General features: G+C 61.6%; 54 protein-coding genes and 3 pseudogenes (1 of these 57 running past the window's edge). 21 read left to right on the top strand and 36 right to left on the bottom strand.

All coding sequences use genetic code 11. From position 1 onward, the window contains the following. Positions 1 to 29: 29 nt before the first annotated feature. On the bottom strand, positions 30 to 1,430 hold the full coding sequence (locus L8U60_RS06590) for a class II fumarate hydratase (RefSeq protein ID WP_269965576.1): 1,401 nt from the start codon (positions 1,428 to 1,430) through the stop codon (positions 30 to 32). A 233-nt stretch (positions 1,431 to 1,663) separates the two neighbouring features. Here L8U60_RS06590 and L8U60_RS06595 point away from each other — a divergent pair, with 233 nt between their 5' ends. Next, on the top strand, positions 1,664 to 2,743 hold the full coding sequence (locus tag L8U60_RS06595) for an HNH endonuclease signature motif containing protein (protein WP_269965577.1): 1,080 nt from the start codon (positions 1,664 to 1,666) through the stop codon (positions 2,741 to 2,743). Positions 2,744 to 2,832: 89 nt separating this feature from the next. On the opposite strand, the gene glpX is transcribed toward L8U60_RS06595, so the two are convergent. Continuing rightward, positions 2,833 to 3,840 (bottom strand): class II fructose-bisphosphatase, encoded by a 1,008-nt coding sequence (gene glpX, locus L8U60_RS06600; protein ID WP_269965578.1) that lies wholly within the window; start codon positions 3,838 to 3,840, stop codon positions 2,833 to 2,835. A gap of 170 nt (positions 3,841 to 4,010) precedes the next feature. Between glpX and L8U60_RS06605 the strand changes: the two genes are divergently transcribed. Continuing rightward, entirely contained in the window at positions 4,011 to 4,577 is a 567-nt protein-coding gene (locus tag L8U60_RS06605) for a DUF4245 domain-containing protein (protein ID WP_269965579.1), read from the top strand. 14 nt (positions 4,578 to 4,591) lie between these two features. Here L8U60_RS06605 and L8U60_RS06610 read toward each other — a convergent pair whose 3' ends face one another. Together L8U60_RS06610 and xseA are read right to left on the bottom strand one after the other, a co-directional pair. Continuing rightward, positions 4,592 to 4,921 carry an exodeoxyribonuclease VII small subunit gene (locus tag L8U60_RS06610; protein ID WP_269965580.1) on the bottom strand — a complete coding sequence of 110 codons (330 nt, stop codon included), beginning with the start codon at positions 4,919 to 4,921 and terminating at the stop codon, positions 4,592 to 4,594. Between the two features lie 16 nt (positions 4,922 to 4,937). Continuing rightward, on the bottom strand, positions 4,938 to 6,224 hold the full coding sequence (gene xseA, locus L8U60_RS06615; RefSeq protein ID WP_420840167.1) for an exodeoxyribonuclease VII large subunit: 1,287 nt from the start codon (positions 6,222 to 6,224) through the stop codon (positions 4,938 to 4,940). Positions 6,225 to 6,283: 59 nt separating this feature from the next. On the opposite strand from xseA, the gene L8U60_RS06620 reads away from it, so the two are divergent. Then, the gene (locus tag L8U60_RS06620) at positions 6,284 to 7,246 is read left to right on the top strand and encodes a 4-hydroxy-3-methylbut-2-enyl diphosphate reductase (protein WP_269965582.1); all 963 of its coding nucleotides are present in this window, start codon (positions 6,284 to 6,286) and stop codon (positions 7,244 to 7,246) included. Here L8U60_RS06620 and L8U60_RS06625 read toward each other — a convergent pair. The 3 genes from L8U60_RS06625 to L8U60_RS06635 form a co-directional block, all read right to left on the bottom strand. After that, positions 7,243 to 7,989, bottom strand: a complete 747-nt coding sequence (locus L8U60_RS06625; RefSeq protein ID WP_269965583.1) for a DUF6542 domain-containing protein — start codon at positions 7,987 to 7,989, stop codon at positions 7,243 to 7,245. The two genes, L8U60_RS06620 and L8U60_RS06625, sit on opposite strands and share 4 nt — an antisense overlap. Before the next feature lie 11 nt (positions 7,990 to 8,000). Then, positions 8,001 to 9,143, bottom strand: a complete 1,143-nt coding sequence (locus tag L8U60_RS06630) for a DNA recombination protein RmuC (RefSeq protein WP_269965584.1) — start codon at positions 9,141 to 9,143, stop codon at positions 8,001 to 8,003. A gap of 61 nt (positions 9,144 to 9,204) precedes the next feature. Beyond that, the gene (locus L8U60_RS06635) at positions 9,205 to 10,716 is read right to left on the bottom strand and encodes an AI-2E family transporter (RefSeq protein ID WP_420840168.1); all 1,512 of its coding nucleotides are present in this window, start codon (positions 10,714 to 10,716) and stop codon (positions 9,205 to 9,207) included. 126 nt (positions 10,717 to 10,842) lie between these two features. Here L8U60_RS06635 and L8U60_RS06640 point away from each other — a divergent pair, with 126 nt between their 5' ends. The 3 genes from L8U60_RS06640 to erm all read left to right on the top strand — a co-directional run bounded on the left by L8U60_RS06640 (position 10,843) and on the right by erm (position 15,034). Then, on the top strand, positions 10,843 to 12,369 hold the full coding sequence (locus L8U60_RS06640) for a purple acid phosphatase family protein (protein ID WP_269965585.1): 1,527 nt from the start codon (positions 10,843 to 10,845) through the stop codon (positions 12,367 to 12,369). Positions 12,370 to 12,402: 33 nt separating this feature from the next. Further along, on the top strand, positions 12,403 to 13,488 hold the full coding sequence (ychF, locus tag L8U60_RS06645) for a redox-regulated ATPase YchF (RefSeq protein WP_269965586.1): 1,086 nt from the start codon (positions 12,403 to 12,405) through the stop codon (positions 13,486 to 13,488). 691 nt (positions 13,489 to 14,179) lie between these two features. Continuing rightward, positions 14,180 to 15,034, top strand: a complete 855-nt coding sequence (erm, locus tag L8U60_RS06650; protein WP_269965587.1) for a 23S ribosomal RNA methyltransferase Erm — start codon at positions 14,180 to 14,182, stop codon at positions 15,032 to 15,034. A gap of 162 nt (positions 15,035 to 15,196) precedes the next feature. Here erm and L8U60_RS10845 read toward each other — a convergent pair whose 3' ends face one another. The 4 genes from L8U60_RS10845 to merA form a co-directional block, all read right to left on the bottom strand. Further along, a complete protein-coding gene (locus L8U60_RS10845; RefSeq protein ID WP_338026473.1) occupies positions 15,197 to 15,595 on the bottom strand; it encodes a type IIL restriction-modification enzyme MmeI in 399 nt (132 codons plus the stop codon). Positions 15,596 to 15,831: 236 nt separating this feature from the next. Beyond that, complete coding sequence (locus L8U60_RS06655) at positions 15,832 to 16,221, bottom strand: peptide chain release factor I (protein WP_269965588.1); 390 nt, start codon at positions 16,219 to 16,221, stop codon at positions 15,832 to 15,834. Positions 16,222 to 16,412: 191 nt separating this feature from the next. Next, entirely contained in the window at positions 16,413 to 16,763 is a 351-nt protein-coding gene (locus tag L8U60_RS06660) for a hypothetical protein (RefSeq protein ID WP_269965589.1), read from the bottom strand. Further along, entirely contained in the window at positions 16,760 to 18,184 is a 1,425-nt protein-coding gene (gene merA, locus L8U60_RS06665; RefSeq protein WP_269965590.1) for a mercury(II) reductase, read from the bottom strand. Before merA ends, L8U60_RS06660 begins: the two co-directional genes overlap by 4 nt. 98 nt (positions 18,185 to 18,282) lie before the next feature. Between merA and L8U60_RS06670 the strand changes: the two genes are divergently transcribed. Further along, positions 18,283 to 18,672, top strand: coding sequence for a heavy metal-responsive transcriptional regulator (locus L8U60_RS06670; RefSeq protein ID WP_269965591.1), 390 nt, complete (start codon positions 18,283 to 18,285; stop codon positions 18,670 to 18,672). A gap of 46 nt (positions 18,673 to 18,718) precedes the next feature. On the opposite strand, the pseudogene L8U60_RS06675 reads toward L8U60_RS06670, so the two are convergent. The 5 genes and pseudogenes from L8U60_RS06675 to L8U60_RS06695 form a co-directional block, all read right to left on the bottom strand. Continuing rightward, positions 18,719 to 18,965, bottom strand: a pseudogene (locus L8U60_RS06675) (LLM class flavin-dependent oxidoreductase); the annotation flags it as partial. A gap of 354 nt (positions 18,966 to 19,319) precedes the next feature. Further along, entirely contained in the window at positions 19,320 to 21,212 is a 1,893-nt protein-coding gene (locus tag L8U60_RS06680; RefSeq protein ID WP_269965592.1) for a heavy metal translocating P-type ATPase, read from the bottom strand. Then, positions 21,209 to 21,568, bottom strand: coding sequence for a Cd(II)/Pb(II)-sensing metalloregulatory transcriptional regulator CmtR (cmtR, locus tag L8U60_RS06685; protein WP_034662574.1), 360 nt, complete (start codon positions 21,566 to 21,568; stop codon positions 21,209 to 21,211). The genes L8U60_RS06680 and cmtR overlap by 4 nt, the downstream gene beginning before the upstream one ends. Positions 21,569 to 21,784: 216 nt before the next feature. After that, a pseudogene (locus L8U60_RS06690) lies at positions 21,785 to 22,063 on the bottom strand (VOC family protein); the annotation flags it as partial. 419 nt (positions 22,064 to 22,482) lie between these two features. Next, entirely contained in the window at positions 22,483 to 22,728 is a 246-nt protein-coding gene (locus L8U60_RS06695; RefSeq protein ID WP_269965593.1) for a ribbon-helix-helix domain-containing protein, read from the bottom strand. 135 nt (positions 22,729 to 22,863) lie between these two features. Here L8U60_RS06695 and L8U60_RS06700 point away from each other — a divergent pair, with 135 nt between their 5' ends. Both L8U60_RS06700 and L8U60_RS06705 read left to right on the top strand, forming a co-directional pair. Continuing rightward, positions 22,864 to 23,145, top strand: coding sequence for a type II toxin-antitoxin system RelE/ParE family toxin (locus tag L8U60_RS06700; protein WP_269965594.1), 282 nt, complete (start codon positions 22,864 to 22,866; stop codon positions 23,143 to 23,145). A gap of 34 nt (positions 23,146 to 23,179) precedes the next feature. After that, positions 23,180 to 23,440, top strand: coding sequence for a HigA family addiction module antitoxin (locus tag L8U60_RS06705; protein WP_420840170.1), 261 nt, complete (start codon positions 23,180 to 23,182; stop codon positions 23,438 to 23,440). A 126-nt stretch (positions 23,441 to 23,566) separates the two neighbouring features. Here L8U60_RS06705 and L8U60_RS06710 read toward each other — a convergent pair whose 3' ends face one another. Both L8U60_RS06710 and L8U60_RS06715 read right to left on the bottom strand, forming a co-directional pair. Then, complete coding sequence (locus L8U60_RS06710; protein ID WP_269965596.1) at positions 23,567 to 23,986, bottom strand: Imm44 family immunity protein; 420 nt, start codon at positions 23,984 to 23,986, stop codon at positions 23,567 to 23,569. A gap of 47 nt (positions 23,987 to 24,033) precedes the next feature. After that, positions 24,034 to 24,234 carry a hypothetical protein gene (locus L8U60_RS06715; protein ID WP_269965597.1) on the bottom strand — a complete coding sequence of 67 codons (201 nt, stop codon included), beginning with the start codon at positions 24,232 to 24,234 and terminating at the stop codon, positions 24,034 to 24,036. An 87-nt stretch (positions 24,235 to 24,321) separates the two neighbouring features. On the opposite strand from L8U60_RS06715, the gene L8U60_RS06720 reads away from it, so the two are divergent. After that, entirely contained in the window at positions 24,322 to 24,825 is a 504-nt protein-coding gene (locus tag L8U60_RS06720; RefSeq protein ID WP_269965598.1) for a hypothetical protein, read from the top strand. A gap of 152 nt (positions 24,826 to 24,977) precedes the next feature. Here the strand turns inward: L8U60_RS06720 and L8U60_RS06725 are convergent, their stop codons facing one another. Continuing rightward, positions 24,978 to 28,229 carry a hypothetical protein gene (locus L8U60_RS06725; protein WP_269965599.1) on the bottom strand — a complete coding sequence of 1,084 codons (3,252 nt, stop codon included), beginning with the start codon at positions 28,227 to 28,229 and terminating at the stop codon, positions 24,978 to 24,980. Further along, positions 28,229 to 29,587 carry an SWIM zinc finger family protein gene (locus L8U60_RS06730; protein ID WP_269965600.1) on the bottom strand — a complete coding sequence of 453 codons (1,359 nt, stop codon included), beginning with the start codon at positions 29,585 to 29,587 and terminating at the stop codon, positions 28,229 to 28,231. Before L8U60_RS06730 ends, L8U60_RS06725 begins: the two co-directional genes overlap by 1 nt. Before the next feature lie 622 nt (positions 29,588 to 30,209). Between L8U60_RS06730 and L8U60_RS06735 the strand changes: the two genes are divergently transcribed. The 3 genes and pseudogenes from L8U60_RS06735 to L8U60_RS06740 all read left to right on the top strand — a co-directional run bounded on the left by L8U60_RS06735 (position 30,210) and on the right by L8U60_RS06740 (position 31,286). After that, positions 30,210 to 30,845, top strand: coding sequence for a DUF2625 family protein (locus tag L8U60_RS06735; protein WP_070495364.1), 636 nt, complete (start codon positions 30,210 to 30,212; stop codon positions 30,843 to 30,845). A 65-nt stretch (positions 30,846 to 30,910) separates the two neighbouring features. Beyond that, positions 30,911 to 31,015 (top strand): annotated as a pseudogene (locus tag L8U60_RS10850) (SMI1/KNR4 family protein); the annotation flags it as partial. Between the two features lie 91 nt (positions 31,016 to 31,106). Beyond that, positions 31,107 to 31,286 (top strand): hypothetical protein, encoded by a 180-nt coding sequence (locus L8U60_RS06740; protein ID WP_246816406.1) that lies wholly within the window; start codon positions 31,107 to 31,109, stop codon positions 31,284 to 31,286. Between the two features lie 104 nt (positions 31,287 to 31,390). Here the strand turns inward: L8U60_RS06740 and L8U60_RS06745 are convergent, their stop codons facing one another. The 3 genes from L8U60_RS06745 to L8U60_RS06755 form a co-directional block, all read right to left on the bottom strand. Next, the gene (locus L8U60_RS06745) at positions 31,391 to 31,546 is read right to left on the bottom strand and encodes a type II toxin-antitoxin system RelE family toxin (RefSeq protein WP_269965601.1); all 156 of its coding nucleotides are present in this window, start codon (positions 31,544 to 31,546) and stop codon (positions 31,391 to 31,393) included. Continuing rightward, entirely contained in the window at positions 31,546 to 31,758 is a 213-nt protein-coding gene (gene relB, locus L8U60_RS06750; protein ID WP_269965602.1) for a type II toxin-antitoxin system RelB family antitoxin, read from the bottom strand. The genes L8U60_RS06745 and relB overlap by 1 nt, the downstream gene beginning before the upstream one ends. Before the next feature lie 141 nt (positions 31,759 to 31,899). Next, entirely contained in the window at positions 31,900 to 32,778 is an 879-nt protein-coding gene (locus tag L8U60_RS06755; RefSeq protein WP_269965603.1) for an FUSC family protein, read from the bottom strand. Between the two features lie 327 nt (positions 32,779 to 33,105). On the opposite strand from L8U60_RS06755, the gene L8U60_RS06760 reads away from it, so the two are divergent. After that, positions 33,106 to 33,615: a DUF1707 SHOCT-like domain-containing protein gene (locus L8U60_RS06760; RefSeq protein WP_269965604.1), complete on the top strand. Its 510-nt coding sequence runs from the start codon at positions 33,106 to 33,108 to the stop codon at positions 33,613 to 33,615. Here L8U60_RS06760 and L8U60_RS06765 read toward each other — a convergent pair whose 3' ends face one another. Both L8U60_RS06765 and L8U60_RS06770 read right to left on the bottom strand, forming a co-directional pair. Further along, complete coding sequence (locus tag L8U60_RS06765) at positions 33,616 to 34,302, bottom strand: YoaK family protein (protein WP_269965605.1); 687 nt, start codon at positions 34,300 to 34,302, stop codon at positions 33,616 to 33,618. It lies immediately after the preceding gene. A gap of 14 nt (positions 34,303 to 34,316) precedes the next feature. Further along, on the bottom strand, positions 34,317 to 35,396 hold the full coding sequence (locus L8U60_RS06770) for a hypothetical protein (protein WP_269965606.1): 1,080 nt from the start codon (positions 35,394 to 35,396) through the stop codon (positions 34,317 to 34,319). A 270-nt stretch (positions 35,397 to 35,666) separates the two neighbouring features. On the opposite strand from L8U60_RS06770, the gene L8U60_RS06775 reads away from it, so the two are divergent. Then, positions 35,667 to 37,736, top strand: coding sequence for a YhgE/Pip domain-containing protein (locus L8U60_RS06775; protein ID WP_269965607.1), 2,070 nt, complete (start codon positions 35,667 to 35,669; stop codon positions 37,734 to 37,736). Between the two features lie 73 nt (positions 37,737 to 37,809). Here the strand turns inward: L8U60_RS06775 and trhA are convergent, their stop codons facing one another. The 9 genes from trhA to L8U60_RS06820 form a co-directional block, all read right to left on the bottom strand. After that, complete coding sequence (gene trhA, locus L8U60_RS06780) at positions 37,810 to 38,547, bottom strand: PAQR family membrane homeostasis protein TrhA (protein ID WP_269965608.1); 738 nt, start codon at positions 38,545 to 38,547, stop codon at positions 37,810 to 37,812. After that, positions 38,544 to 39,302, bottom strand: a complete 759-nt coding sequence (locus L8U60_RS06785) for a spermidine synthase (protein ID WP_269965609.1) — start codon at positions 39,300 to 39,302, stop codon at positions 38,544 to 38,546. Before L8U60_RS06785 ends, trhA begins: the two co-directional genes overlap by 4 nt. Continuing rightward, complete coding sequence (locus L8U60_RS06790) at positions 39,303 to 40,163, bottom strand: SDR family oxidoreductase (protein ID WP_269965610.1); 861 nt, start codon at positions 40,161 to 40,163, stop codon at positions 39,303 to 39,305. A 96-nt stretch (positions 40,164 to 40,259) separates the two neighbouring features. Further along, the gene (locus tag L8U60_RS06795) at positions 40,260 to 41,051 is read right to left on the bottom strand and encodes an ABC transporter ATP-binding protein (RefSeq protein ID WP_269965611.1); all 792 of its coding nucleotides are present in this window, start codon (positions 41,049 to 41,051) and stop codon (positions 40,260 to 40,262) included. After that, positions 41,044 to 41,955, bottom strand: a complete 912-nt coding sequence (locus L8U60_RS06800; protein ID WP_269965612.1) for an ABC transporter permease — start codon at positions 41,953 to 41,955, stop codon at positions 41,044 to 41,046. The genes L8U60_RS06795 and L8U60_RS06800 overlap by 8 nt, the downstream gene beginning before the upstream one ends. Next, positions 41,952 to 42,944 (bottom strand): ABC transporter substrate-binding protein, encoded by a 993-nt coding sequence (locus L8U60_RS06805; RefSeq protein ID WP_269965613.1) that lies wholly within the window; start codon positions 42,942 to 42,944, stop codon positions 41,952 to 41,954. The genes L8U60_RS06800 and L8U60_RS06805 overlap by 4 nt, the downstream gene beginning before the upstream one ends. Before the next feature lie 126 nt (positions 42,945 to 43,070). Next, positions 43,071 to 44,444, bottom strand: coding sequence for a DHA2 family efflux MFS transporter permease subunit (locus tag L8U60_RS06810; RefSeq protein WP_338026474.1), 1,374 nt, complete (start codon positions 44,442 to 44,444; stop codon positions 43,071 to 43,073). A gap of 116 nt (positions 44,445 to 44,560) precedes the next feature. Beyond that, a complete protein-coding gene (locus tag L8U60_RS06815) occupies positions 44,561 to 46,633 on the bottom strand; it encodes a bifunctional metallophosphatase/5'-nucleotidase (protein ID WP_269965614.1) in 2,073 nt (690 codons plus the stop codon). 153 nt (positions 46,634 to 46,786) lie between these two features. After that, positions 46,787 to 47,215, bottom strand: coding sequence for a cupin domain-containing protein (locus L8U60_RS06820; protein WP_269965615.1), 429 nt, complete (start codon positions 47,213 to 47,215; stop codon positions 46,787 to 46,789). 96 nt (positions 47,216 to 47,311) lie between these two features. Here L8U60_RS06820 and L8U60_RS06825 point away from each other — a divergent pair, with 96 nt between their 5' ends. Further along, on the top strand, positions 47,312 to 47,629 hold the full coding sequence (locus tag L8U60_RS06825; protein ID WP_269965616.1) for a DUF4298 domain-containing protein: 318 nt from the start codon (positions 47,312 to 47,314) through the stop codon (positions 47,627 to 47,629). On the opposite strand, the gene L8U60_RS06830 is transcribed toward L8U60_RS06825, so the two are convergent. Next, entirely contained in the window at positions 47,626 to 48,966 is a 1,341-nt protein-coding gene (locus L8U60_RS06830) for a DUF4185 domain-containing protein (RefSeq protein WP_269965617.1), read from the bottom strand. The two genes, L8U60_RS06825 and L8U60_RS06830, sit on opposite strands and share 4 nt — an antisense overlap. 86 nt (positions 48,967 to 49,052) lie before the next feature. After that, positions 49,053 to 50,120: a hypothetical protein gene (locus L8U60_RS06835; RefSeq protein WP_269965618.1), complete on the bottom strand. Its 1,068-nt coding sequence runs from the start codon at positions 50,118 to 50,120 to the stop codon at positions 49,053 to 49,055. Between the two features lie 119 nt (positions 50,121 to 50,239). Here L8U60_RS06835 and L8U60_RS06840 point away from each other — a divergent pair, with 119 nt between their 5' ends. From L8U60_RS06840 to L8U60_RS06860, 5 genes are all read left to right on the top strand, one after another. Continuing rightward, a complete protein-coding gene (locus L8U60_RS06840) occupies positions 50,240 to 50,950 on the top strand; it encodes an Rv1157c family protein (RefSeq protein WP_269965619.1) in 711 nt (236 codons plus the stop codon). Between the two features lie 39 nt (positions 50,951 to 50,989). Next, positions 50,990 to 51,526, top strand: a complete 537-nt coding sequence (locus L8U60_RS06845) for a ribonuclease FAU-1 family protein (protein ID WP_269965620.1) — start codon at positions 50,990 to 50,992, stop codon at positions 51,524 to 51,526. Positions 51,527 to 51,573: 47 nt separating this feature from the next. After that, positions 51,574 to 52,500 (top strand): DUF808 domain-containing protein, encoded by a 927-nt coding sequence (locus L8U60_RS06850; RefSeq protein WP_269965621.1) that lies wholly within the window; start codon positions 51,574 to 51,576, stop codon positions 52,498 to 52,500. 65 nt (positions 52,501 to 52,565) lie between these two features. Continuing rightward, entirely contained in the window at positions 52,566 to 54,482 is a 1,917-nt protein-coding gene (typA, locus tag L8U60_RS06855) for a translational GTPase TypA (RefSeq protein ID WP_269965622.1), read from the top strand. Positions 54,483 to 54,484: 2 nt separating this feature from the next. After that, on the top strand, positions 54,485 to 56,042 hold the 5' portion of the coding sequence (locus L8U60_RS06860) for an ABC transporter family substrate-binding protein (RefSeq protein WP_269965623.1). The gene runs 56 nt beyond the window's last position; 1,558 of the gene's 1,614 nt are visible here — the first part of the coding sequence; the start codon lies at positions 54,485 to 54,487; its stop codon lies off the right edge, out of view.

Here is a 56,042-nt window from a genome sequence, read left to right on the forward strand (position 1 = left end):
TAGTTGCGCCTAGTTGCGCCTAGTTGCGCCTAGTTGCGCTCGGTGTGTGCCATTGCCAGCACGTCGAGGCGGCGGTCCAGCTCTTCCTCAGTGAGCTTCTCACCGTCGACGAAGCCGAGGTCGATCGTGGCCTGGCGGATGGTGATGCCCTCTGCGACTGCGTGCTTAGCGATCTTGGCCGCGTTCTCGTAACCAATCGCGGAGTTCAGCGGGGTCACGATGGACGGGGAGGACTCAGCCAGGGTGCGCATGCGTTCGATGTTGGGCTCAATGCCGTCGACAAGCCTGGTTGCGAACTGGCGAGCAGTGTTCGCCAGCAGACGCGAAGACTCGAGAACATTGCGCGCCATCATCGGGATGAACACGTTGAGCTCGAACTGGCCCTGGGTGCCACCGAATGCCACGGCCGCGTCATTACCGATGACCTGTGCGGAGACCTGCGTTGCCGTCTCACACAGAACCGGGTTGACCTTGCCCGGCATGATGGAGGAACCCGGCTGCAGGTCCGGCAGGTGAATCTCTGCCAGGCCAGCGAGAGGGCCGGAGCCCATGAGGCGGATGTCGTTGGCGATCTTGTACAGGGAGACAGCCACGGAGCGCATCGCGCCGGAGAACTCAACGAGGGAGTCGCGGTTAGCCTGCGCCTCGAAGTGGTTCTTTGCCTCAGACAGCTGTGTCACGCCGGTGAGCTTCACCAGCTCCTCGGTGACCTTGCCACCGAACTCAGCCGGGGTGTTGATGCCGGTGCCCACAGCGGTACCACCGATGGCCAGCTCGCCCAGACGGTGCAGGGTAGCCTCAACACGCTCAATGCCCAGCTCGATCTGGCGGGCGTAGCCGGAGAACTCCTGGCCCAGGGTGACCGGGGTTGCGTCCATGAGGTGGGTGCGGCCGGACTTGACCACCTCGTGCCACTCAGCAGCCTTCTTAGCCAGGGACTCCTGCAGAACCTTCAGCGCCGGAATGAGGTCGTTGGCTGCCGCTTCCGTCGCCGCCACGTGGGTAGCGGTGGGGAAGGTGTCGTTGGAGGACTGGCCCATGTTCACATCATCGTTCGGGTGAACCTCAACACCGTTCGCCTTCGCGATGGACGCGATGACCTCATTGGTGTTCATGTTGGAGGAGGTGCCGGAGCCGGTCTGGAAAACGTCGATAGGAAATTCGGCGTCGTGCTTACCGTCGGCGATTTCCTTCGCAGCGGCGATGATTGCGTCAGCCTTGGTGGCGTCCAGCTTGCCCAAGTCCTTGTTCACCTGAGCACATGCTGCCTTGAGCAGGCCAAGTGCGCGGATCTGCTGTGCTTCAAGCCCACGGCCGGAGATGGGGAAGTTCTCCACCGCGCGCTGGGTCTGTGCACGCCACAGCGCGTTGACGGGGACCTTCACTTCACCCATGGTGTCGTGTTCAATGCGGTATTCCTGATCAGCCATTGTCATCCTTTGCGGTTGAAACGTTTTCCGGCGCGGTTGCGCCATCTGTCACACTCGCCATTATTCCTGATTTTTGGCAAACCTGACTGAACCCCGGCTGAACCTCGGCCCGAGAAAACCCCCAACCTTACTTAGACTGCTGCAGACCCCTGTTTGGTTCCATTTATTTTGAAATTAGGGAACATCTCACAAACCCTTTACGCAGGGCTTTTGCCGCGGTTACGGTGGCGGGCATGAACTTGCTTACCCGTTTGACGCAGATCCCGCTGGAGGAGCTCCGCGATTTTGATCGTGAGATGTTCCTCGCGGCGGGTCTCTCACCCGCCCGTGTGGGGGAGTTGGCGTTGGTGCATTCTGCGTATTTCGGGCACGGTGCGTCGAAGCAGACGACGGCTGCCGCGCATGAAGCCAGGCTGACGGTGGACCTGCTCGCCCAGATTGAGCGCAGCATCGGTCACGTCAAGCGCAAAGGGGAGCGGGATGGTTACCGTTTCCGCCTCATCCAGGCAGCGGTGGACAAGGCGTCCACGTGCGCAGCGCTCGCCCGTTACGCGAAGACGATCGTGCCGCAGAAACCCAAGACGCGGACGAAGAGCGCCCGGTTTATCGCGCCGGTGAATGGGATCGGCGGCGTGATCATCATGGGGGATGAGCACGTGATGGCTGACCTGGAGGCGTATACGCGCACCGGGATCAATCCGGATCTGCCCGCCGGCCCGCAGATGGCGGAGGCGTTTGAGAAGCTCATGCGTTCGGGGGAGGGGGTTCCGGCCGCCGCGCCGCGCCCGCTTATCTTGGTGCCAGCGCCTCACTTATCGACGATCATCCACGGCCACGGCGACGACATCATCCTCGGCCTGACCGACGGCACCACCATGACCGGCGCAGAGTTTGTGAACAACTACCTCTGCAATGAGGAATACGGCTTGGAGGCCGCGTTGTTCCACCCGACGGAGGGGCCGGTGAATCACTACAGGGAGCGCAGATTAGCAAGCGCGAAGCAACGCGTCTTGGCAAAGGCGACGCAGCCGATCTGCACCAACCCGGACTGCCGGATGCCCGCGGACCACTGCGAGATCCACCACGTGGAGCCCTGGCGATACGGCGGCGAGACGAACATGAACAACCTGGCTGTCTTGTGCAGCTACCACAACCGGGTCAACGACGATGACCCGGACAAACACCAACGCGGGCGCGTCGCGATACAAAGAGGCAGACCCATCTGGGTCTCACCCACAGGGTATGCGCGCAGTAACAAACGACATCCGTACGGGGCGATGGAGTCCTTATACCCCGAGCTCATTCACGCTTAAGGGCCACTAACAGAAAATGGACCCGGCGGAAGCCGGGCCCATTGGCATGCCTGAAAACCGGAGCAACCGGATTAACCAGATTAAGCAGATTAAGCAGTCGGACCGGAGTAATCGATCACGGAGTACTCGCGCAGCTTAGCCAGCTTGTGCAGGGACTCAATGTGGCGCACCGTGCCGGACTTGGAGCGCATGACCAGGGAGCGGGTGGTGGCGCCGTCAGCGCGGTAGGACACGCCACGCAGCATGTCGCCGTTGGTCACGCCGGTGGCGGCGAAGTAGCAGTTGTCGGAGCTCACAAGGTCGTTGATACCCAAGACGCGGTCAAGGTCGTGGCCGGCGGCGAGGACCTTCTCACGCTCCTCGTCGGACTGCGGGGCGAGCATGCCCTGGATCTCGCCGTCGATGCACTTCAGTGCGCAAGCGGTGATGACACCTTCCGGGGTGCCGCCGATGCCCATGGCCATGTCGATGGAGTTGTTGTTGCGTGCCGCGGCAATAGCGCCAGCGACGTCGCCGTCCATGATGAAGCGGACCTTTGCGCCGGCTTCGCGGATGTCGGCGACCAGCTGGTTGTGGCGGGGGCGGTCGAGGACGACCACGGTGACGTCGCGAGGCTCAATGCCCTTCGCCTTCGCCACAACCTCAATGTTGTGCGCAACGGGTGCGGTGATGTCGATCTTGCCTGCTGCCTCCGGTCCGACGGCGATCTTGTTCATGTAGAACGCATCGGTCGGGTCGTACATCGTGCCGCGCTCAGCAGCGGCGATGACGGAAATGGAGTTCGGGCGACCCTCAGCCATGAGGCGGGTGCCATCCACCGGGTCAACAGCCAGATCCATGGCGGCGCCCTGACCGTTGCCCACGTTCTCGCCGTTGAACAGCATCGGTGCCTCGTCCTTTTCACCCTCACCGATAACGATGATGCCGTCCATGTTCACGGAGTTAATCATCTGGCGCATGGCATCCACCGCCGCACCATCGCCCTCGTTCTTCTTGCCGCGGCCGACCCACCGGCCGGAAGCCAAAGCCGCCGCTTCCGTGACGCGGACGAGTTCCATCGCGAGGTTGCGGTCCGGGGTTCCAGCGGTGTTAGACATGTGTTGTTGCCTCCTGAGGCGTGGTACGTGGGGAATATGGGGTGGAAAGCCACGCGGGCGCAGCCATTCACCTCCCTATTGTGGCACCTTTGGGGGTCCGGTATGTCCGGTTGCCCACCTAATCGGGGGAGTCCGTGGCCTATCGGGTGGTCCGTGACATACTGAAGCGCGTGGCTAAAGAGAAACCGCGCATTTTCCAAGACAGCCGTGACATCTCGATCAATGTCGTGGTCATCGTCGTCCTCATGCTGCTCGCTGTCGGCTTTACGGGGATGTGTTCGTTCAACCCCGGCCGCCCGGAGAACGGGCCGGTGCAGGAGGTTGATGGGCAGACCTTCCTGGGTATGGAGGCCCGCGCTGTCGATTTCGCGGTGCGCTACCCGGAGCTGCCGGAGGGATGGGTGAACAACTCCGCCCGCCGCACCACGTTGAGCGGCACACCCGCCCCTGTCATGGGCTGGGTCACGCCGGGGGAGGGCTTCCTCCAGGCCACGCAGACGGGTGTGGACGAAGACACTGCGCTGAAGGAGATCGACGCGTCACCGCGCACCCTCAACCGCACTGAGGATGTCGCCGGACATGAGGCGAAGATTTACTCCTCCGACTACAGCGACGTGCGCGACGTGTGGTTCGTGGATCTCGGCGACGAGCGCCTGCTCATCACAGGCGCCGCCGAGGATGGAGAGTTCCGTGAGCTCATCGAGAAGTTCGCGGCCACTCAGCCACTCGCCAAGTAGCTTATCGACGAGCCCTACTCCCCGGCAGTTTCCCCTTCCTGGGCAGCCCCCTCCGGCTCTTCCTGGGCAGCCCCCTGCGATGCTCCCTTGGTAGCTCCCTCCTGGGAGCTACCAAGTGCTGCTTCGACCCGCTCCTGGGCACCGTTGAGGAGGACTTCGCAACGCTTGGCCAGGGCCTCGCCGCGCTCCCAGTATTTGAGGGATTCGTCGAGGCTCATCTGGCCGAGCTCGAGGATCTTGACGGTTTCAATGAGCTGGTCGCGTGCCTGCTCATAGGTGAGGGTTTCAGGCGCCGGGAAGGCGCTGTTGTTCGGGGTGCCTTGGCCGAAGGTGTTCTCTGTCATGGTGTGTTCCTTACATTTATTCTGCTGGGGTGGTGGACATGCCGGCGGCGGTGATGGAGCCGTCGCCAACCCTGATGCGTAGCGGGGAACCCGGTGGCGCCTGGCTGATGCTGGTGACCACTTCCGGTTCGGACCCATCGCGCGGTTGCACCTGAACAACGGCGTATCCCCGCGCCAATGTTGCGGCAGGGCCAAGAGCTGATACTTGGGCGCGCAGTGAGCGGATCTCGGCAGATTCCTGCGCGAGTAGCCGTGAGATATCTCGGCGGATGGCGCCCTGGGCGCGCTCCAACTCCTCCCGGCGCAGAAGAATCGGTGTGAGCGGGTTCGCCAGCACAGGCCGTGACCGTAGCTGGCTTAAGCCGTGGCGCTCACGCTGGACCCAGCCGCGGAGGGCGGCGGACATGCGGGAGCGGGCTTCGTCGATAAGCGAAAATTCGGCAGCGACATCAGGTACGACTCGTTTGGCCGCATCGGTGGGCGTGGCGGCGCGCAGGTCCGCGACGTTGTCCAAAACGGGGTTATCCGGCTCGTGCCCGATCGCGGAGACAACCGGCGTGCGGGCAGCGGCGACGGCGCGCTGCAACGCCTCCTCGGAGAATGGCAGCAGGTCCTCGACGGAACCACCGCCGCGGGCGATGATGATTACGTCCACGGTGGGATCCGTATCCAATTCCTGCAGCGCGGCGATGACCTCCGGCACCGTGCCGGGGCCTTGCACCGCAGTGTTGATCACGCGGAAGTCCACGGCTGGCCAGCGATTCTGCGCCACGGACAACACATCGCGCTCGGCTGCCGATCCGCGCCCAGTGATCAGTCCCACGCGGCGCGGCAAATAGGGCAGCGGTAGCTTGCGCGCCGGATCGAATAGGCCTTCACTATTGAGCAGTGCGCGCAGACGCTCAATCTTGGCGAGCAATTCACCCTCGCCGACGTGGCGGATCTCCGTGACCCACATGGAAAACGTGCCGCGCCCAGCGTAGAACGCGGGCTTACCGCAGACGACTACGCGGTCGCCGTCCTTGAGCGGTGCCGGCATGGAGCGCAGCAGATCCGTTCGGGCGGTGAGCTGCAGACTCATCTCCTGCTGCGTATCGCGCAACGTGAGGTAGGACAGCTTCCACGTCGGCTTCACGTTCACCTGGGTGAGCTGCCCTTCGATCCACAGCCAGCCAAGACGTTCAATCCACTTCTTGACGCTCTCGTTGACCTGGGCCACAGACCACGGAGTCTCTGGTGTGCTCTTCGGCGGTTGTCCCGGCGCTGGTTCCGTCACTGTGCTTGTGCCCCCTTTTCCTTGCATGTGAACCGTCGTGCGGGCCAGCTTACCTTTCCCGCGGCGATCCATTAGTCTGGGGAACCATGTCTAGCACTGGTAAGAACGTCCTCCTAGCCGCCCCCCGCGGGTACTGCGCGGGTGTTGACCGTGCTGTGGAGACTGTAGAAAAAGCGCTGGAGAAGTACGGCGCACCGATTTATGTCCGCAAGGAGATCGTCCACAACAAGTACGTGGTGGAGACGCTGTCCCAGCGCGGAGTGATCTTCGTGGAGGAAACTGATGAGGTGCCGGAAGGCTCCCACGTGGTCTTCTCCGCCCACGGTGTGTCGCCGGCAGTGCGTGAGTCGGCGGTGCGCCGCAACCTGCTCGCACTCGACGCGTCGTGCCCGCTGGTGACCAAGGTCCACAACGAGGTGAAGCGTTTCGCCCGCGATGGTTACCAGATCCTCCTGGTCGGCCACGAAGGCCACGAAGAGGTCGAAGGTACCGCCGGTGAGGCCCCGGATGTCGTGCACCTTGTTGACGGGATTGAGGGTGTCGAGTCCGCCCCCGATTTCCCTGAGGATCAGAAGCTCGTCTGGCTGTCCCAGACCACGCTGTCAGTGGACGAGACGATGGAGATCGTTGAACGCCTGCGCGAGAAGTACCCGAATCTGGAGAACCCGCCGAGCGATGACATTTGCTACGCCACCCAGAACCGCCAGGTCGCGGTGAAGGCGATTGCACAGCGCTGCGATCTCATGATCGTGGTGGGGTCCCAGAATTCGTCGAACTCCAAGCGCCTGGTTGAGGTTGCTCTGCAGAACGGCGCCCAGGACGCTCACTTGGTGGATTACGCGCACCAGATTGATGATGCGTGGCTTGACGGCGTCACCACCGTCGGCGTGACCTCAGGCGCATCCGTGCCGGAGATTCTCGTGCGTGAGGTGCTTGATCACCTGGCGGAGCGCGGCTTCGACAACGTTGAGGAAGTCACCACCACGGTGGAAACCATTACCTTCGCGTTGCCGCGTGATCTGCGCGCACCGCGGCGTAAGGAGGCCTAGTCGCCGTACAGGTCGTCGCTAAGCCTGCGGCGCACTTTGTTCGCTGCGCTTGTCGACGAGCTTTTCGACGCATCCCGCTCCCGCCGCGCCAACAACTCATCAACGGTGACCCGGTTGTCGTTGTTGCGGCTACGGTTCCGTGCGCGGCGGCGAGTGGTGGGGGCAGGGGTCTTTTCTGCCAGACGTTGACGGGGTGTGGGGGTTGTAGTGCGCTCCGGAAGTTGACGCGAGCGGGAGGCTTCGCGGACGGAGCGTCGATTAGCTTCGTTGGTGCGGCGGCGTTGGCGGAGTTCGTGGCGGCGGATGTCGTCGTTAAGCCGCTTAAGCAGCTGATAGCGCACGAACGCGATGAGCAGCGCGCCGAGTGTCACCATGGCGAGTACCGGGAAGAACTGCACCAGCGGGTACAGGATCACCAGCACCGATGTGCGGCCCAGTGATGTTTGCCCTTCCGGCAGTGAAAAGTACGCGTTGAGTGTGCCGGTGAACAGCAGGAAGAACGTGAACAACACCGGAATTGAGACCACGGTGATGAAGAGGCCGCGCGGATTCACAAACGTGGCCACAACCACGGATGCCAGCGCAAAGATGGCCAGGAACGGCCAGCCGATGAACTCTGTGTAGAGGGAGATCAGCCCGCCGGTGACCAAAGCGGCAATGAGAATGCCTAAGCCCGAGCCCAATGAGAAGCCGGACAGCGTGGTGTCCTGGGCGGGCGCGGATCGTGGTGAGGCATGAGACACGATCCAACATGTTACCTCGGGGGCAGCTCCGTTTCGTGGAGTACTCGCGCGCGGGCGGAGACAGATTGAAGTTCTGTGGGTGGCGTGGAGGATTGGGCAGGCAGATCAAGGTCGCGGAGGCGACGCGCGGTGACGAGGACACGTGAATCCATCGACCCCAGTGTCGCGTTGAATGCTTCTACCGCTTTATCCAAGGAGGAACCGACGCGGTTGTAGTGCTCCGTCATCTTGCCCAACCGCGCGTATAGCTCTGCACCGAGGCGCTGCACCTCGATGGCTTTGTCCGACATGTCTTCGTGCTGCCACCCCAACGCCACCGTTTTGAGCAGAGCGAACAGGGTGGTGGGGGTGGCGAGGACGATGTTGCGCGCAAACGCGTCATCCAGCAGTTGCGGGTCCTGTTCCAGCGCGGCGTCCAGGAATGGGTCCGATGGGATGAACAGCACAATGAATTCCGGCGTTGGCTGGAACGCGGTGATGTAGTTCTTGCTGGACAGCAGGTTCACGTGTGAACGCAGCAGATGGCAGTGGTGGCGCAGGTATCCCGCTTTCTCCTCCGGGTCGTCCGTGGCCAACGCGTCGAGGTAGGACGAGAACGGGACCTTCGCATCCACGAGGATGTTGCGGCCGCCGCTCAGCCTGATCACCATGTCGGGCCGCAGAAGCTGGCCATCCACGCGCGCGGTGGCCTGCACATCAAAATCGCAGTACTTCTTCATGCCGCCCAGCTCAACGACGCGCTCCAGCTGCATTTCACCCCACCGGCCGCGCACATTGGGGGAGCGCAGTGCAGTAACCAGCTGGTCCGTGCGGTCGCCTAAGCGTACCGACGCCCTCGTCACCGCCTGCACCTGCGCCGCCAACGCTGACTGCGCAACGGCACGGTGCTCATCCATGTCGCGCACTTGGGTAGAAAGCTTCTCCACAGTCGACCGGAGGAACTCCAATTCTTGGTGCTGGCGCACTGCGTACTCCGGATACTCCGCCGCGGCAGTCTGCTGAGTTCCATGGGATGGTGCGTGGGGCGTGGTGCGCTGCCGCAGCAAGGCATAAGTAGCAGCGCCGACCACCGCGCCAACGATGAGCCCAAGGAAGAACGCGAGAAAAAGGGGCGACGCAGAGGTCGCCTGAGTGACAGGTGCAGCAACAGTCATGCACCCACCGTCTCACACGCTGAAGACACGCACGCATGCCGTCGCCGAATGAGTCGAACAGTTATTCGGTTTCGTCCGGCTGTTCTGTAGGACGGTTCCGGCGGGGAAGACGCGAAACGAGCCGCTCGATGCGGTTGCTGTGAGCATCGTTGCCCTTCTTCCGTCGCAGGGGAAGCTTGTCGAAGGGGATGCGGAGGCCGGTGGGGGCGGGGGAGGCGTCGATAAGCTCCTCGGTGATGTGTGGAGCGGCCCACCCGCTTTGATCAAAGAGGTCCTCGCGAGCCTTGGCGCTTTCGAGTTCTTCGGCTTCGGCGAGGGCGCGGCCGACATCCGTCGAGAAGCTGAGCTCATTGGCTGTGACTTCTCCTGCGTGGAGCTGGAGCATGTCCTGGATGTAGCGGAAGACCACCGCCATCGTTGCGGCCACGGGCACAGCGAGGAATGCTCCCATGAGGCCGAAGAGGCCGCCGCCGACCGTGACTGAGACCAGCACGACCACCGGGTGGAGGTTCATCGCGCGCGACTGCAGCAACGGGGAGAGCACATTGCCTTCGAGCTGCTGAACGGCGATAACAATGCCCAGCACGATGAGCGCCTGCGTGAAACCGAGCGACACCAGCGCGATGAGCACTGCCAAAGCACCCGCTACAATCGCACCCACCAGCGGGATGAAGCCCGCCATGAACGTGATCACGGACAACGTGAAGGCCAGCGGCACGCCGACGAGGGAAATACCAATGCCGATGAAGAACGCGTCGATGAACGACACCACCGCTTGCGCCCGCACATAGCCGCTGAGTGTGTCCCACGAGCGGGTAAGCAGCTCCGTCGCGTGAAGGCCTGCGCGGCCGCCCGTTGCGCTGCGCACCCAGGGGAGGAATTTCTGGCCGTCTTTCAGGAAGAAGAAGGTGAGCACGAGCACCACCACGAAGGTGACGGCCCACGATGTTGCCGTACCAATGCCGGAGAAGATGCCGCCCGCGATCGCCCCGGCGCGGTCCTGCAACCACGATGTGGCCTCTTGGAACGCGGCATCGACTTTCTCACCATCCAGGCTGAACGGCAGCACGTCCTGGTTTTGGATCCACAGCTGCAGGTTCTGCACGCCATGCCCTGCTTGGCTGAACAGCACGCGTGAGTTGCGCATGATGTCCGGCAAAATGATGGACACGAAGAACATCAGCACCGCTACGGCTAGCAGCATAGAAATCAGCGCCGCGACCCCGGAAGGGATTCCGCGGTTGCGCATGAATGTCGTTGGCGGGGCGAGCACCGTGCACACGATGAGTGCGAGCACCACCGGCAACACGCCAGCCCAGAACTTGCCCACCAGGTACGCGAGCGCGCCCAGCAGAATAAAAATCGCGAGTATGCGGAGTGAAAACAGGGCAGTGGAGCGCACCCACGTATTGAGAACTACGGAGCGGTCCACGCGATTGTCATACACGTGGGTGTCGGCCTTGGGGCTGCCAGCTTGCTTCGCGTCACTCGCTTTCACCTGATCAGCGAGTGCTTCCGGCGACTCATGCGTGGCGCCGCTGGTGGCAGCGTCACTCTTCTTCGTAGAACTCACGTGCCCTATTGTGCCCGAGCAATTGCTTTTCGACGATCCCTTCCCCTCATTCACCCCACACAAACCTCCCGCGCGTGTTAGCTTTGCGTGAAACCTTGGCCCTGCGTAGAGAAAGAATCTTGTCCCGTGTCTGTAACTACCCGATCTTCTCGTTCCCGGACGTTGTCAACCCTTGTTGCTTCCACCGTGTTTGCGGTGGGCGTGTCCATGGCCGCTGTTCCAGCGGATGCCCAGACCACAGCCAATAACCCCATCACCCTGAGCCACGTTGGAGTGGGTGCGACGGATTCTGAGATGAATTTCTCCTGGCGCACCAAGTACAGTGGCCAGGAATATGTGAAGTACTACCCGTCGGGTCAGCCGACCGCGGACCGAGTCATCCCTGCGAACGAGGCTAATTACGGAGCCTTGCTCTACCGCAGCAACCATGGCACGATCACCGGTCTGCGCCCGGGCACGGAGTACACCTACCAGTTGGGCTCTGACACCGGTGGCTGGAGTGAGCCGGCGACGTTCCGTACTCAGAGCAGGGGTGATTCGTGGAACTTCCTGGCGATGGCGGATGCCCAGATTGGCGTGAACGGCCAAGTGGCACAGCAGGCCGAAGCATGGCGTGAAGCGGTGAAGCAGGCCACGGGCAAGGCCCCGAATGCGCAGTTCATCCTCCACGCTGGCGACCAAGTGGAGGGCTGGGGCAGTCAAGTAAAACAGTGGGAAGAATTCTTCTCCCCGGAGCAGGTGCGCTCTTACCCACTGGCGCTGGCCATGGGGAATCATGAGCGGTACCCGTCGAAGCTTGAAACCCGTCACTTCAACGAGCACGTAAACTTCCCCAACCGCGTCGACGGCACGGCGAATTACTACTTTGAGCGCAACAACGCCCTGTTCATTGTTCTGGATAGCAATGAGAGCAGCGATGCTGCGATTGAGCAGCATGCCGAGTTCGTCCGCCAGACTGCGGCGACGAAGGGTGCGGGCAAGGACTGGATCATCGCGGTTATGCACCACTCGCCGTACACGCACAGCTCCCACGCCAAGAAGGATGCTGACGTGAAGCGCCTGCGCGAGCAGCTCTCGCCGGTGTTCAGCGAGGCTGGCGTTGACCTGGTGATCGGCGGGCATGACCACATGTACAACCGTTCGCGCCTCATGAACGGTGTGGAGCCGGTGGATGCAAATAAGCCTGCCAAGTCGGGTGATGTGCTGCGACCGAAGAAGGGCGAGGTCCTCTACCTCACGTCCACCACGGCCGGCGGCGGCAAGTACTACCACTTCCATGACGTTAACGGCGTGGAGCGCAAGGAATTCACGTCCAGTACCGAAACCGACGGCACGGAGTACGCCGATCCCGCCATCGCTGTGTGGCAGCAGGATTACACGCCTGACTACTCCGTCGTTGACGTGAGCAAGCACAAGCTCACGGTTCGCACGTACAACGTCGCAGACAATTCGCTTGTCGACGATGTCACCCTCGACCACAGCCCCCTCTCCAACCCAGGGCTGGGCGATGGTGGCGGGTCGTCGGCGGAGGGATCGTCGACAGGCGCGATCGTCGGCATCGTGATCGGCGTGCTCGCTGCGCTGCTCGGCGGCCTTGCGCTGCTGGCGCCGCAACTGCGTGATCTGGCGGCGCGCTACGGCATCCGCCTCTAAGCTGCGCGGGCCCGTCGGCTATCATGGGCCCTCGTGAGCCTTACTCTTGGAATTGTCGGTCTGCCCAACGTGGGCAAGTCCACCCTGTTTAATGCCCTGACCCGTAACGATGTGCTGGCAGCGAATTACCCGTTTGCCACCATCGAGCCCAACGTTGGCCTCGTGCCGCTGCCGGATGCGCGCCTGAACCGCCTGGCTGAAATCTTCGGCTCGGCCGAGATCCTGCCGGCGACGGTGTCCTTCGTGGATATCGCCGGCATTGTCAAGGGTGCGTCCGAGGGTGAAGGTATGGGTAACGCGTTTCTGGCCAACATCCGTGAGGCCGACGCGATCTGCCAGGTCGTTCGCGCATTCTCCGATGACAACGTCATCCACGTTGACGGCCGTGTTGACCCCGCCAGCGACATCTCGGTGATCAACACCGAGCTCATTTTGGCGGACCTGCAGACCATTGAGAAGGCCCTGCCGCGCCTAGAGAAGGAAGCGCGCAAGGACAAGGACCTCGCCGCGCAGGTGGAGGAGACCAAGAAGGCGCAGGCCATCCTCGAATCCGACCGCACGCTGTTCGCAGCCGCGAAGGCCGGGGAGATCGACCTCGCGCTCGTCCGCGACCTGCACCTCATGACGGCCAAGCCGTTCCTCTACGTCTTCAACTCCGACGAGGGCGTGCTCACCGACGATGCCAAGAAGGCCGAACTGCGCGAACTCGTCGCCCCCGCTGAGGCCGTCTTCCTCGACGCCCAGACGGAAACCGAGCTGCTCGAGCTTGACGACGAAGACGCCGCCGAACTCCTCGCCTCCGTCGGCCAAGACGAACCCGGCCTAGAAACCCTCGCCCGCGCCGGTTTTGAAACCCTCGGTCTGCAGACCTACCTCACCGCCGGCCCGAAGGAAGCCCGCGCCTGGACCATCCACAAGGGCGACACCGCCCCCAAGGCAGCCGGCGTGATCCACACCGACTTTGAAAAGGGCTTCATCAAGGCCGAAATCGTCGCCTTCGAGGACCTGGACCAGCTCGGCTCCATGGCTGAAGCTCGCGCCGCCGGCAAGGTCCGGCAGGAGGGCAAAGACTACGTCATGGCTGATGGTGACGTCGTGGAATTTAAGTTCAATGTGTAGCTAAGGGCCTTATTAATTGCGTTTGACAACACGCGCTCCTATTTGCCGTCGTATCTCACGAGACGCTGACGTGGATGGCCGCACCATCGACCTGCGGCCTCAGGACTGTGAAGCCATTGCAAAGCAGCGTGGCTTGCACGTTGGACATAGGGCATAACGACGTCGATCAGTCCATTTCCGCGTCAAAGAAGAATGTGGCTCGCCCCAACTACGACGCCATGGTGGCATCCTTTGAACGCGGCGAAATCGACGCGATCATCTGCTGGGACCTCGAACTACCCGCCCCACGTCGGTGGATAGTCCGATCGGTCGGGCAAAATTACTCCCGCACCACAGCGCAATCAGGGGTGCACCTTAAAAACATCCTGAGGTGGGGGTAACTCCCCCCTCGTTGCCCAGAGACAAAATACGCTAGTGGCGTCTGTATGACGCCCCGAAGGTAGGACAAATTCCAATCCAGAGAGGTCTTGCACTATTGCGGTGCGGTTGTCTTCTTTCTCACCGTATTGCACCCTGCTAAATTAATTTGATACTATAGACCCATGTTGATTTCAGGTTCCGTTTTCATTCGGCCGCTCACCAACCGCTAAGGCGGTTTTCTCCCTCCCGCGGGTCAAAAACCGCTCCGGTCCTTTAGCCGGGCGGCCATTTGCCATGCCCGGCTCCGTTTCAACTCCACGGAGCACACCTGATGTCTACATACGGATACGGCCGTCACGAACATGGCCAAAATTTTCTCACAGACCACAAGATCATCAACTCCATCGTCGATCTTGTAAAACAAACCTCCGGCCCCATCATCGAGATCGGGCCGGGAAGCGGTGCCCTCACTCACCCGATATCCCGCTTGGGGAGGGCAATAACGGCAGTTGAAGTGGACACAAAACTAGCTGCCAAACTCACAAAAAAGACCGCCTCGGCGTCGGTCGAAGTGGTCCATGATGATTTCCTTAAATTCCCGTTACCCGCCACTCCCTGCGTCATTGTGGGAAACATTCCCTTTCACCTCACCACTGCCATTCTTCGAAAGTTGTTGCATGCGCCGGCATGGACTGACGCTGTACTCCTCATGCAGTGGGAAGTCGCTCGCCGCCGGGCCGGGGTAGGCGCAAGCACGATGATGACGGCTCAGTGGTCCCCATGGTTCACGTTTCACCTTGGTTCCCGAGTACCAAGGTCTGCTTTCCGTCCACAGCCTAACGTTGACGGGGGGATCTTAGTGATCCGCCGGGTGGGTGACCCGAAGATCCCGATAGAGCAGCGCAAAGCCTTTCAGGCTATGGTGCACACCGTTTTCACCGCCCGGGGACGCGGGATAGGGGAAATTCTCCGAAGGGCAGGGTTGTTTTCATCACGTTCAGATACACAATCATGGTTGCGCTCGCGAGGAATCGACCCCGCAACCCTACCCCCCAGATTGCGCACCAGCGACTGGATCGATCTCTTTCAGGTGACTGGTTCCTCTCCATCGCACCATCGGCCAATTTCACAATCGGGAAGTAGTCAACGCCCTCCTCAACGCAAAAAACGAGGCCGGCGGCGTTAATCCCCCCGCCACCCAAACCGAAATCCACCAGTAGTAGTGGACGACCAGTGCTGGTCTACCGTGAGCCGCGTTATGACAGTGACGTGTTCTCGTCGGGCACAGTCATAGTTCCCGGCGTTGCCGGCGACAGGGTTCTATACCCAGCAGCGGGGCCGATCAAAATTACCCGCTCGGGGGACGACCCTGCTGGTGGTTTCGATTTTGATGGAAGCGAGGAGACATAGCCCCTCGCCAACTACCCGTAGCTGGCGAACAGTAGCTCCCGGTGTTGGCGCTCGTTGGTGCGTTTGCGTGCCACACCGAAGCTTTATCTACTTCTCGGTCCAATTCGTCGTGAGCCTTGAGCAGAATTTGGTCCATCGCTAACGGGTTGTAGTGCTCCGCGAGTGACCGCTCGGGGTGTCGCTCGCGTGCCCGCAGCACCAACTGTCCAGCGTCGATGATTCGCTGCTGCGCCTTCTCATTTAGTTCACACAGAGCTGGTCCGAAGGAGTAGCTCCCGATGTACTCCGAAGAACGGAAAAATGAATAGTGGGGATATATCAACCTTCCACTTTCCATTCTTCCGGCTCAGAGTATTGAGGGGTCTGGGACCGGGTCCGTAAACCCTTAATGTTTTTCGCGCACAGCGATTTTTTAGCGACGCACCCTATAAGTTTTCCGCAGAACCTGTATGTGTTTCTGTGCACCCCATATGTTTTCTGTTTTAGCGGTATTTCGTTGCTACTTCCGCACGCGCGCATCAAATGGTTAGTTATCGCCGACACTCCGTGGAGTTCAAGTTCAACGTGTAGTGCTTAACCTCTGCGATGAACTCTTTGATCCCGGGACGTGATGAGGACTGGGGCTATTGTGCTCCCCCGAACGCTACGGCCCGGGGACACGAGGCTGTGTCGCAGGTGCAAGCGAGAGGACCAGGAGCGAAACACAGACCGCTGAGTCGACGCAGTCACGGTAAAGACGGAGCCGTCTAGGCGGTGCTCGAGGTTGCGCGAGATACGGTGACGCTGGGCGTCGGTAAGCGATGCGCATTCGGCGACATCGATGGAAAGCTGGACTTTGCCGTCCGTCGTGTTGACGCCCTGGCCGCCTGGAGTCGACGATTTCGCGAAACGCTCCGTGAGATCGGCGGCGATGACCGCACCGTCGGGGATCCCCGGGCCGGGCGCTATGGTCAGGTCGTTCATGCCGCCCAGCCTAGGTGCCCACAACCCTTTCTCGTCTCGGCGGAAGCGGAGACCGCGTCGCGACGGCCGGGATCCAGCCTCAGTATTATCCTCGTCACCGGTTGATTCGAACGCTTTTTGCTCCTCCTTCTCCCGTCGGGCTTCGATTTCAGCGGCCTCCGTCGGTGGCAGTGATCGCTGGATCCCTCGAACTACCGGTTCCGATCAGCGGTCGAAGGATTTTCGCAGCAGCCGGACCTGCGGCGCCGGTGCCGCCGCCGTAGCCTGACGAGCATCCCCGCCATGGCGGCCATCACGACGGCGGTCCCGGCACCGATGATCCAGGGATTACCGAGGAGCCCACCGACGCCTGCAAGTGCTCCGCCCGCCGCGATGAACGGCAGGCCGCAGCAGAGCAGCGACGGAAGCGCGCAGCATGCCAGCAAGAGCAGCCCGGTCACTGCAGCGACGACGGGACCGGCGCGCCATTCGTCGCGGTCCTGATCGGCGCTCATCGTCTGCTTCAGGATGAGATCTCCCCGATTGCCTGTGTTGCCGTTCATGCGCAGCACGACAGCAGCGACGGGTCGGTGGTGAAGGCCTTCGCGGCGATCCGGATGCCCTCGGCCATGGTCAGGTAGGGGGCCCAGGTGTTGGCTACTTCGGCGATGGTCTTGCCGAGCACGTGGACGCCTGTGGCGGCGAGTTCCCCGGCGTCCTTGGCGACGGCGGTCAGGCCGAGGATCTCGTTCGTCTCGGCGTTCACGACGATCTTGATGAACCCGCGGGTGTCGCGGTTCACCAAGGCGCGGGGCACGTGGTGCAGGGGCAGGACGCGGCAGTCGCAGCGGATCCCCGCGGCGAGGACGTCCTTCTCGGTCATCCCGACCGCGCCGATCGCGGGCCCGGTGAACGTCACCCGCGGTAGGCGGGCGTAGTCGACGGACCGGTCGGCGTCGGCGAACGCGTTCTCGGCGACGAGGGTGCCGTGGTGGGCGGCGACGTAGACGAACTCGGGGTGCCCGGTCACGTCGCCCGCGGCCCAGACCCGCGGGTTCGAGGACTGCAGCCGGTCGGAGACGACCACCTCGCCGGAGTCCCCGGTCTTCACCCCGACCGCATCGAGGTTCAAGCCGTCGGTGACGGGACGGCGTCCGAGGGCGACGAGCACTTGGTCGGCGCGGAACTCCTGCGAGCCGCCGGACACGTCCGCGGTAACCACGACCTGCCCGGTCGCCGCGTCCCGGGACACCCGGGTCGGCACCGCGCGGCGGACCACCCGGATGCCCTCGTCGGCGAACACCTCCTGCAGTGTCCGGGACACCTCCGGCTCCTCCTTCGACGCGAGCCGGGACCGCACGAGCAGCGTGACCTGCGAGCCGAGGCGGGCGAACAGCTGCGCCTGCTCTAGGGCGACGTAGCCGCCGCCGAGCACCAGCAGCGACTCGGGGACCTCCGTCAGCTCCATCGCCGTGGTCGAGGTCAGGTATCCGGTCTCCTCCAGGCCGTCGATCGGCGGTGCCCACGGGCGAGAACCAGTCGCGACCAGGTAGTGGTGGGCCTCGATGGTCTCGACGCTTCCGTCGGATCCGGCAACATCGAGAACCGGCGCATCAGGGGTGCCCACGAACGAGGCGTCGCCGCGGAGGACCTGCCAGCCGTAGGAGTCGGCGACGTCGGCGTATTTCTCGCCGCGCAGCGACTCCACCAACGCTTGCTTCCCAGCGATCAGCGCGGGCATGTCGACGGGATCCGCCGTCGTCGCGATCCCGGGGAACCGGGTTGCGGCGTCGACCGCGACGTGCCGCGCGCCGACCGCGGCAATGAGCGCCTTCGACGGGACGCAGCCCGTGTTCACGCAGGTGCCGCCGAGCGTCCCGCGCTCGATCATCACCACCGACTTCCCGAGCGTGCTGGCGCGGATCGCAGCGGCGAACGCGCCGCCTCCCGATCCGATGATGGCGAGATCGTACTTCGTAGGCATCGCTACTCCTGTCAACTCTTGGCTTTCTGCTCTGTCTCAGCCATACTGGACCTTCCAGTGCAGGGGAAGGTCAAGCGCGGCCACGGAGGGAGACAGCAATGTGGATCGGAGAACTCGCCGAGAGGGCGGGCACTACCGCGAAGACCCTTCGCTTCTACGAGGAACAGGGCCTTCTGCCCCCGACCGAGCGCACGCCGTCCGGATACCGCGACTACGCGCCCGAGACGGTCGCTCGGATCGACTTCATCCACCGCGGCCAGGCCGCGGGCCTCACCCTCGCCCAGATCCGCCAGATCCTCGACATCCGCGACGGCGGCCATGCGCCCTGCGAGCACGTGCGCGACCTGCTTGACGTGCGCCTCGCTGAGATCGAGCAGCAGATCGCGCAGCTCTCCGTGCTGCGCGACACTATCGCGGACCTTAGCAAGGACGCCGCGCACCCGGATCCTGAAACGTGCAGCACCGATCAAGTGTGTAGGTACTTGTAGACGGCGGGAGTCAATGACTCAAACGCTACAACCCCGATATGCGCTAGCGCATGTCGATGCCGCCGGTGCCCACCTCGATGATTTTTGGTGGTGGCAGCGATAGCACACAGCAGCGGCATCGGGGCGGAGGCCTGCAGCGTGAAGTGGTGGACTCGGAAGGACGCGTTGTTCACGCCGATTTCGTCCGCAGCCTGGGTGATCTCCAGACGAGTCTTGGCGATCTTTTCCGCAGATGGCCCGCACTAGCTGCCGAAGGCGTAATGCCCGAAGCTTAAGAAGCCGAACGCTTTCATTGGATAACACTCCTTTTGATGGTGTTAACGAGAGGGAGTAACTTTGCAACGACATACCGTGGAGTTCAAATTTAGCGTGTAACGCGGAGCGTTAATGACGTTTCGCGTTATTGGGGGGGTAGGTTTAAGAGCGCTGTCTCTAACTCCGGTTTTCGTTCGGCCTCGGTCCATTCCGCTACCTCGTGTGTAGAATCTGCAAGCGGTATCGGGCCGTTGAACTATTAGGTTCACCCACAGTTCCCGTGCCTGCACGCACCGAGAAGGACCAGGTGGTGAACTCGAATGACTCGCCTGGTCCAACGTGTGTGCGCTCGGCGCGTGGTTTAACTCTTATAAGACTTGCCGGTCACAGCCTCAGCGTTTCGCTCGTGCAGCCCGCAGGCCGTTCAAGATCACGATGACTTCGGCGACTTCGTGAACCAACACGACGGCGGCCAGGCCGAGCACACCGCTGATCGCCAGTGGCATCAACACGATAATGATGGCCAGAGACAGCACGATGTTTTGGTTGATGATCCTGCTGCCTCGGCGGGCGTGCTGCAGCGCCTGCGGGATCAGCCGGAGGTCGTGGCCAGTGAAGGCGACGTCAGCGGACTCGATCGCGGCGTCAGAGCCGGTTGCTCCCATCGCAATGCCCACCGTTGCGCCCGCCAGTGCCGGCGCGTCGTTGATGCCGTCGCCGATCATCGCCGTCGGCGTCTTGGAGGAGAGTTCGGCGACGATGCTTGCCTTGTCCTCCGGGCGCAGCTCGGCGCGCACGTCGTCGATTCCGGCGATTTCAGCCAGCGCCCGGGCGGTACGAGTGTTGTCGCCGGTGAGCATGCTCACTTCCACATCGTTGGCGCGCAGGGTCTGCACGGCTTCGGGCACCTCGGGCCGCAGCTCGTCGCGGACGCCGATCGCTCCGGCGAGGGTGTCATCGACGGTGACCAGGACGCAGGTCTGGCCTTCGGATTCCATGCGCTCAACGTCTGCCTTCAGTGGCCCGGCGTCGATCCACCGGGGGCTGCCCACCAGCAGGCGTCGGCCTTCGACGGTGCCGCCGATGCCATGTCCGGCTTCCTCGCTGATGTCCAGGGCGGCGGGTGCTTCGGGCTCAGCTGCCGCGATCGCCGCGGCGAGGGGGTGCGTCGATTGCTGCTCAACTGCCGCAGCGAAAGCAAGCACCTGAGCCCGATCGAATCCCTCTGCCGGGACCACTCCGTTAACCTCGGGCTGGTTGCGGGTAAGGGTTCCGGTCTTGTCCACCGCTAGGTGACGGATGCCGCCGAGTCGCTCGAACGCCGCGCCGGACTTGATGACCACGCCGAACTGGCTGGCCGCGCCGATCGCGGCCACGACCGTCAGCGGCACGGAGATTGCCAGCGCGCACGGCGACGCTGCGACCAGGACCACCAGCGCACGGGTGATCCAAGTCTCTGGGTCACCCAGCAGCGAGCCGATCACGCCGACCAGCACTGCCAGGATCATCACCCCGGGCACTAGGGGTTGGGCAATTCGGTCGGCGATCCGGGCGCGGTCACCCTTCTCCGCCTGCGCCTGCTCGACGAGGTCGACGAGTGTGGTCAGCGAGTTGTCCGTTCCAGCTGCGGTCGTCTCGACCTCCAGTACACCGGCGGAGTTGATTGCTCCCGCGGGCACTTCGTCGCCGGGCGCGACCTCCTCCGGAATGGATTCTCCGGTGATCGCTGAGGTGTCAAGGCTGGAACGTCCAGACCGAATGATGCCGTCCGTGGCGATCCGCTCCCCGGGGCGCACGAGCATCAGCTCGCCAACCACGAGGTGCTTCGCTGCGACCTCGACCGCCGTGCCGTCGCGCAGTACTGTCGCGGTCTGCGGCACTAACTTCAGCAGTGCCCGCAGTCCGCCCTGGGCCCGGTCCATCGCCTTGTCTTCCAGTGCCTCAGCGATCGAGTACAGGAACGCTAGCGCCGCGGCCTCTCCGACGAAGCCAAGGATCACCGCGCCGACCGCGCTGATCGTCATCAGCAAACCAATGCCGAGCTTGCGCTTCGTGACAAGGTTTCGGATAGCGCCGGGCGCGAACGTATACGCCCCTAGCAGCAGGCCGACCCAGAACAGTACTGTCGCGGGTGTCTCTACCCCGGACCAGTCCAGCGCCAGGCCTATGCCGAGGGCTACGCCGGAGAAGATCGGCAGTAGCAACTCGGGGTCCTTCCACCATGGCCGATCGAGTTCTTCGATCTCTGTGGCGGGTTCATGTGCGCATCCACACGCCGAGCTCATGCGTCCGCTCCCTTCTCGCCGCAGCCGGGCACCGAGCATTCAGGGTCGATGCACGGGGCGTTTTCGTCGACAGCCAACGTCGCGTTCACCAGCGCGTTGAGCGCTGCCGCGAGGTGCGGATCGGCGATTTCGTAGCGTGTCTTGCGGCCCTCCGGCTCGGCGACGACGATGCCGCAGTCGCGCAGGCAGGTCAGGTGGTTCGAGACGTTCGAGCGGGTCAGGTCCAGGTCGCGCGAAAGCACGGCCGGGTAGCTCGGGCCGTCGAGTAGTGTCATCAGGATTCTGGAGCGCGTCGGATCCGCCATGGCCCGGCCGAGCCGGTTCATGACGTCGAGGCGTGAAGCAATGGTCAGCATGTGCTGAACAATACATCGTGTGCTGAACTATTCAAAATGCGCTGAACTGACAGTTACGCGAAGGTCCTGCGACCTGCAAGAATTAGTCGATGGGATAGCAGATGACTGATCCTTTGTGGTTCGGCTGCCACCCAACGCGGGAGCGACGTGGGCGGCGAGGTTCTCGAGAAAGTAACTTTGCAACTACATACCGTGGAGTTCAAGTTCAATGTGTAGCTAGGCTTCGGGGTTGCCCACGCAGAACTCGTTGCCTTCCGGATCCTGCATGACGGTCCATACCAATCCCGTCGCCTCGTGGGTACCGAGTTCGGTTGCGGCTAGCCCCTTCAGCCGTTCCGCCAGGGCTTCGCGGTCAGCCCCGTAGCCGTCGATATGCATGCGGTTCTTCCCGGGTGTGGGATCCTGTACACGCTGAAATCCCAGCGCCGGAGTGGAATCAACCATGACGAAGTCCCCGTAATCTGCGGCGATTTCGCAGCCTGTGGCAGCGGACCAGAACTCAGCGAGCTATGAGGGATCGTGGCAGTCGAAGGTGATCTGCCGGATCGTGAGATTGACATTAATCATGGCCCCTCATTGTGAGGATGGGATCCGACAAATGCAATGCCCTGGCGAGCGCATGATTACTGTATCCGCGAAGTTCACCGGGTTTCTTTGAAGCGATTCGTGACTAGTCGAGCAGGCTGCGATAGTGTTTGCGCGCCTTCATCGAGTGGATGATCGTTTCGGTGCCGTCGTCCCAGATGGGAATGACGAGCTCGATCAGCCTCATTGAGCCGTCGAACCCCAGGCGTAATTCCCGTTGAGGGTGCTCTTCGTCGAGTGGGCCTTAAAAACACAACCTGTTGTCGCGGCAGTAACTGAGTCCTCAGGCTTGATGCCGTGTTTCGTGGCGCTACGGCGTACGTCCATGTCTAGATGGCGTTCTTTAAAGCTTCGCGGATTGCCTGAGACCGTGACCATCCGTTGGCAGCTGCATACTTATCGAGGCTCGAGATCTCGCGAGGGGAGAGTCGAATAGAGATAACCTTCGCAGCATCTTCACCACGAGGTTTCCTGCCTCGACGACGAAGCGTCTCCACGTCGTAGCCGTTCTCAGCTTCGGCTACCCATGCGTCGATTTGCTCTTCGCTGACTGGTTGCCCGTTGATAGTTTTCATGACAGCAATCGTAATACGGAAATGGTTCTATCGGCTAGGGTGAGGTTACTTCCGTTCGACGCTCCGTCGAGTTTAAATTTAACGTTTAACGCGATACGTTATTGACGCTTCACGTTATGGGGGATAGGGTGAAGCATGATCCAGTCATTCGCCAACAAGGACACTGAGCGTTTGTGGAATCGAGAACGTGTGCCCTCGATCGATTCCCGCATCCACTCAGTGGCGCTGCGTAAATTGCGTCAGCTTGGCTACGCGCAGAGCCTTCAAGAGTTGCGGATTCCGCCGGGAAACCGTCTCGAGGTATTGAAAGGGGATAGGCGGGGTCAGCACAGTATTCGCATCAATAGCCAGTGGCGGATCTGCTTTCGGTGGACGGCAGCTGGTCCAGAGGAGGTCGAGATCGTTGACTATCACTGACAAGCTTCCACCAGTACACCCTGGTGAAATTCTCATGGAGGACTTCCTCAAGGAGATGGGGATTACGCAGCATAAGCTTGCTGTTTCTATCGGCGTCCCCCCTCGCCGGATCAACGAGATCGTCCACGGAAAGCGCGCTGTTACTGCCGATACCGCGCTCCGTTTGGCGAAGTTTTTCGGGATGAGCCCGCAATTCTGGCTGGGGCTGCAAGCGCAGTATGACTTGGATGTGGCAGAGGATAAAATCCTCGCCGAGATTGAGCAGATCCAGCCGCTGCAAGCTGCCTCGGCGTAGCTTTGCTTTTTCAATCCAAAAGATGATGAGTTCCGTCTTTGGAGCCTGTGCTTCTAGCGAACCTCAGTGCTTCTTGGGAGTGTTTATTCGGCTGCCTACCGACCGCTATGAGCGCTCGGACAGCCTTTAATCTTGCCTTAATTCTTGCTCTGCTGCCTGTAGCGCTTGTTTTAGAATGGCTATGTCGCTTTCGGGTACTTTCCACGTTTTCGTCATTTTTGGATGGTCTAAGCAGCGATTCAAGGAATCGATAATTAGTCCGAGTTGCCGATTATGGTCGCCATCAAGGAAAGACTGATAGTCGATTTTCAGTCGAAACTCTAAATCCTTTTGTTTATTGTTGCGGCGTACAACCTCGGGAAGCTTCATTTCCTGCATAATCGGTCCTTCTAGGATCGCAATGTATGCCCAGCACCAGTCTTCATATGCATCAGAAAACTGTTTGTCCTCAATATATGAATTAACTATTTTCTCAATCTCATTCGCAATCGTGCTGTATGCGTGCCCTACAGTGTGCTCTGCTTCAGCGGAATTCCACAGTCTCATTTTGTGTTTTCCTTGGTGTCTTTTGTGCCTTACCGATCCGAATTTGGTTAATGTTGGTCGGCTATCAGGATATTCGTTCTATTGGGCAGTACTTTATGTTGCCGAGGGGGGCAATGCGGAGACGTTTTATCCACACATGCGTAGTAGTGCGCCGTTGCCATCTTGCCGTTGGCAATCGTATCCGCGCCGCCGAGGAAGCTCTGTCCGGCACCGACCTTGTTATGCTGGCGGGCGACGATGCCGTCCATCTTTGGAACCGCGAACTCACTGGGGTTCAGCCCGTCGAAGTGGTTTTCGTCGATCAGCCTCCAGTCACGGATGAGTAGGGGAAAATCATGAAGTTGATTGATCCGAACGAGCTTTTTAGTTCTCTTGAGCAGCTTGATCCCGCCATAAAAAACAAAGGCAAGATCCCTGACATCGATGCAACGTACACCGAGTTCATTCATCGTTATGCCGGGGTAAGTATCACGCCGGACATTGTTCTGTATGGCTATCAGAAGGTGCTCGAGTGGAATCGGCGAGCACGTGGCGATGGTTTGCCCGAAGATCTGTTGCTTATCGGGCAGTCGGGGCAGGGCGATGAGTGGTTCTTGAGCGCACGGCGCAAGACAGTGTTCTTTTTCGATCACGACCAGGGGGAGTACGGAGGGCCAGAGAGCTTCCTCGATCTGGAGATCGACTTCACTGGTTTTCTCAGGATGGGGTTCCTGTTGTCGGAGCTGGAGGAGAAGCTTGACGAGGGGCAGGAGATCGATGAACACGAGCAGGAAGTTTCGGACCTTCTGAACAGCATCCATCCGCAACTGCGTGAGAGGTTTCCCTTCAACTATTTTTAAAGATTGCAGCTTGGTATCAGCTCACGGTCGTTAGCGGAGGCGCGATGTCGACGCCTGTGGCAAGTGCGCGGGTGTGGGCGTCCTTGACGGCATCGACCAAAACGGAAGTATCGGGGTTCTCGGGAGCTGTGGCGCCGAAAGGGCGTTTCCAGTCACCCCAGGGACGTGACTGTTCCGAAGGACTTGGCCAGCACTCGGGCTTTCTTCAGTGCTGCAGACGAGCCCTTCTTCGCTGCCAACGCACCGATGCCGTCCCACGCGTTAGCCGGGACGTAGCCCCGGCGGGTGGCTTCGAGCAGGATCTCGGCGTGCAGCGTCACAACGTCGAGGACACGGTTCACCCACGTGGGTACCGTCTCCTGGTTTCCGGCGAACCACAGGGGTTCGCTCAACGTTGGCCACAGGAACGGCAGCATTTCAGGCTGTTTTTCCAGGGTGTACACCACCCGCGCCGGGCTCCACACCTCGTGGTACGGCAGCAACCCGATCGTGGCGGCCTTCACAGCAGCGGAGCCGTACGCCTCTTTTTCGGCCAATTCTTGTAGTCGTTCCGCTGCCCATTCCCGCTTCTGGTGGACGTTGTCGGCGCGAACCCCTGTGTAAGCGATCAATACCGCAATAAGCGCGTCGGAAAGCTCAGGTGTAGCCTCGCTCCGGTTTCTGGAATCATCTGCAACCAGGGCGTTGCCGTCCCAATAGAGCCAGCTTTCCTTGCCTTCCGGCTCGTCCTGGTTCACGCGCTTGGAACTGGCCTGCCTTTCTTCCCGGATCTCAAGGAACTCTCTGGTCAGGCTTTCAATCTCGAATACGGACGCCGGGTAGCTGGGAACAACCATGTCGAATTGCAGGTGGGGCTGCTTTGTGTTCGAACCTGCCTCGCGCAGCGAATACGTCGCCCCATCCGGGATGTTCGGCTTGGTCCCGGCCGCTGTCGGCCAGATCCGTTCGAACAGCGCTACGTCGAGCGCAGGCGTGGCAGGCTGCGGAGGTTCCACCTGCCGGTCGGGCAGTTGCTTGACGACGCCCCTAGCCGCGTCAACCGCCTTTGAAGAACCTTTCCGAGCCGCGAGCGCGCGTACCCCCGGCACCTCCAATGCTGACGCCGGTGCAACACCTGAGCTGACCGCAGCCAGCACCTCGCCGACGTAGTCCTGCATCGCCTGAGCCGCCTCGGCGGTGCCTGCCAACATCCGCGGGGTTTTGGCAGAGGCGACGAGCACGTCATCCAAAAGTGGCCAGACAACTGACAACATGCCGCGGTCCGCTGCCTCGCGCAATGACTCGACGAATGATCCGATGTTGCGCAGCTGCCCGTCCCAGTCGAGGTAGTTGATATCGGCTACACCGGGCACCATCAGCCCGCGCTCCCAGGCTTCTTGCAACGCCAACGCTGACTCCGTGGCATGCTCCGGGCGGCCGTGACGCTGGACCGCAAGCAGGTTCACCGCCGCGCCGCGCTCAAGTGGCTTGGCGCTACGAGCCAGCTGCCGGGCCATGATTGACGCCACATGCGGATCGCGTCGATGAAGCTCGACGTTCAGCGCGTCACCCCAGTTGGGGAACACCCCGAAATAGGCCCCGATCCGGTTTTCCAGGTTCATCTTGCGGTTCAACCCGACCAATGATCTGGGCCAGACCAAGCTGTCATCGTGATCTGACAAGGTAGAAGGTGCCTCTGGAATGACGAATGGCCTCTTCAAGTAGGACGTGATTACTCGGGCTGCGCTGCGAACCAGCTGCTTGCCGTCTAGCAACTTCACCGGGACCTCGGGCAGGTTCGCGTTGGCATCCGCTTTCGTCACGTCCAAGCGAGCTAGCGCCAAAACCAGGTCAGCTTGCAGCACTGGGACGCCCGCGGCCGCATACTTTTCCAAGGACGCAACGAGATCGTCGAACTCGACACTCAGATCAACCCGCGATGGCTGCGACAGCAGGCAAGGAATCTGTCCGAGGTGGTCCAATGCGCCTTCAAGATGCATGTCCCACAGGGAGCCTCCTGTTCGCCAACGAGGGCGTGCCGGTTCGTCCGCCAACCAGTTGCGGACGGCGTCTGCCCAGTACACCGCCGAGATCCCACGCAGCGCCCTGCGGGTGTCATCTAGGCTGTGGTTCGCCAGCGCGACCGCCAGTGCCAGGAACCGGTCTGCGTCAAGGCCGAACAGAACAACGTCACCGCGAGATTTCAACACGCGAAGCGCTTCCGTCAACGCCTCCGGGGTGACTTCACCCACCTCAAATCTTGGGACGTCCCACAGCTGCGGAGTTGGCTGCCACAGTCCGGTGATCACGGGCTCGTCGCTTGGGGCTGCGGGGCTCATGTTCCAATGTGTCAGCACCGCTTCAGCCAGCTTGACCGTGGCCTTGTCCGGCGACTGGGCAAGTTCACTCAGCCTCTCGTATAGCAGTTCAGCACTCGGCTTCCCGGGAAAGTCTCGCTGCTTCAAGGCGGTCAACACGTGTCGCACTGCCTTCTTCGTCTTCGCATAGAGGCACGCCAGAGCTACTTCGCCCACCAGATCGTCGGCCACATTCGCAATCAGCCGAGGACCGAAGCCCTCGACAACCGGCCCTTCACCGTGGCTTAGGACGGAGATCAGCGCGTCGACGCGGGAGACCAGTTCATCGTCGGTCACCGCAATGTCGTTCATGATCAACGACGTGAGCTCTTTGCGGTCACCTGGACGCGCCGCCGCATCCAACGACATGAAAAACTGCTCTAATCCCGCGTCGCGCTCGATTAGCCCTGCTTTGACCGCAGCGGAAAGCAGCTTGCCGAAGGACCCCGTCATCGTTACTCCCGAACGGAGCACTGCCTGCCAGTGCTGGTCAAACGAAGGACGCAGTTCTTCAAGAGTCGGGAGCACGTGTTTTTCTGGCCATGCGATTCCGGCAACGTCGCCGGTCAGGGCCGCAAGCGCAACGATGGACCAGTCTTGGAGGTAGCCGACCTTGTTTGGGACGGGTAGTCCCATCTCGCATACCAGCCGGACGGCGGCCTCCCCATGTGCGGACAGGGAGTACTCAGACGCCCTCAGGAGAGGGATGCACACCTCATCGATGAATGTGGCAGCGTAAGCCTCTCCGCGTTGGGCAACACATCTAGCCAAAACAACATCGTCGGTGTACTGCAGTAGCGACACTGCCCTGGGCGGGGTCACGCCGAGGCGCACAGCGAACAAGGCAAGCATGGTTTCATTCACGTTCACCGCGCTGATCCAGCCGATATAGTTGGATCTGATTCTCCCGTACTCACCCCAGTTACCGGTTTTTAGTCCGGCGACGGCCGCTTTTTGTTGTTCTTTCGTGCCTAGCGGCAGCGTTGGCGCATCGGCGACATCAGCCTTGTCCCAACCTAATTCGCGGAAGATTTCAACGGCCTCATGCAGCCTCGGATTCACTGTCATTAGAGTCCTTGTCGTTCGGTGGGGCTGGTCGATTGCGTCAGCATTACGGCGAGAACGTGCTTGCATGGCCCACGGTCGCCTGCATGTGAGAGATACCAGGTGCAACTGCAGGTGGCGCCCTTCTCGGGGACGTCAGTATCGGGGCCGAGCCGCACGCCGTATTCAGCGTCACCCGATGTGACGGTCCAGGCATCCGAACCAGCGCTTCGCACGGCGCCAGCGGACACGAGCTTCTGCGCTGCGGTCAACCGTGGATTGTCCTTTTCCACCCGCTCGGGCGTGTCTGGCAGTTCGCGGTGGAAATAGGCTTGGTCGTTGACATCCCACCCCACGCGGCCAGAGGCCGCGAGCACTGCCAGAGCGGCTTTCACTCGAGACTCGGGAAGCGCGGTGTCCTTGGCAAGGCGGTGTACATCAATGATCGGCTCAAAAGCCAACATGGCGCTCACCAGGTCGGCGTCTTCCATGACGTTCGGTTCGGCCAGCGAGGCCAGTAGTGAGCCTTCGCCGGAGTACCCGCGCCATTCTTTATCAGTCAGCCCGAGGGTGAGCCGAGCGTCCGGAAGCAGCAGCGTGATCATTGCTCCAACGGTGTACTCGTCGGCGGGGCCGTGGACGACGAGCCCTTGCGTGTGCGGCAACAGCCGTTTTAGGGCGCTTAGCCGCTGCAGACCACTGACCAGCACCGCTCCCGGCGTCGCCACCGCACTGACCTTTACCGCACCACGGGATGAGGACAGCCAGGCTGAGTGCCCGGACGAGCTCGCAGGGGGCAATCCTGCAAGGAATCGGCGTGCACCCGAGGCCGGCACCCGGAACGCCTCGACGAAGCCTTGCTGCGTCTGCGCCGCGTTGCCTAGTGCAGGCACCCAGCGTAACGGCATTGTCACAGGACGCTCAACCGTGGACGTCGTCAGCGTCGCCGCCCGCAGACCCTCTGCGCCGACGTCGAGATGCAGAAGTTCGTGGCGCGGCAGATTGGACAGCATCACCCTGGACGTGGGGCCGATGTCGACGTTGGTCGTGCCACGCCCGATGTCACCGCCGTCAAGGCCTGAGCCCATCACCTCGAAGCACGCGTAGACGGCGTTGCACCCCGAGAAACACTCGGCCCGCAGACGATCGCCGTGTGCGGAAAGAATCGGGTCACGCTCCGCCATCGGGGTGAAGTTGTAATAGCGGGTGGCGGTGATGTCTGCGAGTGTTACGAGCCCGCGTGCGAGCACCTGCGGGTGGGTTGCAAATCCATGGAAGAAACTGGGGGACGCGTTAAGACCATCAGGCTCTAGCCCGGGCGCGAGTGCGAGCGTCAGCCGGTCATCTACGAGAGTGGTTTCTCTGGAGAAGGTCCTTACCATTTAGTCCTCCAAGCCAGTGCCCCTTGTCAGTGGCAAGCCGTATTTACCGCTCAGCTTACGTGACCTCGCGTGAGGTTGCCGGATGGTTGTGATGGCTTGGCTGAAGCCCACAATAAGTACCTTTTCGCTGCAGTTTCCTTGAGTACGTTCGGGTTCGTGAAGGCCCGCGCATGCTCGAAACGGATCCAGAACGCGAGGGATTTTCGGAGCAACCCCGAACGATTCGCGGTCACGCCCTAGCGAAGGTTCGTGGATTGGTGCATACGGCGAGGTTGTTCTTGATCCATGTAGTCAAGATCTTGGCCTCGGGGCGGTCCCTTTTCTTGAGTTGTTTGCGTGCTCGCACGTTGAACCCAACGCGGTAGGTGATGGGTCGGGGTTGGTATTCGTCGAGCACGTTTGAACTACGTCGATTAGAGTTCTGCTCCAAGTGTCGCCCGAATCCATTCACAAGGAGAACGACATGTTCGGAATATTTGGCAAACGTTCCGGCAAAGCCGTCCAAAGCACTCGCCCCGAGCCCACCTACGAAATGAGCGACGGCCCGGCAGCCGAGCATCATCGACGAAGAAAAGACAGCCCTTCAGCTGGATATGTGACCACTACACCCGAAGGAACCCCAATGCGTGACATCGAAAGCCTCATCACCGTCGACGATCCGGCCTGGCCGCATCTTCAGAAAGCATTAGCCGAATCCGACGCTGTCGTGTTGCCCGTCGATCCAGAGCGAGGCCGCCACTCGCTGTGGGGATTGCAGGTCACCGCCGCGTCGCCGATGGGGGCCGTCGCACTGCACACTGGCGGCATCGTCGCCGACCACGGCTGGGTGCGTTTGTACGGCGGTGGCAGTGAGGACTTGCCCAGCATCACTGAAGCGAACGGGTTGAGCGGCCCCGTTTCGGCACCACCCGGTGCGCTCGTCGTCGGGCACGATGTCCTAGGAGGCCTCTTTGCTATCGACGGCGGTGCGCTGGGCATTGCGCCTGGCGAGGTTTGTTACTTCGGTCCGGACACCCTTACATGGGATGGGCTCGGTGGCGGTTACTCGGCGTTTCTTGCGGCTATGCTGGGCGGCGGACTAGAGGTGGTCTTCGAGGGACTGCGCTGGCCTGGTTGGCAAGACGAGGTGGCACAGTTGGCGTTGTCACAGGGCATTGCCCTCTACCCGCCGCCGTCCACCGTTGAGGGCAGTGACGTAAGTAAGGCGTCGAGGTCGGTTGTCAGCATCCGGGAGTTACTGGGCACTGAGTCACGCTAGGGTCGGTGCAAGGTGTAGGACCAAGATTCCTGTAGCGGGGGCTGGGTTTCGCATAGACTGCGCGCATGGCATTCCCCGTTGAAGAATCACGAATCCGCGCTGCTGAGGAAGCATTGGGCCGCACCTTCCCAGACGTCTTGCGGCAGCGCCTGATGTTGGAGAACGGCGGCGAAATCGACGACGCCGACGAAGGGCTACTGGTTCCTCTATCCGGTATACGACGATTCAGACCGTCGCCGTCTCTCACGTTCGGCGAATCACGTGGTCAAGGAAACCGAAACGTGGCGTTCCCAGGCCGACGGATTTCCGCAGGAAGCCATCGTCGTCGCAGAGGATCAGGAGGGAAACGCGATTGTTCTCCTGCCTGGCGATGACAACTTCTATGTCTGGGACCACGAATCGCGGGAAACGGAGCCGATCGAGTTGCTTTTCGACGAGTAACGCTCGTCTAAATCGGAACCGAACCGGAGCGGTGTGGATACGTGCATGCTCGAGAACGGATACTGAACATGGGTGAGTTTCGGAGCACCCCGAATGGTTCGCGGTTACTCCCTACCGAAGGCGCGTGGATCGGCACATCCATCGAGGTTGTTCTTGATCCATGTTGCCAGGATCTTGGCGTCGAAGCGGTCCATCTTCTTGAGTTGCTTGCGTGCTCGCGCGGTCAACTCAACGCGGTAGGTGCTGGACTGAGGTGGCATTAGTCGAGTTCAGCGAGCACTTCGTCGATGCTGAAGCGTTCGCCGGAGTCGTGTGCCATCGCTTCGCGAAGTTCTTGGAGGTCGTAGGAATCTTCGATCTTTTCCAAGATGGCGGTGCGGGCGAATTCGGAGACGGTGACGCCCTCGAACTGTGCGAACTTGCGCACGAGTGCAGCATCTTGATCACTCATGCGCACTGTCATTGTGCTCATTGTTTCTCCTTGTCACTGCTCTGAATACAGTGTATTCAGGCTCGTGGGCCGCTGACAAGGTGTGCATGGAGGGTAGTGCCTAAGACTTTGAGGCGTGCAACTAACGTTCCGCGCTCCGCCCCGCCAGCGTCAGCCCTCCCGCTAGGCCTTCTTGCGCCGCGAAAAGACGGTGGGGTTTGTGCGCGCATATCCCACAGCGATGATCGTCAGGGCGGCCACTGCACCGAGCATGGTTTCGGCGGTGCGGGCAAGCAGCATGGGGACGACTGGGGCGTCGTCGACAACTTGCACCATCAGCAGTGCTGTCGGGGTGATGAAGCTGGCGGCGATGGTGTAGTTGCGGGTCACGTACATCTCAGTCAGGTATTGCAGGATGATGATCCATACGACGATCTGCCAGCCCTGCAGCGAGTGTGACAGCAGGAAGCCAGTGACGGCAATGCCGGTCAGCGTGCCAAGGACGCGCTCGATGGCACGGAAATACTGCATCTTGAACCGAGAGTTCACCAGGGGAGCGGCGGCGGCGACCATGGCCCAGTAGGAGTGGGACAGCGAATCAAAAAGCGCCACCGACATCAGCCCCAGAATTCCAGCGAGAAGCGGGGCGAAGAAGAAACGGCTGGCCTCAACCACAAGGCGTTGGCGCGGCACTCGGCCGGCGTCGGGGGTGCGGGTGGGGACCTCGTCCTTCTTGGCATCCCCGCCAGGACCTTCACCGATGAGGTGAGAGACCTGGCCCAGCAGGAGACACACCAAGGCCGCACCACCCGCGATAGCACAGGCGAGCAGCGGATGAACCGGGTTGCTCAAAGAGCCGACGGCGGCGATGGAGAAGATGATGAACACGGAACCCGTCGGCTTCATATTCGTCGCCAAGGCGATCGTCGCCCATATCGACGACGCGATGGACGTCACCACCAATAAGACCCACGGGCTGAGCCCAAACCACGCGATGGTCGCGCCGAGAGTCACCATCAGGGTGAGCGCGATACCGGAGAGAATGTGGTGTTTCAGACGCACCTTGCGCGTAGTGTGCCGGCCATACACGCCGGTAAAGGCCGAAGTTCGCGTAAATGGCAAGATCAAGTCGCCCGAGCGCCAACAGCGTGAACATCGGGATGGCCACGCCAAGTGCGGTGCGGAAGGCGGGAATGTGGTCGCGTTGCGCAGGGCCCATCGTGAAGAGTGGACTGAAATGACGCAACGTAGCCTCCATCCCTCATGATTGCGGTGCAAGCGATACTGTAACGGCCAGCGGTTGAGACCGTGGTCGCGGAGGCGGTGACACCAAGAGCACAGCTATATATTGGTACGCAGCCCACCAACCAAGTAAGAGAAGGACACGTCGTGGCAGAAGGCATCGATCCATCCGACCCATCCAAGGTGCGCGTAGGAAATGAGGAGCGCACTGCGGCGCTTGACCGTCTGGGGGATCACTTCGCCAAGGGCTACCTTGACCTGTCGGAGTTCGAGGAACGCACGGCACAGGCGGCGGTGGCACGGACGCGAGCCGATCTGGCAGCGTTGTTTGGGGATATGCCGGGTGGGGAGGAGACGTCGATAAGCACTCCCGAACTCGACGACATGCTGGTGCGGAAGAAGAAGCTCGACCGCGCGCTTGGTGTGCTGTGGTCGCTGACGATGGTGGTGTTCTTCGTCGGGCTCTTCGCGCTTGATTGGGATTATTTTTGGGTGGTGTTTCCCATCGCAGGCCTAGCGTCGTGGGGCCTGTATGAGTTCTACGGGATCAGTGACGAAGAGGATGAGGTCCTCGAGGAGATCATGGAAGATGAGCGGCTCTCCCGTGCTGAGCGCCTGCGCATTGAGAAAGAGCGGCGCAAAGAGCTGGGGATGTAGCTATACCGGCAGCCCGCGAACACGCCGGCGGTGACGGTTGATCAGTGCCGCGGCGGTGCCGGCGCAGAGCAGCGCGGTGACCACCCAAATGGACTTCAAACCAAACACCACGTAGCAGCGGCCGCCGAGCAATGCGCCGCACGCGAGTGAAGACCAGAGCGCAAAATTCATGAGCCACGCGCTGTGGGGGCCGCCGAAGAGCGCGGCGACGAAACGTTGGGCCATCTTGACCAGGGTGCCCGTCATGTATGTCAGGGAGATGGAGACCTCGCCGCCGCGTTCAAACGTGGAGTTCATTGCGCCGACGGTGAACGCGAGGAAGTAGACCGACGCCCTTTCGTGCCCAAGCACCAGCAAGAGGGAGGACACGCCGGACATCGCGCACACGAATAGCAGGACGGCCTCGCGGGTGCGGGTGCGCGGAAGGTAGCGTTGGCCAAGCTGGCTGATGAACGCGCCGGCAGCCACACCAGCTAAGAACGTAAGCATGAGCCCACCGGCGATCGCGACAACATCCCACTGGCTTGCATTCGCCGCGGCGGTCAGGCGCGTGGTGTTGCCCGACATGAATGACAAGAAGTAGCCGCCCAGGTACATAAAGCCGATCGTGTCCACGAACCCGGTGATCGACGACAGATAGATCGCCAAGGCGTGTTCGCCTCGGCGGTAATCCCTCATTGCGCTCATCTACATCGTTGCCTTTACTTGACCTCCACCTTGGACGGCTTCAGCATGAGCCCGCCGAGTGGGAGAGAGGTATCGGAAGGGTACATGAAGGTCTTGGTGGGAACGGTGAGCGTCACACGCTTGCCGACGTACGGCTCCCACTCCGCACTATCATCCCTCTGGCGTTCCTTCTTGCCCACGACGCCGAAGTCATTGACTTGGGTGTAGTCCGACCCCGCCTTCATACCGGTGATTTCCACGGGCTTGTCAAAGATGATCACGTAGTAGACGTTGTTCGGGTCTTCCGGATTAGGGGCCGGGCGGCCTTGCAGTGCTTCCTCCGTCGACCACGCGCGGATGACACCGTTGAGCGTGACGGTGTCCCCGGAGGCGCTGCGCTCCTTCGACGGTCCGCCCTCAAATTCGGACAAATCCACGAGATCCGTGCCGTTGCGGCCACCGGGGATGAAGCCCTCAGGGGCAATGGAACCTGCAAGGCCTTCGCTCAGCACCGACGTGTCGGTCGACGGTGTCCACTTGATCACTTGGTGGTCGGGGAGAATTGTCATGTTGTCAAAATCCTCGGATGGGCCACTCTTGGCCAGACCGGTGCCGTCGAGGGTGTATTTCTGCGACGTTGCCGTTGGCGAGGTGGAACGTGAATCTACCTGGTAGACACCGGTACCGGCGGCAGAAGATTCCAGGCGGCTGCGCGCGCCACCAGCGCTGGCGACACCGAAGATGAGGTTCTCAGTCGACGCCGTGGCTGTGCCGTCTTCCGCACCATCAGTAGTGAAGACGATCACCGGGTTGAACTCCGTGCCCTCCACGGCCAAGAGCAGTTCAGGGTCGCCGCCGCCGTTCGCTTCCACGAGGGCGTAGGAGTATTCACCGGTCGGGGTGTAGCGGGCAGCGGGGTTCACGGGGTACTCGCCGGGGTTTGCAAGGATGGAGCGGTAGGTGGCGGCCCAGGTGGCGTCGTCAAGCGAAGGCTCTTGTGATGTGCTCTCTGAACTGGATTGCGCGCCTGGCTCCGGCAAGGAGTCGCTGCTGCACGCGCTGAGGGTAAAGAGCATGGTGGCGGAGAGTACCGCGACGGGAAAACGCATTGTCATGCGATTGAAACTATCACGACACGCTCAGTGAGTTCTCAGGTGTCAGGAAGGTGGGGGTGGGGGTGCTCATCCGTGTCACCAGCATGAACGGGTGTTTGTGGGGATCAAGAAAGGAGAAATCTATGAAACGCTGAAAATTTTTAGCCCGATACTTCTTCATTCTTGGCGTGGGCATACTATATTCCTCTACAAAGTAATCTTGATCACGTCTAGACGGCATGTGTTCTGCAACACATGATGGCTGGACGGTGACGAAAGAGAGGTAATCGTTTGAGCACCGAAGGCACGGAGAAGATGAGTCGCCTTGAGCGTCTCTTGATGTGGCGTCCCTTCTCCACAACGGCACGTACGTTGATCATTCTGGCCCTTGTGGTCCCGCTTCTTTTTTCTGGACTGTTCATGTGGGCGATGTGGGATCCGACGGGGTCTGTCCCGCAAACTCGCCTCGCTGTGGTCAACGAAGATAAGGGTGTTGACCGCGGTGAGGGCGCAGGGCTGGAGAAGTTCGGCGACAAGGTGGCTGAAGGTCTGACCTCGCGCGACTACCTCGACTTCAAGGAAGTCTCCGCGGAGGAAGCCCGCGACGGCCTGCTGAAAGGGAAGTACCTGTTCACTGTGACGATTCCGGAGAACTTCTCTGAGAACGTGGTCACCGTGATTGATCCGGAGCCGAAGCAGGCAGAGATCCTCATTGACTTCAACGATTACAACGGCACCAACGGTGCTGTGCTGACCGCAGGCCTGGTTCCGCAGATCCAGGCAGAGGTCGCCGCTGAGGTCTCCCGGACTTACGCGGAAGAGGTTCTGTCGGGTATCAACGAGCTCGGCGACGGTATTCGCGCCGCGGCTGATGGCTCCAAGCAGCTTGACGACGGTGTGGGCCAGCTCCAGGACGGTGCCGGCCGCGCGATCGACGGCATCAATCGGCTTGACGACGGTGCGAACCAGCTCCACGACGGCACCGGCCGCCTCGTACCCGGTACCACCGAGCTGAACGATGGTGCTTACCAGCTCAAGGACGGCCTGCACCAGCTCAGTGGTGGTACTGACCAGCTGGCTGATGGTGCGCGCCAGATTGACGAGGGCGTGAACCAGCTCACCGGCACGCTCATCCCCGTGCTGGAGGGTGTCCAGGGTGGCGTAGCACAGCTGCGTCCGGTGATTGATTCCTTGCGCGCCATGGGTTTGCATGAGCAGGCCAACAAGATTGAAAGCTCCCTCGGTCGCTTCCTGCCAGGCAGCGAGAAGAACTTGGTGAATGACCTGAAGCGTCTGAGCGCAGGTACCGGTGAGCTGTACGCGAACCTGGCGGATCCGAACATGCCGTACCGCAACGGCCTGAACCGCCTGGTGGATGGTGCGAACCGTCTGGCTGACGGTACGGATCAGCTGGCTGATGGTGCTAACCAGCTCCGCGACGGCACGACCCGCCTCACCGACGGCACAGGCCAGCTGGTCGACGGTGGTGCGCAGCTCGAAGACGGTATTGGTCGTTTGAAGGATGGTTTAGACGAACTGTCCACCAAGCTTGGTGACGGTGCTCAGCGTGCACCTTCCGTCAAGTCCCTGGACCAGTCTTCCGAACAGATCGCTGTGCCGATCCTCTTCCAGGAAGCAAACCTCCACCCGACGCAGGTTGTGGTGGACCCGGCTGACCCGACTGTGAAGAAGCCGTCGAGTGGTTTCTCTATCCTCGGTCTCGTCGTGATCAACTTCCTGCTCATGGCAGTGGTCTCCATTCTCTTGCCGCACGCGATTGGCCGCCGCCACAAGGCCTCCGGTGCAGTCGGCCCGGTCATGAGTGCATGGGTCCGCATGTTCGGCATCAACGTGGCGCTGACGGCGCTGCTGGGCTTCGTGTCCATCACGCTGGGCTGGCGTCCGAGCAGCTGGATCGTTGCGATCCTGGCTCTGCTGCTTATCGACGCAGCTGGCACGTCCATTTTCCAGTTCTTCCGCATCCTCTTCGGACGTGTTGTGGGTGCACTGTTCAACGTCGGCTTCTTCGCCATGGGCCTCTTCGTGGCCGGCGCAGTATGGCCGCTGTCCACGCTCCCGGCGCCACTCGCAGCCCTCAACCCGCTGCACCCGATGAGCCACGCACGCAACCTGTTCGTCCGCTCTGTCGATGGCATCTACGACGGCACATTCTGGCTGGCATTCATCGTCCTCGTTGTCTCCGGTCTGGTGGCAGTGGGTGCGTCCGTGGTCATCTACGACGCACGCCGCAAGGCCCTGCACATCCAGGACCCGAACGAGAACGAGAAGCAGCGTGAGGAATACGCTCGCGAGATCCGCGAAGGTGAAGAGCCACTGGAGTCGGTGTTCTCCCGTGGCTAAGCGCTGGAGCGTTTAGCTAGAAGTAAACCGCGGTCTTCCTTTCGGGGAGGGTCGCGGTTTCTTTGCGTCTTGTTTAGGTGACCAGGAGCCAGATAGCCACGAAGTGCGTTATCGCGGCGATGATGGTCAGCGTGTGGAAGTGCTCGTGGTAGCCGTAATAACGGGCTTGACGGCCGGGCCATTTGAAGCCGTAGATGGCAGCGCCGACCGTGTACAGAACGCCACCGGCGAAAAGCAGCCACAGCACGGCACTGTTTCCGGAGCGCAGGAGCGTGGGGATCAACGGAATAACAATCCACCCCAACCCGACATAAATGATGGGGGAGAGCCACCGCGGGTGCCCCGGCCACAGGAGTTTCAGGGCCACGTTGGCCAGTGCACCGCCCCACGCAACGGTGAGGGTGATCGCCGCCATTCTTGGCGGCAGCGCGATGACGCACATGGGGGTGTAGGTGGAGGCGATGAAGACGGCGATCATCGAGTGGTCCGCGCGCCGCCACCCTTCGACGCCACGCTGGGTGCGCCAGGGGAAGCGGTGGTACGTTGCTGAGACCGTGAACAGCGCGGTGAGGCCAAGCCCATAAATGGTTATGCCCAAGGTTTCCCACCACGGGCGCATCATCCAAGAGTAGGTGATAAGGACGGTGGCAGCGATGGTGGCTACCTGCGCCGCAAAAAGGTGCGCCCAGCCACGCACGAGGGGGCGCTCACCGCGGTCAGCGATCCAGCGGATCTTCTGGATTTGAGAGCTCTGCAAGCTCTGCAAGTTCTGTGAGCTTTGAGTATCGTGCGCATCACTGGTGACGGTCATGCCCGCCATTGTAGGGCGCGGATGTCAGCATCAGGCAAGGTGAGAGACGAATCACCGCGCAGCCCGTACACCACGACGTTGCCGTAGGTCCGGGAACTTAAGACCTCAGGGGTGGCGATTATGCCCACCTCATCGAAGACCTCAGCCATCCCCGTCAGTTCCGTCGCGGAGACGGGATGTCCCACGCGGTCGCCGACGTTCGCTAGATAGATCCCTCCAGGAGCAAGAGCAGCCGCAGCAGCGCGGTAGAACGCCGGCGAGGCAACATGCTCCGGGGTTGTCGGGCCCGCAAACACGTCCCGGATGATGACATCGACGGAACCGGCAGGCATGGCATCAACAGCCGCACCAGCATCGCCGTACCTAAACGCAATCTGCGGAGGCAGATCAAATGTGGTGGCGATGAGCTCGCACAAGGCACGGTCGATGTCCACCACAATGTTGTTTGACTCCGGCCACACGTCCGCACAAAAGCGCGGTAGGGAGCAGCCGGCGGCGCCGAGGTGAAGGAGGGTGGTGGGGGAGGCGCAGAGAAGCGAAAAATGCGTTCGCACAGCGGAGGCGATCCACTCCATGTAGTCGAATCCCAGCACGCGCGGCGCGCCGAGCACAACATAGGACGACGGAACCCGGTTGAGCTCCACGACAAAAGCCCCGTCACGCAACGGATCGGCGACGATGTCCACCGTGCCGGTATCCACCGGGTAGGTGCCAATGATCCGTTTCTTCGGTGAGCGGGGCTTTCCGCGTGCCATTTACCAGACAGCCACGAAACGCATGAGCAGCTGCGCGATCGGATCCGGGAATGGCTTGCGCAGCCACTTGAGCACACGGTCAGTGAGGCTCACCGCGTGGTGCTGGACGTACTTGATCCACGGCTGCTTGGAGTAGAGCACCTTGATGGTCTCATCCGCGATGTCACCAGGGGTGAGGTTCACACCCATGCTCTTCACGGACTGGGCATTGACGTTGGCCACCTGGGTCGCGGCCCACAGCGGCATCATGTCGTGGACGCGGATATCGTCCTTGCGCCACTCGACGGACAAAGCCTCCGTCATGCCGTTGACGAAGAACTTGGTGGCCGAGTAGGTGGAAATCTCCGGCTGCCCGAAGATGGCGGACGCGGACGACATGGAGATCATCACCGCGCCCTTCGTCGCCTTGAGGTACGGGTGGGCAGCCTGCGCGCCGAAGGTGACGCCAAGGCAGTTGATGTCAAAGAGTGCGCGGATCTTGTCTTCCGGCTGATCCACCAGCAGGCCGTCGATGATGATGCCAGCGTTGTTGAACAGGAAGTCCAGGCGGCCACCGGTCTTTGCCGTGAAGTCCGCCAGCGCCTCATCCCAGTTGGCGCGGTCTGTCACGTCGAGGTGGCCGGTGATGAGCTGGCCTTCAGGGATGTCGTCTGTGCCCCACGTGGTTTCCTGCACGTCGTAGGAGCCGACGGTCCAGCCAAGGTTGAGCAGGCGCTGAGCTGTTGCCTTACCAATACCGGACGCGCCACCGGTGATGAACGCTGCTGGACGCTGGGTCGCGTCCGCTACAAAGTCGGCGGGCTTGACGTACGGGGTTTCGCTGAGGTCTTCATGAAAGGGCTTTGCAAATGGGTTCCACATGCGTTCAACACTAAAACTAAAAAAGGGGCCGTGTGGGCGAAATCACAAAGAAATTGTGACCGCCCGCACAGCCCGATGAAGCCTGGTGCGAAGGGGTTAGCCCAAGAACGCCTTGTCCGACAGCGTCGCACCCTTGATGTTGGCGAATTCCTGCAGCAGGTCGCGCACGGTGAGCGTCTTCTTCAGGGCCTCATCGGCCTCGTAGACGATGCGTCCCTCGTGCATCATGATCAGCCGGTTACCCACGCGAAGCGCCTGCTCCATGTTGTGCGTGACCATGAGGGTGGTCAGCCCGCCATCCTCCACGAGGCGCTGGGTCAGCTCGGTCACGAGGGCGGCGCGGCCGGGGTCGAGGGCGGCGGTGTGTTCGTCGAGAAGCATCACCTTCGGCTGAGTAAACCCGGCCATGAGAAGCGACAGTGCTTGGCGCTGACCGCCTGAGAGAAGCCCGACTTTGTGTGTGAGGCGATTCTCCAGGCCGAGCTCGAGCGTGGCCAGCTGCTCTTTGAAGAACGTGCGGCGCTTCTCGGTCAGTGCGCGGCCGAGACCGCGGCCCTTGCCACGCAGGTACGCCAGCGAGAGATTCTCCTCGATGGTCAGGTTCGGCGCGGTGCCCGCGAGCGGGTCCTGGAACACGCGCGCGATCGACGTGGCGCGCTGGTGCTCCTTCATCCGCGTCACGTCCTTGTTGTCCACACGCACCGTGCCGCTATCCGGGCGCAGACGGCCCGACACGAGGTTGAGTAGCGTCGACTTGCCGGCGCCGTTGGAGCCGATGATGGAGACGAAATCGCCCTCCGCGAGGGTCAGGTCCACGCCATCCAGCGCCACGCGTTCATTGACGGTGCCCGGGAAGAAGGTCTTGTGTACGTGATTAATCTCAAGCATGAACAGCCTTCTTTTCGCTTATCGACGATGCCTTCTTCCCCGGCTTACCCACTCCCTTGCCCATAGCCTGGAACTTGGGCAGCAGAAGAGCGAGAACAACGAGGACGGCGGAGACGAGCTTCATGTCGTTCGGGTTCAGGCCAACCTGCAGTGCCGCGAAGATGATGAGGCGGTAGAGAACCGCGCCAACAACCACGGCGAGGATCGCCTGCAGCAGGCGGGACTGGCCGATGACAGCCTGTCCCACGATGACAGATGCGAGACCCACGACGATGAGGCCGATACCCATGGAGATATCGGCAAAGCCCTGGTACTGCGCCACAAGAGCGCCGGCCGTGCCAACGAGGCCGTTGGACAGTGCGAGAGCCAGGATCTTCGTGTTGTCGGTGTTCACGCCGAAGGACGTGATCATCGGGTCATTATCGCCTGTGGCGCGGATGGACAAGCCTAAGTCTGTGGTGAGGAACCAGTAGACGATAAAGGCCAGTGCAATGACGACAGCCGCCAGCAGCGCCACGCCACCCCACGTGCCCATGATCTTGGCGTCTCGCAGGGGAGTAAAGACCGTGTCCTGGCGCAGCAGTGGCAGGTTCGCCCCGCCCATGATGCGCAGGTTGATCGACCACAAGCCGATCTGGGTGAGGATACCGGCCAGGAGGCCGTCGATACCGCCCTTGGTGTGCAGCAAACCGGTGATGATGCCGGCAGCAAAACCAACGACAAAGCCCATCGCCGTGGCTGCAAACGGATTCCAGCCAGCGACGATGAGCACTGCGGCTGTACCGCCGCCGGTAGTAAAACTTCCGTCGACGGTCAGGTCGGCGAAATTGAGGACCCTAAAGGTGAGGTAGACGCCAAGCGCCATAACCCCATAAAGGATGCCTAGTTCAAGTGCGCCGATCATACAGTCTCAGCCTGGTCCTTAATCTCCTGCGGAATGGTGACACCCTGGGCTTTAGCTGCGTCCTCGTTGATGACGTAGCTGTACTTCGTTGCCTTTTCAACCGGCATCTTGGCTGGATCCTCGCCGTCGCGCAGGATGCGGATGGCCATCTCGCCGGTCTGCTTGCCCAGCTCCTTGTAGTCAATGCCGATAGTGGCCACTGCGCCACCCTCAACAGTGCCAGCCTCAGCTGCGATCACCGGGATCTGCTTGGCTTCAGCGGCCTGAACCAGGGAGGAGATGCCGGAGACAACCATGTTGTCGGTGGGAACGTAGAACGCGTCCACGTCACCGATGGCCTCGACGGCCTGCGGGATCTCGTTGACGGAGGTCACGGTCTGGGTGACAATCTCCCAGCCACGCTTCTTGGCCTCTTCCTGGGCAGCCTTCACCTGGATCTCGGAGTTGACCTCACCAGAGGAGTAGACGATGCCGATCTTCTTGCTCTCCGGCACCAGCTGGGAGATGAGGTTGAACTGCTCCTCCAGCGGGGTTTCATCGGAGGTGCCCGTAGCGTTGCCGCCCGGCGCGTCCATGGAGTCCACCAGCTGTGCCTCCACCGGGTCAGTCACGGCGGTGAACAGAACAGGTGAGTCCGTGATGTTCTGGACAACAGCCTGTGCTGCCGGGGTAGCCACAGCCAGCACCGCGTCCAGGTTGGAGGTAGCGAACTGCTGGGAGATGGTCAGCGCGGTGGCCTGCTCGCCGTTAGCGTTCTGCTCATCCCACTTGACCTCGATGCCGGCCTCTTCGAAGGCTTCCTTAAAGCCTGCGGTTGCAGCATCGAGAGCCGGGTGCTGGACCAGCTGGTTGATACCAATGGTGTAGGAGCCGTCCTTGCCGCCAGCGTTGTCGCTGGAGCCGCTGGAATCGCTAGAGCAGCCAGCCAGGGCGAGGGTTGCCGCCGCAACAGTGGCGGTCACGGCACGGGAAAATGTGCGTTTGAACATGAGTGAGCCTTCCGGTTCGTGGTCTACCGCCTAGTTCGCGGAATGACGTAGACCATATCCCAGATCCCTTGTGACTCATGCACGAATCGAAGAATTTTATACAGTTTTGTGGAAAAACCGCGGGTTTTAGGTGTTATCGCTCCACGTCCGCGTCTTAGCAAAGAAGAACGCCACCACCACGCCGAGGGCCAGCACAGCCGCGGGGAGAAGGAGAGAGGTACTCATCGCCGCCGCGAGAGGTTTCTGCGCCAGCTGCGCGGACATCATTGCCGCGATCGCTGCCGAACCAATCACCGCACCCACCTGCCGCAGCGTGTTGTAAATGCTTGAGCCCGCACCAGCCAGCGCCGGGTTGAGGTTCCGCGTGGCAATCATGGACAGCGGACCCCACATCATGGAATTGCCCAGGCCATAGAACACTGAGATGAGCAGCATCCAATTCGGGTTAATACCGGGATGCGCAATGAGCGCCGATGCCGCAATGCTGGCCGCGGTCACTGTGAGCCCGCAGAGCGCAATCGGTTTCGGGTCGCGCGTATTCGTGAGCTTGCCTATGCGCGGTGATAACGCCCCCGACACCACCCCCGACGGCAAAATCAACAACGCCGCCTGAGTGGGCGTGAGCCCTTGGACCTGCTGCACATAAATCATCCACGGAATGGCAAAGGTGGACACCCCGAAGCCGACGCAGGCGATGGTGAGGGAGGCGAGGGTGAAGTTGCGGTCGTCGAAAAGCGAAAGCGGAACGAGTTGATCGCGCGTGGTGCGCGATTGCCACACCATGAACACGGCGAGCAGCACGAGGCCCATGACGATGAGCGCGGCTACGCGATAATCCCAGTTGAGAGCTTCGCCTTCTTGGATGCCGAGGATGAGGCAGAACATGCCGGCCGCGGACATGGCCACGCCGAGCCAATCCAGACGGCGCGCTGTCAGCGGAAGTGTGGGGACGTGCTTGGCCGCGAGGAAGAGGCCGATGATGCCCACCGGGATATTGATGAAGAAGATCCACTCCCAACCCCCAAGATCCAGCACGAATCCGCCGAGGAGTGGGCCGACGACCGTGGCCACACCTGCCGTGGCGCCCCACACGCCCATGGCGCTGCCGCGCTGGGCGGGTGGGAAGGTGCGGATCATCACCGACATCGTCTGCGGCGACAGCATTGCCCCGCCAAGGCCTTGGAAGGCGCGCGCGATGATGAGAAGTTGTACTGTTCCCGCCAGGCCGCAGGCGAGCGACGCCAGCGTGAATAGCGCGAGGCCCGCCAGGTAGAGAACCTTCGGGCCGAAACGGTCGCCCAACCGGCCGGTGATGAGCAGTGGCACCGCATACGCCAGCAGGTAGGAGCTGTTGACCCAGATGACCTCGTTGTAGCTGGCGTCCAAGTCAGCGGCGATGGCGGGGATGGCCACCGCCACGATTGTGGAATCCACCAGGATGATGAAAAATCCCAGCATCATCGACCACAGCGCCGGCCATGGGTTGTTTGTCTGCGTCACACGTACTCCTTGCTACCGCTGCTCCCCGTCAGCGGGGTCTGACGTGCGAAATCTACCCCTTTTGGGCCCGGGAGTCGAGTGGGGTGTTCGGGGCCGGAGTCAGCCCCGCATCGGTGTTACGGCAGTAGAGCCTTGATCTGCTTCTGGATCTCGTCTGTGAACTGCGGGTTGAAGAAGGCCAGGCCGCCGATCAGCGCCGCGATTGCGGCGAGCACGCCGAAGAAACCGAGAACGCCCTTGGCAGCCGGGGAGGAGCCTTCGCCCGGGGAGTCGTGGCTGGAGCCGTGGCTGGAGTCGTCGCCGGTGCCAGTACCATCGCCAGCGCCAGTGCCCGTGGTCTTCACCGGGAGGAAGACGTCGGTCTTGGCGTCGGTGGTGATGCGCAGGCGGGCATCAGCCGGAGCGTTGGCCGGGACAGCGAGCTTGACGGTTGCCTTGCCAGCCTCGCCGAGGCCCTTCTCGCCAAGCGCCGGGTCGATCGTGGATGAGGCTTCTGCCAGCTTCTTGCCCTTCGTATTCTCAAGGGACACGGTGACGGTGGTGGCGGTGTCGTCCTGGGTGTAGATGAGGGAGGACAGATCAATGGTGTTCTCCTCACCCGCCTTCAGCGGCTCGTCCACCTTGACGCCCACAGCGGACTGGCCACGCGGCGCCTTCTTCTCGTCGCTCTTGAGGTACTGGATGAACGCATCCACGTCGACAAGGCCGATGTTGGTCATCTCGGAGCCCTTCGTCAACGCATCGAAGCCGTCGCCGCCGCCGAGCAGGAAGGTGGAGCCGGCGATGATGTAGTCCTTGTTCGGATCCAGCGGCTTACCGTCAATGTTCACCGAGGTGATGCGGTTGCCCTGCTCCGCGTCCGGGTTGTAGGTGTAGGACACGTTGTTAGACAGGCCCAGTGCCAGGCGCGGGCGGTCAGCGCCCGGTTTCCACTGCTGCTCGAGGGTTTCCTTGAAGTCTGCGCCCTTGATGGTCTTGTAGGAGTTCTCATTACCAAACGGCTGGACGGAGAAAGCCTGCTGGTAGGTGATATCACCTGCCGGCAGGTCGTCGCGCACACCACCAGCGTTCATCACACCGATGTCCGGAGTGACGTTCGAGTTCGCTGCGATGGACCACTTCGCTGCCTCAGCCAGCAGGTTGTTGAGGGAGGACTCGACACCACGGTTGGAGCCGGAATCAGCGCCCTCGTTCTTGCCGCGCGTGAACGCCTGGTCGATGGTGGCAACCTGCTTCTCACCCTCCGTCTTGGCCTGCTCCACTGCCTTGTCGACGATGGCGGCGATCTCCGGGTACTTCTTGTCGCACGCAAGGATCGTTGCATTATCGACGACCTTCGCCTCATCCACCGTCACCTTCTTCGTCGCACGGTCGATGCTCAGGTCCACGTTGGCAAAGCCCTGCGAGTACTGGCCCGCTTGCAAAACCACCGGGGTATCGGTGCCAGTCGGGTTGACGTAGGCGTGGGTGTGGCCAAGGAAAGCAACGTCGACGTTCTGGAACTTATCCGGGGTGATGTCACCGGCGTGGACCAGGGCGACGACGACGTCAGCCTCGCCGGACTCTTTGAGCTCCTTTGCCACAGCGTTGGTGGTTTCAACCGGGTCATTCCAGGTGATGCCCTTGATGCCGTCCGGGCTCACCAGGTTCGGCATATCAGCCGTGACGGTGCCAATGAAAGCAACCTTCACGCCGTCGAGCTCTTCGATCGTGTACGGCTCGGTGCCCTTGACCGTCTCAGCATTGGCGGCCAGGTAGGAGAACTGCGCATCGGGGATCACACGGTCCGACAGGTCCGCTGCACCCTTGTCGAATTCGTGGTTACCCACAGCGGAGACCTTCAGGCCCATGGTGTTGAGGACGTCGATCGTCGGGGCGTCGTCAAGCAGCATTGCCGCGAACGGGCTGGCGCCGATGTTGTCGCCGGAAGAGGTGAAGATGTGAGCGTTACCGAATGGCTCCGCTTCCTTGTCGATCGCGCACTTCAGGCGCTCCGCGCCGGGAACCGAATTCTCAGGCTTGCGGGAATCCTCTTTGTACTTGAAGCGACCGTGGAAGTCAGTGATGTTGGAAATGGAGATCTTGGCGGTCGTTTCATCGGCCGACGCCACGGGAACGGTCAGTGCGGTGAAAGACAGTGCGCTGATCGTCGCAGCAGCGATGGTGGCGCGCAGGGAACGGATGCTCATGTGGAAAACCTTGTGTCTCTTGTGTCCAGGGAATGCAGGTCAACCACAGACGCTAAAAATACAAGGTGTCCCGGGAGTGAATCTGACGTGACACTTCAATGAAAAACCGGCCCACGGATTGCGGGCCGGTTGGATCAGGTCAGGACGGGGTGTTTAGACGCCGTCAGTCTCCTGCGGGTCACCGTCAGCGTCCGCCTTTGTCTCGTGGCGGGTGCCCGGCTTGTGCTCTGGCGGAGCGTAGATGGAGTACAGCTTCGCTGGCACGGAACCTTCGTTGGTGAAGTTGTGCCACTTGCCGGACGGGACGAAAGCTGCCCAGTCCGGGCCGACAACCTGGTCAACTTCCAGGTCATCCTCGCTGGCGCCGATCATGGCGCGGAGTTCGCCGGCTTCGAGGCGCAGGAACTGGTCGTGGCCACCGTGGATCTCAGCGCCGATCTCGCCTCCTGGCGGGATGGTCATGACGGTGAGCTGGAGGTTCTCGCCGGTCCACAGGGTGTCGCGGAAAGCCTCGTTGTCCAGGGTCGCCTTCTCAATGTCGACGACGTATGGGTTCGGTCCGTGGTCGTTATCAGTTGCCATGGTGTCCTCCTTAGGTGACGAATAATCAGGCACTTCCCATGGTAGCGCCGTTTATGCTCTTAGGAGCCGAAAAGATTCTGCAGGTATCGTGCGGGCATGAGCAATGACAACGTCCCCGAGCGCATCAAGCAGGCCGACTCCCGCCTGAAGTACATCACCAGCGCCAACGATCGTTTGGAAGCTGTGGGGGAGCAGATGACCGAGGATTGGGTGCAGTTAAGCAAACTCATTGAGTACTACGAGTCGCAGTGGGGAGCAGACATGGAGCGCTACCCGCACGCTCATTATGGAGTGCTCTCCGAAGATGGCGTGTGGAATGAGATGGGCCGGTTCTATGAGGCGCTCAAGGAAATCCGGGATGTGTCCACGCGCATCGTGCGCGAGTACGAGGGCGAGGAGGCAGGGGAGGCCTAAGCTACGTCCGCCGCCTTCTCCACAGCCCGCTCTTCGCTGAGCTTCGCCTCTGTCTCCGGCGTGACCGGCTCCTCCACAGCGCTGACGCTGTCCTGATTACCCACCTCATGGGGTGCGGCTGGCTTGATGCCAAAGAACGTGCCCAAGCCCTTCACGTTGAACTGCGTAGCCATGTAGCGCGAATTGTTCGAGGTGTTCCACTGCGACACCACGAGGTCAAGGTTGTCCAGGGTGGAGCCGGGCACGATGTAGCCGCCGTAGAGCTGCGTGAAGTTGTTCTCATTCTGCTTGCCGGACCAGCCGTTCGGCCCCGCGACAACCACGTGCGCAGGTGTGATCGCATTCCAATCTGTCGCGATGGTGGGGGAGATGCGCACTTCAATCGAGGCGGTCTGCTCATTGAACATCGCCAGCACCCAGTGGCCTTGGATGTAGCGCAGGGACATCTCACCGGCGCGCACGTTGTCGCTGAGGATCGGAGTCATCGCCGTGCCCCACGCACCGGTGCGCGGGTTGAAGCGCTCCCATCGCGCCGGGCTCGCAATATCAGCCTCACGGAATCGCGACAGGTACACCGGATGGTTGCGCTTGAATTCAGACGACACCACGTAGATGTACCCGTCCGGCCCCATCTCCCAACTGATCAGGTTGCCCATTCCATCGAGGTGGTTCGCAGAGTTTTTGCTTATCGACGTCCACCGTGCACCCCCATCCACCGACGTCCAAATCTCCGTCTGCAGCACATTGCCGATGCCCCGGTTCCACATGCCTTGCATGTACAGGGTGCCATTAATGTTGATCACGTCGGAGGGGATGAGCGTAAGACCGTCATCGTGGCGGTAGTCCACGAGCTGCTTCACCTTGTTGCCGTCGTTGAGCGGAGCGATGAAGCGGATGCGGCCGTTTTCATCGCGCACGGCGCGGACACCGACGGGGCTGAGCCAGTCACCCTGGCCAAAGCCGTTGCCTGTGAAGGAATCACCGAAGATGACGCCGAATTGTTTGCCCAGTTCTTCCCCAATTCCCAGCGGCACCATGATGCCCAGGTCGATGGCGCCCAAGCCGACGACGTGTTGGTGCCTGCCTAGGAGATCACCGATGAGTTTGACGGTGAGTCCTTCGCTGACCTTCGTCAGTTCCTTGGCGGGACCCTGCGGCGCAGAGCTGCCGGAGCTGCCGGAGCTACCGGAGCTGCCAGAACTCAAAAACGCGCCGCTGGAGCTCTGCGCCTCGGCAGCCGGGACACTCACAATGCTGGCAAAGGTAGCGGCGGCAACAGCGGCCCCTACCAAGCGGGATCCACGTGAGCGGGATGGTGTCTGGAAACGTGGTGACATGGCTGGCATGGTCGGGGCAGCTCATTTCTTCATGAGGGGTTAGTTTTCCCGAGGAACTCTATCAAGCAACCGCCCTACAAGCTGGATTAGTCGGCTTTGCGGTGGCGCGGGCCATCGCCCAAACGATTGTCACGTTCCGCACGGCGCAATCGGACTTTCTCCACCTCAGACAGGTACGACTCCTCCGACGCCACTGTGTCCTCTGTGTCCTCGTTGCTCGGGGTGAAGGCGACGGGGGCGGGGAAGTATTGGGTGGGGGCGTCGTCGAAAAGCAATTCGCGCGGTGCGCCTGGAACGGCGACGGTGCGCGCGGAGTCTTTGGGTGCGGGCTGATCATCGGGGTCGATGGCGGCGGCGCCTTCCACAGTCACCGCGATGGTGCCGTCGGAGAATTCAAAGACGTGGAATGGCTGTGGCTGCGGCATCTCCGCAACCGGAAGGACGGGAAGGTTGCGCACCGCATGAGCAATGGAATGGCGGGCAATGTCCAGGGTGATGGAACCGTCCACCGCCATCGCACGGGCGAAAACAGGAGCCTCGCTGAGACTGTCCAGCAGTGCCATCACGATCTCGTTGTCATGCTCACCAACGGTGCCCAGCACGCGGCCCTCGCAGGTGACAACGACGGTCTCGTCGTGGACATTCAGCCCCACGAGCCAGTGGCCGGGGGACATGAGCATCGTTTCCGTCGCCGTGTAATCACCACCGGCAACCTGGACGAGGATGCCTTCGTTGGCGTTGCCCTGCGGCAAGACCACGGCCTCTGCCGGTGCATTATTCCGCGGAACGACGAAGGGTGCCGGGGCGATATGCACGGTGACGCCGTAGATGCCCGTGGCGCGATTCAGCGCAAAAGTTGCGTGCGCACGAGGGGTGATGCCGCGGGAGTGAAGCGATTCCACGAGGGGAAACTCAGCGCGGGTTTCGGCATCGATCTCACCGATGACCGCTCCAAACGCAAGTGGCCAGCGCACGCGCCATGTGCCGGTGAGGGGATACGGCTCGAGCTCCACGGTCGTGCCAAGATCGCGGCCGGGGCCGGCGGTGGTGGAGATGTGCTCAAAAAGAATTGCCTGCACAACATTGCCCACGCGCACGCTCATGCCATCGCCCAAGACGGTGGGGATGAGCGGGTAGCGAGGGGTGGAGTCCATGAGTCACAACTCTAGCCCGGCGTCCCGGAAGCGGCCGAAAGTGTTGCAAATGTTGCCAATGTGACTAAAGTTATTCAAGTTATAGCGTTATTTTTCCGACGCAAAGGACTTTTCTCACGATGATGCGCTCCCGGCGTCCCCTGTTTTCACGCCTATCTGCGTTCACCGCAGCCGCCCTCCTTGCCGCCATCCCCGCGCTGAGTGCTGCGGGCGGTGTGCCTGCTGCACAGGCGCAGCCTGCGCCGGTGGTCTCGTCGCTGTCCAGCGCTATTGGCCCCCTCGGCCAACCGACGCCGGAGGCGCAGCGTGCCGTAACTGACTTTGCTAACCAGCCGTGGGTGCCTGCCCAGGTGAGGGATGCGTTGCTGAAGGGCCTGGCTTTCGCTGCTGGTACCGGAGAGATCGGTGGCCCGCCGCTGCCGGACAATGCGCCGCGCTTCCATCAGGCTTTCTGGCCCACGGTGTCCCAGAACTGCATGGGCCCGGGATTGACCTCAACGGGGACCGCTATTGCGGTGCCGGGGCCTGCGGATATCCCGGTTCCGGCGCCGAAGGCGGGGCAGACCACGTTCGTGTTCACGGCGCTGGGTACGCAGGCGGCTGCGCCCGCGCAGGGGCAGATGCACGTGTACTGGGTCAACCTGGGCAATTTCCGTACGGGTGTAACGCCACTTGAGAACAACGGGATTAACCCAACAGGACCGGCAACCCTGTCCGGGGTTGCAGATACCGGGTCCGGCACGATCCTCGCGGTTGTTGCCGGAGCGGTAAATACAGGCGGCAAGAGCTGCGGGTTCATCCCCACGGCGCTGGCGGCGACAGTTAAGTGACAAGTAGCTGAGTAAAGGTCAGGAGAGGAGAGAGACACCATGACCGCTGTTCTTCACCCGGTGAAGCAGGAGACCTTCGATATGGCCTCGAACACGAACACGGACCCCAAGGGGTATTTGCGTGAGGTGGACACGTTCAGGGTCACGGACTTCGGCCTTTACATGGCCCGCGGGGCGAACCACCCGAAGTTCGGGTACCTCGAGAGCTGGCTGCTGCCCAAGCTGAACCTCCGCGCGAACATCTTTCACTTCCGTGAGGGTGTGGACGTGGAGCAGGATTACTACTTCGACGTCGCCGAGATCGACATCGAGGGCGAAGTGTGGCGCACGCGCGACCTCTACGTCGACTTGGTCACGGTGCAGGGGGAAGCGGTGGATGTGCTCGACATCGACGAGCTCGCCGCCGCCACATCCGCTGGCCTCATCAGTGCTGAGGACGCGGAAAAAGCCATCGACGCCACCCTCAACGCGGTGGAGGGCATCACCCGCCACGACGATGATGCGATGGAGTGGCTCCGCGCCCAGGGCATCGAGCTGACGTGGGCAGAGGAAGTGGAACTCACTCCCGTCGCATAAACTGCGCGTGAACATCCCTTCACGGACCTTCACGGAAAGGTTGGCTCATGGCCGGAGGCCTACTTGCACTGCTTGACGACGTCGCCCTGATCGCCCGCACCGCCGCCGCCAGCGCGGACGACGTTGCAGCTATGACAGCAAAAACATCGGCAAAAGCTGCTGGTGTTGTTATCGATGATGCTGCTGTCACCCCTCAGTACGTCACCGGCGTGACTCCGGCGCGTGAGCTGCCCATGATCTGGAGGATCACCAAGGGCTCGTTGCGTAACAAGCTGCTGATTATCCTCCCGATCGCGCTTCTTCTGAACGCGGTTGCTCCCTGGGCACTGGTTCCCATCCTGATGCTGGGTGGGGCGTATTTGTGTTTTGAGGGGGCGGAGAAGATCGTCGATAAGCTTCTGCATGATGCGGAAGAACAAGTCGACCGCGCGGTGAACCGCGACGAGGCGGATGAGAACACCCTGGTCAAACGTGCCGTGACCACGGACCTGATCCTGTCGGCGGAGATCATGATCATTTCCCTCGACGAGGTCGCGGATCAACCGATCTGGATGGAATTCGCTGTGCTCGTCGCGGTGGCGCTGTTCATCACGACCGCGGTGTACGGCGCGGTGGCGCTGCTGGTGAAGATCGACGACATCGGGCTGGGCATGATCAAACGTGACAAGGCCCCAGCAGTTGGCCGGGGCCTGGTGAAGGGCATGCCGTATGTGCTGCAGGCGATCGGCATCATCGGCACCGTGGCCATGCTGTGGGTCGGTGGGCACCTGATCATCCGCGGCCTGCACGAAGTCATCGGGTGGCATTGGCCGCACGATATTCTCCAGCGCGGTGCGGAAGCTGTCGGCGGGGGAGCGGCTGGCTGGTTCGTGGATACCGGAGGATCCCTCGTGGCGGGCCTGATCGCAGGTTTTCTGGTTCTTGCCGTCGTTGAAGGGGTGCGAAAAATCGCGGATAAGGGTAAGGCGGAGTAAGGTTTAACCGTTCAAAGCCTGCCCGCACTCCAGTGGGCGGCACACCCCACGCAAAAGGAGATCGCGTGTCCCACCCAGAGTTCCGCAACGTAGCCATTGTCGCCCACGTTGACCACGGCAAGACCACCCTCGTCAACGCAATGCTGGAGCAGTCCGGCGTTTTCGGTGACCACGGTGAACACGGTGACCGTGTCATGGACTCCGGTGAGCTCGAATCCGAACGCGGCATCACCATTCTGGCGAAGAACACCGCTATCCGCCGCCAGGGTGCTGGCAAGGACGGCAGTGACCTGGTGATCAACGTGATTGACACCCCGGGCCACGCCGATTTCGGCGGTGAGGTTGAGCGCGGCCTGTCTATGGTTGACGGCGTTGTGCTGCTTATCGACGCCTCCGAGGGTCCCCTCCCACAAACCCGCTTCGTCCTGGGCAAGGCCCTGGAAGCGAAGAAGCCGGTGATCATCTGCGTGAACAAGACGGACCGTCCGGATGCGCGCATTGATGAGGTCGTGGAAGAGGCGCAGGATCTGCTGCTCGAGCTTGGCGCTGGTCTGGAAGATCCGGAGGCTGCTGAGGCGGCGGAAAACCTGCTGGAGCTGCCGGTGCTGTACACCTCCGGCCGCGCTGGTCGCGCCTCCCTGGAGAACCCGGGCAACGGCGAACTGCCGGCTAATGAGGACCTGCAGCCACTCTTTGACGTCATCTACGACGTCCTGCCTGAGCCGTCCGCAGACATCGACGCTCCCTTCCAGGCACAGGTGACCAACCTGGACTCCTCTTCCTTCCTGGGCCGTATCGCGCTGATCCGCGTGTTCCGTGGCTCCGTGAAGAAGGGCGACAACGTTGCCTGGGTGCACTACGACGAGGACGGCGAACAGCACGTTAAGAACGTCCGCATCGCCGAGCTGCTGGTCACCGAAGGGCTGGAGCGCGTCCCCGCAACCGGTGACGTCGTGGCTGGCGATATCGCCGCTGTGTCCGGCATTGACGAGATCATGATCGGTGACTCCCTGTGCGACCCGAATGACATTGCACCGCTGGAGCGCATCAAGATCGATGATCCTGCGATCTCCATGACCATCGGCGTGAACACCTCCCCGATGGCTGGTCGTGGCGGCGGCGACAAGCTGACCGCCCGCCTGGTCAAGGCGCGTCTGGATCAGGAGCTCATCGGTAACGTGTCCATCAAGGTTCTGCCGACTGAGCGCCCGGATGCGTGGGAGGTCCAGGGCCGTGGTGAGATGGCGTTGACGGTTCTCATTGAGACGATGCGTCGTGAAGGCTTCGAGCTCACCGTGGGCAAGCCGCAGGTGGTTACGAAGGAGATTGACGGCAAGACCTACGAGCCGTATGACCACATGATCATCGACACCCCGTCCGAGTACCAGGGGGCAGTCACCCAGCTCATGGCCGGCCGCAAGGGACAGATGACCGCCATGGGCAACACCGGCTCCGGTGACTGGGTCCGCATGGAATTCGACGTCCCGTCCCGCGGCCTCATCGGCTTCCGCACCACCTTCCTCACGGAGACCCACGGCGCCGGCATCGCGAACTCCTACTCGATCGAGCACCGCCCGTGGGCCGGCGAGATCAAGGGCCGCCCGACCGGTTCCCTCGTTGCTGATCGTTCCGGCCAGGTCACCGCGTACGCGCTGCAGCAGCTCTCTGACCGCGGCGAATTCTTCGTTGAGCCCGGCGCGGAGACCTACGAGGGCATGGTCGTGGGCGCGAACAACCGTGATGAGGATATGGACATCAACATCACCAAGGAGAAGAAGCTCACCAACATGCGTGCGGCGTCCGCTGATACGACGGTGACGCTGGCGAAGGCCAAGACCCTCTCCCTGGATGAGGCGATTGAGTTCTGTGACGACGATGAGTGCGTCGAAGTCACACCCAACGTCATGCGCGTGCGCAAGGTCATTCTGGGAGCCACGGAACGCGGCCGCGCCCGCTCGCGTGCGAAGCAGATGAACAAGTAAGCATGAAGGGAGCACTTCGCCTATCGACGATCCCCCTTCTCCTCGCCCTTTCCGCCTGCACCGCTAACCCCGGTCCGCCGCCGATTGTGGAAGAGGAGACAACCACCACGACCTCAACTACCGCGCCCGCCCCGGCGGCGCGCTCCGAGGTCCGTGTGGGGGTCGCGCCGTTGCGCAATGGTCTCAACCCGCACCTTGCTGCGGATGAGAATGCTACGGTGCACGATATTGCGGAGTTGACTCTCCCTAGTGTTTTCGTGCGGCAGCACCAGGGGGAGTGGCTGCTCAACACCGATGTGGTGGTGAGCGCCGACATCGTTCCGGACACGGAGCAGATGACGGAGCAGATGACCGTGCGCTACCAGATCAATCCTGCCGCCCAGTGGTCTGATGGCAGCCCGCTGACCGGCGCGGATTTTGTGTACTTGTGGCGCGGCATGGTGTCCACCCCGGGCACTGTGGATCCGGCCGCGTACCGCGCGATCAGCGATGTGCAGGTCAGTGGGGCAGGCAAGACCGTCGATGTGGTGTTCGCGGAGCCGGTGCAGGACTGGCAGTCCCTCTTCACTCACCTGCTTCCGTCCCACCTGCTGGATTCCAACGCCGGTGACTTCGTCACGGCCCTTGCCAGCTCCATCCCGGCGTCTGCTGGCCGCTACATGGTGAACTCCGTAGACCACGGCGCCGGGGTTATCGTGTTGAACCGGAATGACAGGTTTTGGGGGGAGAGTCCGGCGGGCATCGATATTCTCACCTTGGCCACGGCGCGCTCCACGGACCAGGTGGCGGATCGTCTCCGCTCCGGCCAGTACGCGTTCGTTGACCATGTGCCGGGAGAGACCTCACTGGACACGTATTCCCTCATCCCTGACACCCAGGTCAAAACGTATGAGGGGCCCCGCGAGCTCGGTGTGACCATGTCGGTCGTGTCGCCGATCCTCAGGGAGCTCCCCGCGCGTCAAGCTTTGTCATCGCTTATCGACGTCCCCCTCATCTCCCGCATCGCCTCCGGCCGCAACATCGGAGTTTCTAGTGCTTCTGCTGCTTCCCGTTCCTCGGAGGCGGGGGAGGTTGATGCTGGGTCGATTCCGGCGTCGGAAAGCAGGCGTTTGCGTATTGCTGCGGATCCTCGGGACAGTGAGGCGATGCAGGCGGCGCGCGCGATCGTCGATGTGCTCAATGGTCGTGGCATTCCCGCGGAGACTATCGCTGCGGATATGACTGACATTGCGAAACGCTTGCCGGAAGGCGAGGTTGACGCGGTGGTGGGCTGGTCCCGTGCCACGACCCCGAGCGCGTGGGCCAGCGAGATTCAATGCCCAGCTGACGATGCTGGATACGCAGGCAATTTGAGCGGGCTGTGCATGCCGGAGACGGAAAGTCTTGCGGCAGACATCCTCAGTGGTGCCATCGGCCCGGACAACGCCGGCGCGCGAGTTACCAGCATCCTCCAGCGGGAATCAGTGTGGTTGCCGCTGCTCCGCGAGGAACGCATCGTGGCGTTGGGTACCAGCCTTGAGGTTCCTGCACTCATCGACGAACCCGCCGCTGCCCTCACCG

Source organism: Corynebacterium meitnerae (assembly GCF_027570075.1).
Lineage (GTDB): Bacteria > Actinomycetota > Actinomycetes > Mycobacteriales > Mycobacteriaceae > Corynebacterium > Corynebacterium meitnerae.

Bases quoted from the DNA above. Each gene is read 5' to 3' on its own strand.
- L8U60_RS06590 (WP_269965576.1), bottom strand. From the start codon at position 1,430: ATGGCTGATCAGGAATACCGCATTGAACACGACACCATGGGTGAAGTG.
- L8U60_RS06850 (WP_269965621.1), top strand. From the start codon at position 51,574: ATGGCCGGAGGCCTACTTGCACTGCTTGACGACGTCGCCCTGATCGCC.
- L8U60_RS06655 (WP_269965588.1), bottom strand. From the start codon at position 16,221: ATGAACGACCTGACCATAGCGCCCGGCCCGGGGATCCCCGACGGTGCG.
- xseA (WP_420840167.1), bottom strand. From the start codon at position 6,224: ATGCAAGGAAAAGGGGGCACAAGCACAGTGACGGAACCAGCGCCGGGA.
- L8U60_RS06705 (WP_420840170.1), top strand. From the start codon at position 23,180: ATGGAGGACTTCCTCAAGGAGATGGGGATTACGCAGCATAAGCTTGCT.
- L8U60_RS06595 (WP_269965577.1), top strand. From the start codon at position 1,664: ATGAACTTGCTTACCCGTTTGACGCAGATCCCGCTGGAGGAGCTCCGC.
- L8U60_RS06660 (WP_269965589.1), bottom strand. From the start codon at position 16,763: ATGAACGGCAACACAGGCAATCGGGGAGATCTCATCCTGAAGCAGACG.
- L8U60_RS06745 (WP_269965601.1), bottom strand. From the start codon at position 31,546: ATGCCACCTCAGTCCAGCACCTACCGCGTTGAGTTGACCGCGCGAGCA.
- L8U60_RS06800 (WP_269965612.1), bottom strand. From the start codon at position 41,955: ATGATCGGCGCACTTGAACTAGGCATCCTTTATGGGGTTATGGCGCTT.
- cmtR (WP_034662574.1), bottom strand. From the start codon at position 21,568: ATGCTGACCATTGCTTCACGCCTCGACGTCATGAACCGGCTCGGCCGG.
- L8U60_RS06670 (WP_269965591.1), top strand. From the start codon at position 18,283: ATGTGGATCGGAGAACTCGCCGAGAGGGCGGGCACTACCGCGAAGACC.
- L8U60_RS06725 (WP_269965599.1), bottom strand. From the start codon at position 28,229: ATGACAGTGAATCCGAGGCTGCATGAGGCCGTTGAAATCTTCCGCGAA.
- L8U60_RS06835 (WP_269965618.1), bottom strand. From the start codon at position 50,120: ATGGACTCCACCCCTCGCTACCCGCTCATCCCCACCGTCTTGGGCGAT.
- L8U60_RS06700 (WP_269965594.1), top strand. From the start codon at position 22,864: ATGATCCAGTCATTCGCCAACAAGGACACTGAGCGTTTGTGGAATCGA.
- merA (WP_269965590.1), bottom strand. From the start codon at position 18,184: ATGCCTACGAAGTACGATCTCGCCATCATCGGATCGGGAGGCGGCGCG.
- L8U60_RS06765 (WP_269965605.1), bottom strand. From the start codon at position 34,302: ATGAGCGCAATGAGGGATTACCGCCGAGGCGAACACGCCTTGGCGATC.
- L8U60_RS06620 (WP_269965582.1), top strand. From the start codon at position 6,284: ATGTCTAGCACTGGTAAGAACGTCCTCCTAGCCGCCCCCCGCGGGTAC.
- L8U60_RS06710 (WP_269965596.1), bottom strand. From the start codon at position 23,986: ATGAGACTGTGGAATTCCGCTGAAGCAGAGCACACTGTAGGGCACGCA.
- L8U60_RS06695 (WP_269965593.1), bottom strand. From the start codon at position 22,728: ATGAAAACTATCAACGGGCAACCAGTCAGCGAAGAGCAAATCGACGCA.
- L8U60_RS06630 (WP_269965584.1), bottom strand. From the start codon at position 9,143: ATGACTGTTGCTGCACCTGTCACTCAGGCGACCTCTGCGTCGCCCCTT.
- L8U60_RS06825 (WP_269965616.1), top strand. From the start codon at position 47,312: ATGAGCAATGACAACGTCCCCGAGCGCATCAAGCAGGCCGACTCCCGC.
- trhA (WP_269965608.1), bottom strand. From the start codon at position 38,547: ATGACCGTCACCAGTGATGCGCACGATACTCAAAGCTCACAGAACTTG.
- L8U60_RS10845 (WP_338026473.1), bottom strand. From the start codon at position 15,595: ATGGAAAGTGGAAGGTTGATATATCCCCACTATTCATTTTTCCGTTCT.
- L8U60_RS06680 (WP_269965592.1), bottom strand. From the start codon at position 21,212: ATGAGCTCGGCGTGTGGATGCGCACATGAACCCGCCACAGAGATCGAA.
- L8U60_RS06795 (WP_269965611.1), bottom strand. From the start codon at position 41,051: ATGCTTGAGATTAATCACGTACACAAGACCTTCTTCCCGGGCACCGTC.
- L8U60_RS06805 (WP_269965613.1), bottom strand. From the start codon at position 42,944: ATGTTCAAACGCACATTTTCCCGTGCCGTGACCGCCACTGTTGCGGCG.
- L8U60_RS06770 (WP_269965606.1), bottom strand. From the start codon at position 35,396: ATGACAATGCGTTTTCCCGTCGCGGTACTCTCCGCCACCATGCTCTTT.
- L8U60_RS06840 (WP_269965619.1), top strand. From the start codon at position 50,240: ATGATGCGCTCCCGGCGTCCCCTGTTTTCACGCCTATCTGCGTTCACC.
- L8U60_RS06715 (WP_269965597.1), bottom strand. From the start codon at position 24,234: ATGGACGGCATCGTCGCCCGCCAGCATAACAAGGTCGGTGCCGGACAG.
- relB (WP_269965602.1), bottom strand. From the start codon at position 31,758: ATGAGCACAATGACAGTGCGCATGAGTGATCAAGATGCTGCACTCGTG.
- L8U60_RS06830 (WP_269965617.1), bottom strand. From the start codon at position 48,966: ATGTCACCACGTTTCCAGACACCATCCCGCTCACGTGGATCCCGCTTG.
- L8U60_RS06785 (WP_269965609.1), bottom strand. From the start codon at position 39,302: ATGGCACGCGGAAAGCCCCGCTCACCGAAGAAACGGATCATTGGCACC.
- L8U60_RS06720 (WP_269965598.1), top strand. From the start codon at position 24,322: ATGAAGTTGATTGATCCGAACGAGCTTTTTAGTTCTCTTGAGCAGCTT.
- L8U60_RS06845 (WP_269965620.1), top strand. From the start codon at position 50,990: ATGACCGCTGTTCTTCACCCGGTGAAGCAGGAGACCTTCGATATGGCC.
- L8U60_RS06820 (WP_269965615.1), bottom strand. From the start codon at position 47,215: ATGGCAACTGATAACGACCACGGACCGAACCCATACGTCGTCGACATT.
- L8U60_RS06735 (WP_070495364.1), top strand. From the start codon at position 30,210: ATGCGTGACATCGAAAGCCTCATCACCGTCGACGATCCGGCCTGGCCG.
- glpX (WP_269965578.1), bottom strand. From the start codon at position 3,840: ATGTCTAACACCGCTGGAACCCCGGACCGCAACCTCGCGATGGAACTC.
- L8U60_RS06730 (WP_269965600.1), bottom strand. From the start codon at position 29,587: ATGGTAAGGACCTTCTCCAGAGAAACCACTCTCGTAGATGACCGGCTG.
- erm (WP_269965587.1), top strand. From the start codon at position 14,180: ATGTCTACATACGGATACGGCCGTCACGAACATGGCCAAAATTTTCTC.
- L8U60_RS06790 (WP_269965610.1), bottom strand. From the start codon at position 40,163: ATGTGGAACCCATTTGCAAAGCCCTTTCATGAAGACCTCAGCGAAACC.
- L8U60_RS06610 (WP_269965580.1), bottom strand. From the start codon at position 4,921: ATGACAGAGAACACCTTCGGCCAAGGCACCCCGAACAACAGCGCCTTC.
- L8U60_RS06815 (WP_269965614.1), bottom strand. From the start codon at position 46,633: ATGAGCATCCGTTCCCTGCGCGCCACCATCGCTGCTGCGACGATCAGC.